A 55,034-nucleotide genomic window follows, 5' to 3' on the forward strand; every position below is an offset into this window, starting at 1 on the left:
GCGCGCGCCGGGTGACCGCTTCGGCCCAAGAAGGTCACTCGTCGGCGTTGCCGTCCGGCGTGGCGCCGCCGCTGCCCCGGCCCTTGTGCGTACCCGGGGACCAGGGCAACGTGAACCGGCGCCCCGACGCGTCGCCCTCGGGGTCGTACTCGTACTTCCACCCCTTGTGGAGCCCGAGCCGCTTGCTGGTGGCCGCCTGGACGCGCCGGTAGACCAGCACGGTGGGCTTGCCGCCGGCCGGGTCGGGCACCGGAATCCGGTAGGTCTTCGGCGGATGGCCGGTGATCCCGAGCAGCACGGGCATGACGCGCCCGTCCAGCGGGCCGCCGACAAAGGGGGTGTCTTCGCTCTTCACCGGACCAGTGTCACAGCAGGTGGGCCGCATCCTCGACAACGGGCAGCACCCGGCGGACCAGCGCCCCCGCGATGCCGTCGGGACGCTCCATGGCGAGCGAGGCCCGGACCACCGCCGCGGTCTGCGGATCACTGCCCGCGCTCGCCACGAGCGCCGCCACGAACTGCTCGACGAGCCAGTCCCGCAGCTCGTCCAGCGGCGGATCCTTGTCCTCGTCGAGCCAGATCAGCGAGGCGGCCTCCACGGCCGTGATCCACATCCGTACGGTCATCCGCAGCCGGGGCCCCGGATCCTTCACCGCCAGATGGTCGAGAATGTGCTCCGCCGCCGCCCGGCGCACCCCGTCCACTATGGCCGTGGTCCGCGAGGTCTCGATGACGCTCCCGCCCTGCAACAGCGCGCTGAAGCCGGCGTCGTGCTGGTCCACGAACGCGAGATACCGGTCGAGGGCCCGGGAGAGCCGCTCGGTGAGCGGCCCCTCCGGAGGCTCCGCGAAGCAGTGCTCCAGCTCCTCGGCGGCGGACCGCAGGGCAGCCTCGTACAACTGCTGCTTGCCGCCCGGGAAGTACCGGTACACGAGCGGCCGCGACACCCCGGCCGCCTCCGCCACATCGTCCAGCGAGACCTCCTCGGGCACCCGCTGGGCGAACAGCGACAGCGCGGCTTCGAGCAGCTGCCTGCGCCGCTCCTCGACACTGAGCCGACGGTAAGCGGGGGTGGAAGCCTGCGAGGTCATGCCGGGCAGCGTAACCGCCCACCCGCACACCTCCCCGTACAACCACAGTGGGAGCACGCCGGCGGACGAGGAAGGGCGCCCCCGGCACGCGAGCCCCCACCCGGCGGGAGCACGGCGACCGCCGCCGGAGGACCCGCCCGGCACGCAAGCCCCCACACAGCGGCAGCCGCCGGACAACGCGAGGGGACGTGCCGGTACATCGAATGCCCGTATCCGGACGGATCGCAGGACGCGCCCACTTGGAACGCCGGCCGGATCCGTTCGGATACGGGCGGATGTACCGGCGCGGCCCCGCCCCTTACGGGCCCTGGGCGCACCCCGGCCGACCGGACCCCGCCCCGAAACCTCAGCCGAGTCCGGAGCGGCACGGAGCAGTCCGGAGCCGAGTCGGGGCCGAGCCCGGCACCACCCCGCAGGACCACCTCAGGCCAGCAGCCCCGACGACTTCCACAGCCGCCGCCCCGCCCCCCGCAGCACCCCGATGTCATCCAGGAAGTCCGTCAGCTTCTTGGCCCCGGTCTGCATCACGTCCCGCCGGTGCCCACTGGCCTTCACCTGGGCCAGCGCCTCGCGCTTGTCGAGTCCGACGTTCGTGTACACGTCCGGGTTGATGAAGGCCACCGAGAAGACCCGGGCGAACTCGCCCGAGGTGATCCGGGTGAACCCCTGCGACCACCGCGGCGCGGAGACCATCTGCCGCCGCAACTCCTCCCGGGCGTAACGGACATGCCGAGCCTCCTCCACCACATGGATCCGCGTGACCCCCCGGACGAGGGTCTGCACCCGCTCGTCCGGGAACGTCAGCCGCTGCATCCAGTCGAGGATCTCCTCACCGAGCAGCGTGGCCGTGAAGGAACCCGGCGTGGTCGAGATGGTCTTGAAGACCCGCCCGAGATGGAGATGGGCCCGGCTCACCGGGTAGTACGGCGTGCCCCCGCGCGTGATCAGCCGGGCGAACATCTTCGAGTGCCGGCACTCGTCCTCGATCTCGGTCAGCGCGTACCGCACATGCGCGCTCGTCGCCGCCTTGTCGTAGATGTGCCGCACCAGCAACTGCATCAGGATGATCTCGAACCAGATGCCCAGCGAGGCCAGCGCGACCGCCTCGTGCCGGGACAGCGCGATCCGCTGCTCCTCGCTCATCCGCCGCCACAGCGGGGTGTCGTACAGCGACACCAGCTCGGGCGGCCAGAACCACTTGCCCTCCTCGAAGGGCGCGTCCCAGTCGAGCTCCTTGTCGGGGTCGAAGGAGTGCTTGGCGGAGGAGTCGAGGAGGCGCTCGGCCACCCGCTCCCGGTCCTTGAGCAGACCGAGCGCGTCACGGAGCACCTCGGCTTCGGTCACCGTCGTCATGGCTGTTCCCACCTCGTCGTACGGGATCACTTCAGGGGTTACCGGCGGTCACCACTTATGAGACTGCTTGTCAGCAAGCTCGTCAATCCCCTGCGCCGGACTTGTTGACGACGCGTCTACCGCGCCTGCCTCCGGTGAGCCCGCGCGAGGTGCCCCGATGCACGCCCTGTACGAGGAGTGCGGCGAGCGGCCCGAATCCCCTCCCTTCCTCCGCCAGTTGCCCTGTCGTCCGCGTCCCGCCCCACCTCCCACCCGGCATCATCAGCCCATGACCTCCTCGATCACCCCGAACCGCACGGCCGCCCGACGCAGCCTCGAAGGCCTGGCCCTCGGTGACGCCTTCGGGGAGCGCTGGTTCCCGCTCTTCAGGGACCGGCTCCAGGCGTACGAGGAGATCCGCGCCCGGCGCACCCCGCAGGAGTCCGACTGGCACTGGACCGACGACACGGCGATGGCGCTCGGCGTCATCCGGGTCCTCGACGAGCACGGCGAGATCCGGCAGACCGAGCTGGCCCAGGCCTTCGCGCTCGGCTACGACGCGGACCCGGCCCGCGGGTACGGCCACGGGATGCACGAACTGCTTCCCCGGCTCGTCCAGGAGCCGCACCGCTGGCCGGAGTTGGCGCGCGCACTGTTCGACGGAGAGGGCAGCCTGGGCAACGGCGCGGCGATGCGGGTCGCGCCGCTGGGGGCGTGGTTCCACGCGAGCCTGCCGTCCGTCGCCGAGCAGGCCGCGCTGTCGGCCGAGGTGACCCACGCCCACCCGGAGGGCATCGCGGGCGCCGTCGCCGTGGCGACGGCCGCCGCGTTGTCCGCGCGGGACGAGCAGGACATCGCCGCCGTCGCGTCGGCGACCCCAAGGAGCGCCGTCCGGGACGGCCTCGAAAGGGCGGCCGGCCTCCCCTTCTCCACCGCGCCGTGGAAGGCCGCGGACATCCTGGGCAACGGTCAGCGCGTCCGGGCCGACGACACCGTCCCCTTCGCCGTCTGGTGCGCCGCCCGTCACCCCGGCGACCTGACGGCGGCGCTCTGGAGCACCGCCGAGGGCTTCGGCGACGTCGACACGACCTGCGCGATCACCGGCGGAATCGTGGCCGCCCGCACCGGCGTCGACACCGTCGCCCCCGACTGGCTGCGCCGCAGGGAAGCGGTACCCGGAAGCGCCTAGGGCCCTTCCGCCGTCCCCGGCGGGAACGACGTCCGCAAGGTGAACGCCCGCTGAGTGGGCCCGTGTTCACGCAGGTGCAGCAGTCGCGACTCGGCCTCCGGGACGGTGGGGCGATGGCCGGAGGGGACCCACCACAGCGCGGTCACCGCCTTCTCCAGCCGCTCGAAGAAATCACGGCGCCGCGCCATCAGCTCACGGTGTCGGCCCTGGTACATGAACGCCGTCAGCGCGTTCGTGTCGCGCCAGGTGGACATGTTGACGATCAGCCAGTCATCGCCGAGGACGGGAACGTCCGTGGCGTTGCCGGAGTCGCTCTGTAGTCGCCAGACGAATCCGTCCGCCGCGTCCGCGACGGCGTTCACGGGATCGAGGGCTTCGACGAAGTCCTTCAACTCGGGTGAATCCAGGGGTGCCTTGAGGCGGGCGATGTTGACCTGCGCGAGCTCGTACGAGGCTGTCGACTCAGTCATGACCGAACGCTAGGTCGGCCGTGGCGACGACCACACCCCCGTCTCACGCAGTGAGAGAAAACCCCTCGCGCGCTCCCTCGTCCCCCGCTCGCCCACCTCCTCGCGGAGTGAGAGAGGACCGAGAGGGCCCCTCACGACCCCAGCACCGCCTCCATCACCGCCCGCGCGATCGGCCCCGCGAACCCGCCGCCGGTGACGTCCTCCCGGTCCGCCGCCGCGTCCTCGACGACGACCGCGACGGCCACCGCGGGTTCCATGGAGTCGTCGGCCCGGGCCCAGGAGATGAACCAGGCGTACGGGGTACCGGAGTTGCCGATGCCGTGCTGGGCGGTGCCGGTCTTCCCGCCGACGGTGGCGCCGGGGATGGCGGCCACGGTTCCGGTGCCCTTCTCCACCACGTCGGTCATCAGCTCGCGCATGCGCTGCGCCGTCGACGCGCTCATCGCCTGGTGGAGGGTCCGCGGGCCGGTGGTGGCCAGCGTCCCGCCGCCATGTGCGGTCGTCTTCTCCACGAGGTACGGCGTCCTGACCGAACCGTCGCCCGCGACGGCCGCCGAGATCATCGCCATCTGCAGCGGAGTCGCGCGGGTGTCGAACTGGCCGATGGAGGAGAGCGCCAACTGCGCCTTGTCGAGCCGCAGATCGAAGTTGCTGGGCGCCACCGAGAAGGGGATGCGCAGCTTGCGGTCGTTGAAGCCGAAGTTCGCCGCCGTCCTCGTCATGTCGTCGAGCCCGACGTCCACGCCCAGCTTCGCGAAGACCGTGTTGCAGGACCAGGTGAACGCGTACCGCAGGGAGGCGTCCTCGCAGCCCTCGACCTCGTTCGTGAGCCTTGTCGTGGTGCCGGGGAGCCGGTAGGGGTCCGGTGACGTGGTCGGCGCGTCCACATCGTCCACCACGCCCGAGTCCAGCGCCGCCGCCGCGGTCAGCACCTTGAACGTCGACCCCGGCGGATACGTCTGCCGGATCGCCCGGTTGAGCATCGGCTTGTCGGCCTGCCCGTTCAGCCGCGCCCACGCCGCCGACACGGCCGGCCCCGTCCCGGACAGCCGCGCGGGATCGTACGACGGCGTGGAGACCAGCGCCAGGATCCGGCCGGTGGTCGGCTCGATCGCGGCGACCGCGCCCCGACGGGCCCCGAGCCCCTCGTAGGCGGCGCGCTGCGCCGCCGCGTCGAGCGTGGTGACGACCCTGCCGCCGTGGCTCCGGGCCCGGGTGAGGCCGTTCAGCAGGGGGAACGGGGCGAGCATCGGGTCGGAGCCGGACAGGACGCCGTCCTCGGTGCCCTCCAGCAGTGTCGTCCCGTACAGCTGCGAGGCGAAGCCGGTGACGGGCGCGTACAACGGGCCGTCCCGGTACGTCCGTTCGTAGCGGAGCTGCTCGCCGGTGTCCTTGGAGCCGGTGACCGTCCGGCCGTCGACGACGATGTCGCCGCGCGGCTGGCCGTAACGGGCGATCGCCAGACGGCGGTTGGCGGGGTTGTGGTCGTACGACGGGGCCTGGACGACCTGGACGCGGGCGGCGTTGACCAGGAGGGCCACGAGCAGCACGGCGCACAGCCCGATGGCCCGGCGGATGTACTTGGTCATGAGGCCGGTGTCCCGTCGTACTGACCGCGGGCGCAGTCGCTGATCCGGATCAGCAGAGCCACGATGATCCAGTTGGTGACGACCGAGGAGCCGCCCTGCGCGAGGAACGGCATCGCCATGCCGGTCAGCGGGATCAGGCCGGTCACGCCTCCCGCGATGACGAAGACCTGGAGGGCCACGATCGAGGCGAGGCCGACCGCGAGCAGCCGGCCGAAGGGGTCGCGCAGGGCCAGGCCCGCGCGGTAGCCGCGTTCCACGAGGAGGCCGTACAGCAGGAAGATCGCGGACAGGCCGACCAGACCGAGCTCCTCGCCCGCGGTCGCCAGGATGAAGTCGGACTTGGCGGCGAAGCCGATGAGGATCGAGTGGCCGAGCCCGAGGCCGGTGCCGAGCATGCCGCCGGCGGCGAACGCGAAGAGGGACTGGGTGAGTTGGTTGGGGCCCTGGCCCGCGGTGATCGACGCGAAGGGGTCCAGCCAGTCCTGCACCCGGCTGTGCACATGCGGTTCGAGACGGCCCACGGCGACCGCGCCGGCACAGGCCAGCAGCAGCCCCACGGCGGTCCAGCCGGTGCGGCCGGTCGCGACGTAGAGCAGGATCACGAACAGGCCGAAGAAGAGCAGCGAGGTTCCGAGGTCCCGCTCCAGGACCAGGACCAGGACGCTCAGCAGCCAGATCGCCACGATCGGCCCGAGGACCCGCCCGGTGGGCAGCTGGAGCTGCCGGAACCGCCAGATCTGGCGGCCGCTGTAGGCGAGCGCGTTGCGGTTGGCGGCGAGGTAGCCGGCGAAGAAGACCGCGAGCAGCACCTTCGCGAACTCGCCCGGCTGGATGGAGAATCCGGCGATCCGGATCCAGATGCGGGCGCCGTTCACCGCCGGGAAGAAGATCGGCAGGACGAGCAGGGCGAGCGCGCCGACCACCGAGACGTAGGTGTAGCGCTGGAGCACCCGGTGGTCGCGCAGGAAGAGCACGACGACGATGAAGAGCGCGACGCCGAGCGTCGACCAGATGAGCTGGATGGGCGCCGCCTGGTCGGCCGGGGTCTCCAGGTCGAGCCGGTAGATCAGCACCAGGCCCAGGCCGTTGAGGAGGACCGCGATGGGCAGCAGCAGGGGATCGGCGTACGGGGCCCTCAGGCGCACGGCGGCATGGGCGAGGAGCGCGAGCACGCCGAGCCCGGCGCCGTATCCGGCGGCGCCGGGCGGGACGGTGCCGTTCCTGGCCAGACCGACGGCGCAGTAGCCGTACACGCAGAGCAGGACGGCGACGACGAGGAGGGTGAGCTCGATGCCACGGCGCCTGGGAAGGCGTTCAGCGGGAGGGGCCGGGTCCGCCGCCACGGCCGTTCCGGACATTCCGGGCAGGGTCATGTCCGGAACGTAGCAAGCGGGCGACCCGATGTCCCGTTACGCGATGACGAACCGGCCGGTCCGGTTCGCCATCGTTCGGCAACGCGGTGTCAGCACCAGCGGGGGGACGGGCCGATGTTGTCGATGTAGCGCGCGGCGCCCCAGGCCCAGGTGCCGTCCGTGAGGAGGTACCAGAGGGGGTTGCCCTCGACGGTCTGGCCCGAGGTCTTGCAGAAGATGGAGACGATCTCGCCCTGCCGCGCTACCCGGATCAGCTGGCTGCCGCGCGTCGGGGAACTGCGCAGGGCCAGCCCGCCGCGGGCGGTGATCCTGCCCTGGTACAGGCGCGGGCTGTTCTGGCCGACGCCGTCACCCCTGCCGTTCCCGTTCGCCGGCTCGTGACCGTTGCCGCCACCATCACCGTTGTTCCACGTGTGGCCGTTGCCGTTTCCGCCGCCACCGCCGTTGTTCCAGGTGTGGCCGTTGCCGTTTCCGCCCCCGCCACCGTTGTTGGATGTCTGGCCGTTTCCGCCGCCCCCGCCACCGCCCCCGTTGTTCCACGTGTGGCCGTTGGCGTTGCCGTTTCCGCCGCCACCGTTGTTCCAGGTGTGACCGTTCCCGCCCCCGCCCTGCTGCTGGCCGTCACCGCCGCCACCGTTGCTCCACTGGTGGGTGTCGCCGCTTCCGGTGCCGCCCTCGCCGTCGGCGAGGGCGGGGGTGGCACCGGCGAGGGCGACAAGGCTGCCGGCGGCGAGGGCCATACCGATTCGGGTGTATGTGGACCGCAGGGACATGGAGGGCTCCTCCAGAAGGGGGCGAACCTGACTTATCGCCACATTAGGATCGGGAGCCGGGGAACGCAGGTCACACTCCGCCATCGGAGATGCCCGGCTCCTCCCGCCCGCCCTGAGGGAGCGTCAGTGTCGCCACCGCTCCGCCGTCCGGGGCGTTGGTGAACACCAGGCGCGCGCCCAGGACCTCCGCCTGGCCGAGCGCGATGGTCAGGCCGAGCCCGTGGCCCTTCGGACCGCCCTCGGTACGGAAGCGCTGCGGCCCGTGCTCCAGGAGGTAGCCGGGGTAACCGTCCCCGTGGTCCCGGACGGTGACGACCGGGCCGTCCAGGGTCAGCGTCACCGGCCCCCCGCCGTGCTTGTGGGCGTCCGCCACCAGATTCCCGGGCACCCGCTCCAGCCGGCGCCGGCCGGTCCCGGCCCGCGCGCCCCGCACCACCCGGACCGCGGTGCCGGTACCCGAGGCGCGCTACTCGCTGCACCGCTACTCCACTACTCCGCGAGTTCTTCGAGGAGACGTGCCGTGGCGAGCCCGGCCCGCAGGTACTCCACGAACAGGTCGTTGTGCAGCGCCCAGGGCGAGCGCCGGGCCCTGATCAGCCGTATCGCGTCCTCGGTGCTGTGCCCCGCCAGGGTGAGCGCGTGCGCGACGACCAGCCCCGAGCGGTTGTACCCGTGATAGCAGCGGACGAGCACCCGGCGCCCGTCCTCCAGCGCGTCGTCGGCGGCCCGCGCGAGCCGCATGACCCCCGTCAGCTGCGTACCGTCCAACGGCCCGTCCGGTATGGGCCACACATGGTGCTCGACGCCCGGGTCGGGCCCGTGCCCAGGCAGCCGCAGAAGCGTCAGGACCAGGTCGAACTCATCGTGTACGACGGCGGATTCGGGCTGTCCCGAACGCGCCGCGAACTCATGGCCGCCCATCCACAGGCCGGGCACGATCTCACTCCACGGGCTGTCCGGGGCCGGAACATCCGGATATCTTCTACGAGTCCGCAACGGCGCCTCCCACCCAACTCCCCCAACTCCTGCCAAAGGTAACCGGGTTCTTGCCCAGGGAGCACCCCGCCTGTTCCCATGGTCATGGGGTGATGGTGCATGAAAGGACTGCGCGTCGTACCGGCCCGGCGCCACGGACAGGAGCGCCTGTACGTGTGCCTGACCGACGGGAGAAGCGTCGCCTGGTACGACCGTGAGACGGCCAGGGTCAACCTGCTCAGCGAGGACCGGCGCGAGGACGTGCTCGTCGCGCTGGGCCCGTTCCTTACCGGCCCGGTGACGGTCGGGCCGCCGCCCGTGCCGACCCCGGCCGAGCTGGCCCGGCTGACGCTCCACCCGGACGACGACCTCGCGCCGAACCGGCCCGGCGAGGCCCTGGTGATCGACCTCGACCGCGACCCGGGCCCGGCGCACCGGCTGCGCCCCGACCCGCGCCGCCGCGCGCTCGCCGCCGAGCAGGCCGTCGGCGCGACCCTCGACGAGCTGGAGGGAGGCGGCTGGCACACCCTGCACTCGGTCCCGCTCCCGGGCGGCGACCGCGTCCACCACCTGGTGATCGGCCCCGCCGGCCTCTTCTGCGTACACAGCCTGTACGCCCGTAAGCAGCGGGTCCTGGTCGCCGACCCGATGGTCACCGTCGGCCGCCGGGAACCGCGTCCGCTGCTCCGCCGGGTCCGCGCCGACGCCGACCGCGCGTCCCATGCCCTGACGGCCGAGGTCCACGCCGTCCTCGCCGTGGTCGGCCCCACCCGCCTCGACACCACCGCGCCGCCGCGCGCGGTCCGCGTCCTGCGGGACACCGACCTCGCGAGCCTCGCCCGGCTCGGCGGGGTGCTCAAGCCCGCGGACGTGGAGGCCCTGCACGCGATGGCCCGCGACCGGCACACCTGGCTGCGGGTCTGAACGCGAACCGGGCGCTGGCCGCCCGCGGCCTCCGCCGGGCCGTTCGGGGCAGCGGACGGGCTCGCGCGCTCCCCGCTCAGGGCAGCGGGCTCGCGCCCCGGGCCGTTCAGGGCAACGGGCGAGTGCGCTCCGCGTCGAACAGCGGGGCCAGCAGGTCGCCGAACTCCCGCACGCGGGGCGCGATGTCCGCTGCCTGGAAAGCCAGTTGGGCGGGCGACCCGCACTCCTCGACCTCCTTCCAGGTCACGGGCGCGGACACCGTCGGCACCGCCCGTGCCCGTAACGTGTAAGGAGTGGCGGTCGTCTTCCGGCCGGCGTTCTGACTCCAGTCGACGAACACCTTTCCGGGCCGCAGGCTTCGCGTCATCCGGTGCACGACCTGGCGGGGCAGCGCCTTCTCCGCCTCCACGGCCAGCTCCTTCGCGTACGCGCTGACGTCTGCGGACGGCGTCGGCGCGACAGCGGCCAGCAGGTGCAGCCCCTTCGCCCCGGACGACTTCGCGTACGCCTCGATCCCGTCGGCGGCCAGCCGCTCGCGCAGCCACAACGCCACCTCGCAGCACTCCACGACCGTCGCAGGCGCCTCCGGATCGAGGTCGAAGACGATCCGGTCGGCGATCTTGGGCGTGCCGATCGTCCACTGCGGGGTGTGGAACTCCGTCACCAGGTTGGCCGCCCACATGAGCGAGGCCAGGTCCTGGACGAGGACCATGCGCGCGGGCCCCTCGGCGCGCGGAACCTCGGCCGTGGTGACCCAGCCGGGCATACCGGGCGGCACGTTCTTGGTGAAGAAGAGCTGCCCGTCCGGCCCGTCGGGATAACGCAGGAAGGAGACCGGCCGGTCCCGCAGATGGGGGAGCAGTACGTCCGCCACGGTGGCGTAGTAGTGCAGCACCTCGCCTTTGGTGAAGCCGGTGGCCGGATGGAGGACCTTGTCGAGATTGGTGAGCGCGAGTCTTCTGCCCTCCACCTCCGTGATAGGCGTCATACCATGACAATCACACGAAAACAGCACAAAAATCGCCCATCGTGATCGGAAGGGTGCTGCACGTGCGATCCATCTGGAACGGCGCCATCTCCTTCGGCCTGGTCAGCATCCCCATCAAGGTCGTGAACGCCACGGAGAGCCACGCGATCTCCTTCCGTCAGATCCACCTCGACGGCGGCGGCCGCATCCGCTACCGCAAGGTCTGCGAGCTGGAGGACAGCGAGGTCTCGACCGCCGAGATCGGCAAGGCCTACGAGGACGCGGACGGCACGCTGATCCCGATCACGGACGAGGACCTGGCCTCGCTGCCCATCCCGACCACCCGGACCATCGAGATCGTGGCCTTCGTCCCGGCGGACCGGATCGACCCGCTCCAGATGGACACGGCGTACTACCTCGCCGCGAACGGGGTCCCGGCCGCCAAGCCGTACGTCCTGCTGCGCGAGGCCCTCAAACGCGGCCAGAAGGTCGCCGTGGCGAAGTTCGCGCTGCGCGGGCGGGAGCGGCTCGGCATGCTGCGCGTCGTCGACGACGTCATCGCCATGCACGGTCTGCTCTGGCCGGACGAGATCCGCGCCACCGACGAGGTCGCCCCGGACGCCGCCGTCACGGTCCGCGACAAGGAACTCGACCTGGCCGACGCGCTGATGGGCACCCTCGGCGAGGTCGACCTCGAAGACCTGCACGACGACTACCGCGAGGCCGTCGAGGAACTCGTCACCGCCAAGGCCGAGGGGCACGAGGCGCCCGCCGCCCCCTCCGGGGAGAAGGCCGGTGGCAAGGTACTGGACCTGATGGCGGCCTTGGAGAAGAGCGTGCGCTCGGCCAAGGAGTCGCGGGGCGAGGAGGCCGAGGAGGCCACCGGGACCGGTGGCGAGGACGCCGAGGTCACCCCGCTGCCCGCCCGCAAGACCGCCGCCCGCCGGTCGACCGGTACGGCGCCGAAGGAGGTCGGCGGGAAGAAGTCGACGTCCACGGCGAAGAAGCCGGCGGCCAAGAAGACCGCGGCGAAGAAGTCGACGGCGAAGAAGCCGACGGCGAGGAAGTCGACCGCCAAGTCGACCGCCGGCACCACCGCGAAGCGCTCCGGCGGCACGACGGCCTCCCGGACGACGGCCAAGAAGACCGCCGCGAAGAAGACGACCTCGCACAAGCGGGCGTCCGCCTGACGGACGCCCTGGGCCGGGGTGCAGGTCTGGGAGCGGGAGCCCGAGGGACGTGCTTCCCGCTCTCCCCGCCCTCCCGGGCCTGGTTAGAGTGACAGAGACGTACGGCGCCGGTGACGCCTGCGGTGCGCGGAACTCGCCCCTGACGCCGGCGGGGCGGCTGAACGGCTGGGGCGATGTGAGGTGCCCGGGGGTCGGAGCGATACGAGGGGTGGCTCAGGATGCCAGGACGGTACGAGTTGCCCGGAAGGCCGGGACGGTACGCGGAGTCGCCCGGAAGGCCGGGACGGTGCGCGGCGCCGCCCGAGAGGCCCGTCCGCGGGCTCAACCGCCGCCCAGGGAACGGCCGATGAGCGCGCCTCCCGTGACCCTCGTCCATGCCTGCCTGCGCGGGGGCGCGGGCGGCAGCCCCACCGCCGTGGTGCTGGAGGAGGCGCATCCGAACCTCAGCGACGACGAGCGGCGCCGGGTGCCGGTGGACGCGGGAACCTCGCACGCCGTCTACGTCCGCGTGCACCCCGGCGAGACCCGAGAACCGACGGTGGACCTGCGCTTCTTCACCGCGGAGGGGGAGTTGCCGGCCTGCGGCCACGGAACGGTCGCCGCGCTGGCGTACCTCGCGCACTCCGCTTCGCTGAACGGTGCCCCGGAGCCCTACCGAGCCACCCTCCGAACGCCGAACCGCGTCTTCGACGGCTGGTGCGAACCGCGCGACGCCCACTTCGCCGCCGCCTTCGATCCCGGCCCCGTGGACCTGCGCGAACCGACCGGGCCCGAGCGGACCCTAGCCCTGAAAGCCCTGGGCGTGGCACCGGACGAGTACGGCGCGGACGAACCCGGCGCGGACGAGTCCGGCCAGGACGTACGTGTCGCGGCGATGGGAAGGGAGCGTCTCCTGGTCCCCGTCCCCGTCCCCGACCGCGCGGCGCTCGCCGCACTGACCCCGGACCTCGGCCAACTCCGCACCGCCTGCGACCGCTTCGGCCTGCTGGGCGCGTACGTCTACTCCCCGCCGTCACCCTCAGGATCCCTGGCGGCCCGCATGTTCGCACCGTCGATCGGCGTCCCGGAGGACATCGCCAACGCCAACAGCGGCGCCTGCCTGGCCGCGCACCTGGCCGGACACGGCACCACCGAGCTCACCATCGACATGGGCGACGCACTGGGCAGCCCCGCCACCATCACGGCCACGGCAGCCCCCGGCACCAGGGGACCCCGCATCCAACTGGGCGGAACGGCCAGGGTCGAGCACAAGAGAAACGCCCCCAGGGCCTGACCGCCCGCCCGCTCCGGGACTCAACACCGATCGAGCACGCTTTTCCGCGCGTGACGCGGGTCAGCGATCAGGCGCCCCCGGCCGAACTCCCCTTGGCTGGAAGCCGAACGGGCCTGCTGCACCGCCGTGAACCGAAGACTCGCTGACGACGTCGCCCTCGCCCTCGGCTACCGCACCGACTCCACCGACCCACGGGTCGTGGCCAGTGGAGAAGAAGCCGTGTTCCCCGAAGACGACGAAGTTCTCTGCGCTGCACGAGGGGCAGGGCACCTCGTACTCCTCGTCGTTGAGCCCGTCGAGCTGCTCACCCCAGACCTCGACACCCTGGAAACTCAGCAGCGCAGCCGGCAAGTGGACGTACTCCGTGGGGTTTTCGCCGAGTCAGGGGCCCTGAAGAGCTTCCTCGGTCAACTGCGCCAGGTCCGATATCTCGGAGGCGTACGTCACTTGGGGATCGACATCGCCGTACGGCTGATCCGAGCTGCTCACCATGCGTCCGGCCAGGAACAGAGGCATCCCTCGGTCCTCAGGGGCCCACTGCCGCGCCATCCCGACCAGAACGGGCAAGACCGCGTAACCGGCCGAATAGACGGAGCCCTGATGACACAGCCGGGACCAGATCCCAATCCACCCGGGATCCTGCGCGTCCGAAGTCACGGCGCCGAGCAGGCCAGGGATGTCTTCTGCCGAGCCGTATGCATGGTGGAGCCGAGACCAGTCCGTCATACCGATGATCCAATCAGCTCAGTACGACAACACCCCGCTGTTTCGAACGGCGCCAGCGACCAGCGATCGGTGGTCCACAACCCCCAGGCCCACCTCCCCCTACCCACACCTCGTTCAGTGGCCTTGCGGAAGACAGGTTCCTCCGGCGGCATTCGAACCTGCGTGCACGACTCCGGAGCGCACGCTCACGGGGCACATGATTGCGGCCCTGACCTGAGAGGAAGCCGTGCGGGCTCTCGGCTCGCCGAGAAGTCGGAGGCTCGTGAAGCGCTCTGTAGAGCCGGCGCTGCACGTCACCAACCCCCGCCGTTCGCGTGACCGTGGCCAAGCGAGTCTGGCCACCAAGATGCTTCCCGGAGGCTGGGTGTGGCACTGAGACTTCGAGGTGTGACCATCGACTGGAGCTTCATCGCCACCACGGGCGGTGCCGTAGTAACAACTCTGCTGGGCGTCATCGCCGGCTCTGCCGTCAGTAGCCGGGCGCAACGAGGACAGCGGTCCTGGGAACGGCAGACGGATGCTTGTGCACAGGTATTGCGGGAGTCCGCCGCGATCCTGATAGCCCTGAGCCGGCTGGCTCGGGAAGTGAGGGGTCAGCCGGCGGGCGAGTCGGCAGACGGGGTCTCGACTATCGACTGGCGGCCGTGGAACGACGCCTTGGCCATGGTGAGTCTTGTGGCTGACCACGACATCGCTCACGCCGCCCATGCGATCGACGAGGAGATCTGGCGAGCTCAGCTTGCCCTTGTCCGCGAGGTATCCACGCAGGAGCGCTGGTTCGAGCTTCGAGACCTTGTTGAGGACCGGCGCCGGTCCTTCACCGGAATCGCCCGCCGTCGGCTGGCTGTCCCGGGACCGCTCCCGAGCCGTCTTCACGGCCGCCCAGACCCGCAGGATCCGGTCTGGGCGCTTCCAGCAACCCCGCCACCCGCGCCGGACAACGACTGAATCTGCCTGCACATACGCGAAGACCCCGGCCTCAGCGTTTCCGCTGGTGACGGGGTCTTTGGGCACCTCATAAGGGGTGCCCCCGGCAGGATTCGAACCTGCGCACACGGCTCCGGAGGGCGTGCTGAAGTTAGCTTGCGGAGGGCGCTGACCTGCGCAGATGGGCCGGAGAGGTGTCCCAGCAGACCCCTTCTATCGCATACCGTGCACGTCCGCTGCCACCTGTGAGCGCAGCTCACCGCACACTCTCTGGACCGACTTGAGCTGCGGGGCGGGGACGCTTTGCGTCGGCGGATCTAGGGGATCATGGCCGTCGGCGTAGGGAAGAGCTTCGATCCGGTGGCGGTCTGGCCTCGACTCACACACCGCGGTGTCGCACGCTAGATGTCACTGTTGGCACCCTCCTCGGTAGCCTGCCTATCAGACGCGATCGGCTGGGTTGCCTCACGGGCGGGCCTGAAGGGATAAACAGGATGACTGTGGACGAAGGTACCGAGCTGTCCGTCAAGGGCGAAAGCCTCCAGCAGTTGTACAGCGACTACGTCCAGAACCGATTCCTGATCAACCGTCGCTATCAGCGTAAGCTTGTGTGGGCTGTCGAGGAGAAGCAGAAGCTGATTGATTCGGCATTGAAGAGGCTTCCTATTCCACTCATCCTGCTGGCGGAGAGTCAGCATGAGGGAAGTGCCCGACTCGAAGTTATCGATGGGCTGCAACGGCTGGACGCATTTTTCTCATTCATCGAGAACAAGTTTCCAGTTGACGGTAAATACTTCGATGTTGAAACGCTGGCTGATACTAAGTTCCTCAAAGATAGTGGAATCCTGAAGCAGCAGGCGCCCGTGTGGGACCGCGCAGCGTGCAGGGATTTCACGAACTATCATCTGCCCGTATCTACTTATCGATCGGCGAGTGAATCGTCGGTCGACGAAGTGTTCCGGCGTATCAACTCGTCGGGACGGCATCTCAGTCTTCAAGAGATTCGGCAGGCAGGTTCAACTGCCGAGATCGCGAGCCTCGTACGGCGTCTTAGTGCAGCTATTCGGGGGGATGCATCTCTCACGGATTACGTCAACCTCCAAGACATGCCAAAGATCAGCATCACTAATAGAGACTTGGACTATGGAATCTATGATGCGGAGATTTTTTGGGTAAAGCAGGGGATTCTGTCGCGTGATGCAGTGAGGGAATCACGAGACGAAGAGCTCGTCCTTGACCTACTCCTGGATCTTATCCTGCGTCCGTTGGCGTCAAGTGGGACGGAATACCGTAACGCAGCCTACAGCGAAGAGCGTGTGACGCACTCGACGTCCGCTCTTTCCATCCGGTCGCGTCTCTTGACCATCGGGAAGGATGAGATTGAGCGCAGGTTCATGGCGACGCTTGATCTGATTAAAGAGACTCTAGAGGTGGCGGGGGCTCCTTATTCCACCTGGACTGTTACGCAGCAGAATCCCCGAGGTGTGCCGCGACATTTTCATGCCTTGTTTCTTGCGGTAGAGCAGCTTCTGCATGAGGACGGGCTGGTTCCTAAGAGCAAGCAAGAGCTCTCAAAGGCGCTCAAGGGGTTCTGGGACAAGGACCTAAATGTTCCTGGTGGCGGCAACTGGGGTGGTACCCGAAAAAGCGAGCTGGTCGAAGCGGTTAAGGGCTCACTTAAGCGCGTATTTAAGCCGACCGAGGACGTCGACGCTATCAGGGTGCAAGAACATGCGTTGAGATTTGAATCAACGCTCAAGATGGCTTTGACGGAAGATGCTTTGTTCGAACTGAAGCAGGGGTTCTGCCTGGTCAACGATTCGGCAAAATTCGACGACAAGAGCTTCGAAAAGATTATGAAGATCGCATCCGCGATGGCGAACGTGCGCGCCAAAGCGCGAGGCGTAATTTTCATTGGCGTGGCTGACGATCAGAAGGACGCGGATGCGATTGAGCGTCTGACAGGCGTGACGGCTCGGCGGCTAGACCAATTCTTCGTGACCGGAACTCAACATGAGTTGGATGCTATGAAGAAGTCGGTTGATGAACAATTCCGCTGGCTCGTGGAGAAGATCAAGAATTCGCGACTGGAGCCGCGATTCGCACGTGCGCTTGCTGGAACGCTCTCCCCGTTTCGTTATCGAGACTATCTCCTTTGGAAGCTAGAGCCTGCGGCCCTGTCGGTACCTGTCATGTATGACGATCGATTCTTCACGCGCAACGGTCCATCGACTGAAGAGGTGACCGGAGCTGGCCTGATCGAACTGATCCGCAAATTCCCTACAAGCTAGGCAGACTACTTGACCCGCCAAGCTGAACGGAGGGAAATGGCCGTGCAACAGGCTAGTCCGCGAGGTACCTACTTGCTGGTGTCTCAGTCGCTGCGCCAGCAGATCGAATCAGGTGACATTGCTGAAATCTTGCCGTCTGAGGCTTCCCTAATGAACTCACACGGTATTTCTCGAAATACGGTGCGCCGCGCTCTCAAGGTGCTAGAAGCAGATGGCGTAGTTGAATCTGCTCCCGGTATCGGGTGGCGCGTTATGCAGAGCGGCGACCGACGCTCACTCGCAGAGCGGATGACCGACTTGATCGCAGAGGACTCGCTCTCTGTGGGTGACCTCTACCCCTCCGAATCGAAGCTTTGTGCGAGGTTCGGAGTCTCCCGTACCGCCATACGCCGTGTCCTTGCCCAGATGGAGGGCAACGGCCTGCTCGCCACGGTCCACGGTAAGGGGCGGACCGTGCGCGCTCTCCCGACGCCCGCTGCTCAGCCGTAGTCTTGGCCGTCATGGGACTGACTGAGTGGGCGTACTCGCTCTCCGAATCGCTGCTGTCCGATCCGCTCCCGCGTCGATGGGCGCACTCTCTGGGGGTCGCCAAGCGCGCTCGTTCCTTGGGGCCGGTCGTGGGTGACGATGCCGAGCTGCTGGAAGCTGCCGCGGTGCTCCATGACATCGGGTACTCGCCAGCCATCGCTACGACCGGCTTTCACCCGCTGGACGGCGCGCGGTTCCTCCGTGACCAGGAGAAGGCGGACGAGCGGGTCGTTCGTCTCGTGGCTCACCACTCCTGCGCTCTGTTGGAAGCCGAAGAACGCGGGCTGCGGCAGGAGCTGGAGGGGGAGTTCGAGCTAGAGCGTCCGGACCTGGTCGACGCCTTGCTGTACTGCGACATGACGACCACGCCCGACGGGACGCAGACCACGCCGGCCGAGCGGCTGGACGAGATCGTGCAGCGATACGGCCCGGACACGATCGTCGGGAGGTTCATCCAGCGAGCGGCACCCGAGATCTACTCGGCGGCAGAGCGTGTTGACAGCCGGCTGGCGCAGGTCTCTGCCGACAGTCAGCCGATGTAGGGCTCTCGCCGGGACTGGTCGAGACCGTGCCGGATACGCAGCATCATCGACGGGTGAATGTCCAGCCCGTCAAGGTCCGTTGGGTCAACCCAGCGGACCTCTTTCGACTCGCTACTCGTTCGCAGGGAGCCTCCGACGGGGTGGGCCCGGAAGCAGATAGAGAACTGCTGCCGAACCTCTCCGTCGTCGTAGGCCAGCACGTGTTCAGGGTCGGTGTAGAGGCCGACGATGTCGTCTACCTCAACATCCATGCCGGTCTCCTCGGAGACTTCACGGACCACGGTGTCGGCGATGCGCTCGCCGATGTCATGGCCACCGCCGGGCAGTGCCCACAAGTCGTTGTCGGTCTTGTGAATGAGCAACACCCGCCCTGCTTCGTCCCGGACGATCGCCGTCACCGAGGGGACGACCGAGTTGGCTTTAGGGGCGTTCGGGTCACAGAAGTAGTCGATGCGGCTCATCAGCGGGTGCCTTCCCAATCGGCGGGCGAGGAGATCGGGCGGGCCGACTCCCAGACCTTCTCAACGCTCTCAGCGTAGGCATCGAAGAGTTCACCGCCGGGAACGCGTCGCAAGTGGAGCACCGGAGCCATGTAGGCGCCGACGCCGTAGAGGTGTCCGTTCGCCAGCATCTCGTCGTCGGCCCGGTAGATGGAGTTGTAGAGGGTCGTACCGTGCAACCGGAACTCCACCCCGGGGAGGCCGAAGAGCGGGCCGTAGTTGATGAGGGCGTTCCGGATCTTGCCTGCCATCGCCGCACCGATCCCTTCGTCCTCGCCGCGCACCGCTACGGCCGACGACGTGGGCTCTCCCAGGATGAAGCGGATGGGTACACCGTCGGCTGACTTCTCTTTCACGATGCGGTGGAACGACGCGTCTTCCGTGAGCCAGAACCCGGAGTACACCAACAGGTCAAACTGACGGGTCGCCTTGGAGTAGAGGTTCGTCCAGAGGGTTTGCATCACGACGGACCGGTGTGGATAGAGCTTGACCAACTCCGCGTTGCCGGCGGCCGCGACCTCGGCTGATGTGCGCTCGTCCGGCCACAGGTACGACACCTCGCACCTCAACAGCGATGCTGTTGCGAACTGGAAGCGGCGGTATGGCTTGCGCTCGGGTTCGTTGATCCAGCGTTCGACTGTCTTGGGCGCGACCCCAAGTCGTTCTGCGACCTCGTCGAGGGATAAGCCCAAGTCCACTATCGCGCCGCGTAGTCGCTCGTTCGCCACGTCCAACCTCCGCCATGCCGGGACGACTTGGTACGACTTCACAGTAGCCAAGCGCGACACAGGTCGTACATCCGCGAAGTCGATCGTCGCCGCCTCCGACGCCAGTCTGTAGGTACATCGAGCGCGAGGGGCTCGCAGCACTCCACAGCCGAGGGGCTTGACGCGGCGAACTCCTCTCTGCAAGATGAGGAACAGGTAATACATGTTCCTCTCGTTCGGATCGCTTCAGCGAGCCCAATGAGTGCACGGCAAGGGGCCCGGGACAGAGCGGGCCGAGGGACCCGGACCCCTGGTCAACCGGAGGGCTGAGACCGAAAGGTCACGTCTCCATACGCCTGCGCCGGGAGCTCGTGTTCCCGAAGGAGACATCGCACTTCAGCACTACCTCGCCTCGCCGCCGCACTTCGGTGCGGCGGTTGGTTGCCTCCCCTGCTCGTCTCGTACGAGCGGGGGTGAGGGGAGCCGGAACACCCCTTCGCCGTCTGGAGTCTTCATGACCGCTGCTGTCGAGATCGTGTCGTTCGGCTACCTGCACGACGAGCCGCCCACCGCGCACCTGCTCATCGACCTGCGCCATCACTTCCGCGACCCACATGTGTCGCCGGAGCTTCGGTACCTGACCGCGAACGACGAGCCGGTCCGTACCACAGTACTGGGCACGCCGGGTATTTCAGCGCTCGCGCTGGCGACGGCCGCCGCGGTGGAGGCGTTCGCGTCCGGTCCGTCCGCCGGAACCATCAAGGTCGCTGACGGATGCGCGGGCGGCCGGCACCGAGCCCCGACGTTCGCCCTCGCTCTCGCGGAGCTGCTGCGGGACGCCGGATACGACGTGACCATCCGCCACCGCGACTTGGACAAGCCCGTCGTCCTTCGCTGAAACCCGCTTCCTCAACCGCCCGATCTAGGTGCGGTTCGAGCCCAGGACGGGGCACCATCCCGCCGCCGTAAACGCCGGGGTGTACCTCCCGGGCGGTCGCCTCTCGCCAAGGACCGCGACCTCCCGATGTCCCTTCGATCTCAGGAGTACCGCCATGCGTACGTACATCGGCTGTCAACAGGCCGTCTCGGTAGATGACTTCGTGGAACTCGCGCTCGGCACACCGGTTGAGCTGTGGCTCGGGGTGGACGGAGAGAGCGACGAGGAGCGCGCTGCCCGCGAGGATGCGGCGCGCGACATCCTCGCCGACACCCCGAACCTTCCCGATCACCTGGTCCGCATCGCGGCGCAGGTGATCGAGAAGAACCCGGACCTGTTCGACATCGTCCCGCTGCCCGGCCCCGCCCGTCGTCGCACGGCGGGCAAGGGGGTGGCGGCATGAGCGAGGCCCTGTTAGCCGCCGCTGTCGGTCTGCCGATGGCGGCCGGATGGTCGCTGCATTCCCTGCGGCTGCGCAGGCGGATCGAGACCGCGCGCCGCGACCCGCTGACGGACCTGTGGACGCGAGACGCGTTCGAGAAGCGCGCTGCGAAGGTGCTGGCGGGCGGCCGCAGCGCGATCTACGTCATCGACCTCAACCGGTTCAAGGAGATCAACGACACCCACGGGCACGCGGCCGGTGACGTGGTCATCGCGGCCACCGGCCGGCGCCTGGCCGAGTGGGCGGCCGTCAACCTCGGCACCGTGGGGCGTCTGGGTGGCGACGAGTTCGCCGCAGTCGCCCGCGTGCTGGGTCACACGGATCTGTGCTGGACGCTTACTGAGCTGCACCGGGCCCTCGTGGAGCCGGTCACGGTCGACGGGCACCGGCTCGCTGTGGGCGCCGCAATCGGCGCGGTCGCCTACGACCCGGTCACCGACGGCGCGGACCTGTCCGCGCTGCTGCGGCTGACGGATGAGCAGATGTACGCGGCCAAGCATTCCGGCGCCGACTGGCTCACGGCCCTCGATCTCATCCCGCAGCAACCGACGGTCAACGGCCGCCGCTCCGGTCGCCCCGGAACGCTCGGCAAACCGGAGGCCGCGGCATGACCACCCCGACCCCCGCACCCGAGGCGCCCGCACCCGGGGTGCCGCCGTTGACGCGCCCGGAGCTGGGGCTCGCCGGCGTCGGTGCGCTCGCCGCCGCTGCGGTCGGCGCGCTCGGTCTGATCTCCTCGTTCGACGCGGTGTCCGCTGCCGCGGCGAGCTGGGGCTTTCGCTCACCGTGGATGCTGCCAGTGGGTATCGACGTGTCCATCCCGGTGTTCACCGTCGCCAACCTTCTGTTGATCCGGATGGACATGGCGCTCGCCTGGGTGCGCTTCGTGCCCTGGGCGCTCACGCTCATCACGTGCGGGCTGAACATCGCGGCCGGACACTCCCTGTCCGCGAAGATCGCGCACGGCACGATGCCGCTGCTGTGGGTGGTGTTCTCCGAGATCGGCGCGCACATCTACGCCGTCCGCATCGGCGCCGCCACCGGCCGCCGCATGGAGAAAATCCGCTTCTCGCGCTGGCTGCTCGCCTTCCCCTCCACCTTCGCACTCTGGCGCCGCATGACGCTGTGGGAGGTCACCTCCTACAGCACGGCTCTGGTCCTGGAGAAGGAACGCCAGTTGGCCCGCGCGGACCTGCGCGAGCAGCATGGATGGCGCTGGCGTTCGAAGACTCCACGGCGCGAACGCGTGATGCTGCGCATGGGCGACCTCGCCCCCACCACCGCTCAAGACACCCCCGCACCACCCCCGCCGGTAGCCCCGCCCTTGCCTAACGCGCGTCCGAGGCGCCGTACCACCGGTAAGGCTTTCCGTAAGCCGCAGCGCACCTTCGAGGACCTGCTCATCGAGGCCCGCACGGTGACCGGCCAGTGGACGGACACCGGACTGAACGCGGAAGCCATCCGCGCCGCGGTGCACTGCTCAGCCGCGAATGCTCGCAAGCTGCGGGACGCGCTGAAAGACGAGCGGGCCCAAGCCTCGACGTTGCACGCCGTCCCGTGATGGCCGGGTCGTTCGGCAAGTGCTACGACCCTACCGGCGCTCAGTACGGCATCCCCACCTATCCGTGGCACTACGCCCCCGACGGGCTCGCCACACGTCGCCAACTGCGCGCCCGCGGGCTGCGTCCAGGCGGTCAGCCGATCGCGGCGCAGCTCATGCGCCCGCGCTACCGGCGCGGTCCGCTGGTCGCCTACCTCTACCGCGTCGACCGCGCCAAGCCCGTCCGACCGATGACGGCCGGCAAGCGGGCCGCGCTCGCCAACGCGATGCGGGCGCGCCGTACCTGCCCGGTCTGCGCCACGGACGCCGGTTACGTCATCCCGACCTCACTCGGGGTGTGCGTGCCGTGCGCCTACCCCGAGGAACAGCGCGCCGCCTGAACTTCCCTGCACCACGATCCGGCAGGGTCCGTCCGCCCACCTCCTACAGCGACGGCCGGACCCCGCCTTCCTCCCTTGGAAGGACTTTCAGTGAAGCACCCCGACGACGAGAACGAACTCTTCAATCGACTCGAAGCCGACCTGGCCGCCGACTCCGGGGGAGAGGTAGTCGACCTCGACAAGGCCCGATCCGCCCGGTCGGAGTCGCCCGACTCCGACCCGACCGAGTCGGCCGACGACACGGTGTACGTGACCGACTCGCAGAGCAGCGGAGACCTCGACCCGTTCCGCGCCGCGTCAGGCGACCCGACCGCTCGCACCATGGTCGACCAAGCCGTGAAGGCGACCGGTCCGGGCTACCTCGGTCGACTGCAAGGCGCCCGCCGACGGTCGGTCGTACCGGTCTGGCTCAAGTCCCTCGCGGAGCTGAAGACCGCGAGTGGATGGGTGGCCCGCCACTACGCCCACTCGCTCGGCTATCACGCGCTCCGCTCCCCGGTCTACGCCGCCCGTCTCGCCTTACAGGCGCCGACGGGCGCGGCCCGGTTCGTCGGGGGCACGATGCGGTGGGTGGCCGACCGCGAGGGCGAGCCGGTCCGGCTCGCCGCGGTCCGGCGTGAGGACGCGGCGGAGTACCTGAAGCTGTCGCGGCAGCGCGACGGACGGGTACGGCTGCGGACTCTGGTCGCGGTGCTGGCCATGTTCGTCGGGCTCGGCTCCGCGCTCGCCATCTACGTCCTCGCCCCCGACTGGCTTCAGGCGGTGTCGGTGGGTGCAGTCGTGATGGCGCTCGGGGGCGCCGGCCGCCGTGCCGATGCTCCGGTTGTCCACAGGGCTGTGGAACTTCCGAACGCACCCAAGCTCACCAGTGACATCGTGCTGCGGGCGCTCGGCGCGCTCGGCATCCCCGCCATCAACCAGGCGCAGGCCAAGGGGCGGGATGGGTTCGCGTTCACCGCCCCGATCACCCGTGACGGGCCCGGCTGGCGTGCCGAGGGCGACCTGCCGTACGGCGTGACGGTCACCGACGTGATGGACCGCCGCGAGCGCCTCGCTTCCGGGCTGCGCCGCCCGCTGGGCTGCGTGTGGCCCGAAGCGGTGCCCGATGAGCACACCGGGCGCCTGGTGCTGTGGGTCGGTGATCAGGACATGTCCAAGACCCTGGCGCCCGCGTGGCCGCTGGCCAAGTCTGGGACCGTGGACCTGTTCAAGCCCGCCGCGTTCGCCACCGACCAGCGCGGACGCTGGGTCGAGGTCACCCTCATGTACATCGCCGGGGTGATCGGCGCGATCCCGCGCATGGGCAAGACCTTCCTGCTCCGGCTGCTCCTGCTGCTCGCCGCCCTGGACCCGCGCGCCGAAGTGCACAGCTACGACATGAAAGGCACCGGCGACCTCGACCCGGTCGGCGACCAGGTGTCCTACCGGCACCGGGCCGGCGAGGACGAGGAGGACTTCGAGTACGCCCTCGCGGATATGCGCGAGGTCCGCGGCGAGCTGCGCCGGCGTGCGAAGGTGATCCGCTCCCTGCCGCGGGATATCTGCCCGGAGTCGAAGGTCACCTCCGAGCTGGCGGACAAGCCCACGCTCGGGCTGCACCCGATCGTGATCGGGGTGGACGAGTGCCAGAAGTGGTTCGAACACCCCAAGTACGGGGCGGAGTTCGAGGAGATCTGCACCGACCTGGTCAAGCGCGGACCCGCCACCGGGATCGTGCTGCTGCTCGCCACCCAGCGCCCGGACGCCAAGTCGCTGCCGACCGGGATCTCGGCGAACGCGTCGGCCCGCTGGTGCCTGAAGGTGATGGGCCAGTTGGAGAACGACATGGTGCTCGGCACCTCGTCGTACAAGCGCGGGGTGCGGGCCACGATGTTTGCGTGGGCCGACAAGGGCATCTGCTACTTCGTCGGCGAGGGCTCGGACGCCCGCATCGTGCGCTCCGTGAACGTGAACTCGGTGCTTGCCGAGACCATCGCCCTGCGCGCCCGCGCACTGCGAGAGAAGGCGGGCACGCTCGCCGGACACGCTCTCGGACAGGAACCGCAGGTCAGCGAGTCGGCCGGGTACGACCTGCTCGCCGACATCCTCGCCGTCGTCCCCGCCGAGGAGGCCAAGGTGTGGTCCGAGACCGTCGTCGGCCGGCTCGCCGAACTGCGGCCGGACGTTTACGACGGATGGGACCCCGAAGGGCTCGCCGCGGCGCTGAAGCCGCACGGCGTGGCCACGATCCAGGTGGGGCGCCGGGTGGACGGGAAGGTCGTCAACCGGCGCGGCATCGACCGCTCCCACATCACCACCGCGATTGCGGAGCGTGACGGAAAGCGGGACGCGGGCTGACCCTTCGGGGCCGCTAGCGCTAGCGGCACACCCCGCTAACGTTAGCGGCCCCGCTAGCACCCCAAACCTGCTGTGATCAGGCTGCTAGCGGATAGCGGCCCACCTGCGGAAACCCCTGGAAACCGCCTGGAAGGGCCCGTCATGCCCCCTGCCCTGCTCGCTATCACCCCCCTGCTCGGCGTCACGTTCTGTTACTTCACTCTGTGTGTCGGCTCGCCGTTCGGCAACTGCCGCAAGTGCCGCGGCATGGGCCACGCCCTCAAGACCGACCGCAAAGGACGCCTCAAGCGCGGCAAGGACTGCCGCCGCTGCAAGGCCACCGGCAAGCGCATCCGCGCCGGCCGCTGGCTCTACAACCGCTGGGCCCGCATCTACCGCGCCGACACCGCCGACTGACCCCGGAAAGGCTCCCGATGATCCTGAACATCTCCGCCGTGCTGCTGTTCGGCGCCGCCTCCGCCCTCGCCGTCAAGACCCGCTCCACCGGCGCCGGCTCCGCCCTGGTCCTGTTCCTGTTCGGCTTCTTCGTCGCCGGGACCGGCGCCTACGGACCCATCCATGACGTCGTGCAGGCGTCCGCCGACGCCCTGTCCGCCCTCGGCAACTGAGGAGACCCGCCGTGAACGAACACGCCCCCGCCCTGCGGCCGGACCACCCGGCCGCCCCGGCATGTGACCCGCCATCACTGACCCTGTACGCGCCCGCCCCGGCCGCCGTGGAACTGGCCGCCGAACGCGGCCCGGTGGTGTGGGTGCCCGACGCCTACGGGCGCCTGGTCCCCATGGCCAAGCACCTCGCCCCCGCCCCGATGGTCCGCCCCGAGCCGCGCGACCTGACCCCGCTGCCCCTGCTGGACCCGGTCGCACAGCGCTTCCTCGGAGCCGGACTCGGAGGTGGAGCCCTGTCCGCCGGCGTCGGCTACGGCATCGGCGAAATCATCAACGCCGCCGCCGGACTCGGCACCGGCACCGTCATGTGGATCGCGCTCGCGGTCCTCGCCTGGCGCACCCCGATCCGCTCCATCAGCGGCGGGCGCGGCAACACGGTCAACATCCGCAAGGCCGTCATCAAGCGCAACCACTTCCACGGCTGAACACCCGGAGAGGACAACCGTGTTCGAGATCCGCGTCGTCTGCGCCCCGCAGGACACCGAACGTGTCGTCGCCGCACTCGACAGCACGTTCACGACCGGCACCGTGACCGTCTACCCCACCCGCGACAGCAAGCGGAACCGCCTCTACATCAGGGCCGACCTGCCTGCCGCGGACGCGCCGACAGACACGGCGCACTGGCCCACGCCGGAAACCGCGTACGACACCGCCCCCAGCATGGTCCGCGAGATCGGATGGACCGCACGCACGGCCCGCGAAGTGGTGTCCGGCGCCTTCCCGGCCCGCGAGTTCTGGCTCCGCAAGGCCGCCCTGCTCGACCGCATCGCCCTGCACGACAACAACGGCGACGACATCCCCACCGCCGCCGCGGACCTCGCCGTACAAGCCGCCCGCGAACTCATGGACCTGGACGACGAACCGGTGCTCTGCGACCCGCGCGCCTACGTCCGCCAGCAGTACGCCCTCTGGGCCAAGAGCCAGTAGTTCGCCCTGGACGTCGCCTAGATATGGCTGGGGCGGTCGCCTCTCGCCAAAGACCGCGACCGCCCCGGTTCTCCGTCCCTTCGACAGAAACAGGAGACCTTCAGCATGACACCTGACCGCAAGACCCCGCGGCCACGCGCCGTGAACCACCTGGACGATGACCACCTGCGTACCGCGCTGGAGTTGGCAGCGGTCGGCGTGCCGGTGCTGCCACTGCGGGATGGGAAGGGCCCGTTCGGGAACTGCCGCGCATGCGCCAAGAACGCTTGCGGCGGCCGGCCGAACATGAAGAGCGCGGGCCCCTGCCAGTGCCCCGGCGTCTGCCACGCGTGGGCCGCCGCCACAACCGACCTCGACGTCATCAACTCCCGTCTGTGGGCAGCAGCATGGCGTCAAGCTGTCTGCGTCGGCTACCACCCCGGCGGGGCGGGGCTGACTGTGGTCGATCTCGACAACGCTGCGGCCGTCGCATGGGCGCGCGAGACGCTGCCGGTCACGCGCACGGTGGTGACGACGCGCGGCGAGCACTGGCTGTACCAGGGCGTCATGCCGTCGCACAACGCGGTGCGGGCGGGCGTGGACATCAAGTCGCTCATGTCCTACGCCCGTTGGCTCGGACCTGGCACCGGCACCATGGCCGCTCTGCCGCCTGCCGTCCTCGCCTTGGTCGTGAAGGAAGAGACCACCCAGGCCCGCAGGGAGGTGGTCTCTTCCCTCCCCGAGCGCGCCACGTGGGATCGGACGGTTGCGACCGGGTGCCGCCACACCGAGCGGTACATCCTCACCGGCCTCGAACGCGGCCTCGCCCTCGTGCGAGCCCGCGCCGAATCCGGGGCCGCCTCACAGGCGTTCGGTGTCGCCCGGTTCCTGGGAGCTCAGCACGCGCAGTGCCCCGGACCGTGCGGGCTGGACGCTCTCGGCTGGCAGATCGCCGCCGCGGCCGTCTCCGTCGGCGTGCCCGAGGACTACGCCCGCCGCGCGGTCGCCAACGGTCTCCAGACGGCCGAGAGGAGCACGGCGTGACCACTAAGCTCCGAACTCACCCCGAAAGGCAGCAGAACGCCATACAGCGCCCATCACGGGCGGTCGTAGGCGACCGAAAGAGCGTCGCCGAAGGCGTCCGCACTGCCGTTGGTCCTGACCCGCAGAGGGGCGACGGCCGTCGCCCGCTGTTGAGCCCCCTCAAAGGGAGGGCAGCCTCATGACCACACAGCCTGTGGACAGCCCCGACCTGTGGGCCGGACTGTCCACCCTGGAAGAGCCGTCCGCGCCCGTGTGGGAGGACCCTGTTCCCCTCGCCGGACCGCGCAAGCTCACCGCCTTCCCCGTGGGTTCGCTGCCGGGCTGGCTGCGGGAGTTCGTGGCCGCGGTCGCCGAGGAGACACAGACCCCTGTGGACCTCGCCGGATGCGTCGCTCTGTCCGTGCTCGCCACGGCGGCCGGCGGCCGGTCGGTGGTGCAGGTGCGCGGGCACTGGCGCGAGCCCACCAACCTCTACGTCGTCGTCTCGCTGCCGCCCGCCAACCGCAAGTCCGCCGTGTTCGGCCTGCTCACGGACCCGCTGTACGAGGCAGAACAGCAGCTCCGCACACTGACCCAACCGGCCATCGTGGAAGCCGAGATGACCGCGCGCCTCGCCAAGGAGGCGGCCGACAAGGCCACCGCCAAGGCGGCATCCGCGAGCACGGACGAGCGGGATCAACTGGTGGCCACCGCGATCGCCCTGGCGCAGACTGCGGACAGCGTGACCGTGCCGGCCAAACCGCAATTGCTCGCCGACGACACCACGGCCGAGACGGTCACCTCGCGGATGGCGGAGCAGGGCGGCCGGATCGCCGTCATGTCCGCCGAGGGCGACATCTTCGACATCATCGCCGGACGCTACTCTGGCAAGCCCAACATGGGCGTCTTCCTCAAAGGCCATGCCGGCGACCGCCTCAAGGTCGACCGGCAGACCCGCGAGGAGTACATCGAACACCCCGCCCTCACCATGGGTTTGTGCGTCCAGCCGCAGGTCTTGGACGACATCGGACGGCAAGACGGGTTCAAGGGCCGCGGGCTGCTCGGCAGGTTCCTCTACTCGGTTCCCGAGTCGCTGGTCGGCCGCCGCAAGATTGAGCCCGACCCCATCCCCGAGCAGGTGATGGAGACCTACCGCCGCCACGTCCTGGACCTGACGCTGTTCCTTGCCGAGTGGACCGATCCTGCCCTCATCCAGCTCACTCCCGAGGCAGTCGCCACCCTCACCGCCTTTCAGGCGCGGGTGGAACCGATGCTGGAAGCCCGCGGCGGCATCATGGGGCAGATCGGCGACTGGGGCGGCAAGCTGGTCGGTGCCACCGCCCGCATGGCCGCCCTGCTCCACCTCGCCGAACACCTGACCAAGGGGCACACGGTGCCCGTGGCGGAGGCGACCGTGCGCGCCGCGATCGCGCTGGCCGAGTACTTCATCAGCCACAGCCTCGCCGCGTTCGACTCGATGGGCGCCGACCGCATCGCCGAACGGGCCCGCACCGTGCTGGAAGCGCTGCGCACCCACGGGTGGCGCGAGGTCAGTAAGCGGGACCTTATGGTCAAGCTCTCCCGCTCCGAGTTCCGCACCGCCAACGACCTCGATCCCGTGTTGGCCCTGCTGGAAGACCACGGTTACGTGCGCGCCCAAGCCGTCCATCGCACCGGAGGACGCGGCCGGCCACCCTCCCCCCGCTACCTGGTCCACCCCCGCCTGACCGACCCGACCGTCTGACCCCCGCCACAGAAACCACAGAATCACAGAAATACCCCGGCAAGCCCCTGACCGGCTCAGACGGCCTTGTCGGGGCTCGCGGTGCGCTGCCACAGAAACGAACCGAGAAGCCACAGAAATAGCCGGGTGCCAGCCGCACTGGTCCGGCCGCCTATTTCTGTGGAGCTGTCCGCGATTTCTGTGGCAACCCGCACCGTGCGGCATCTCCGCAGGTCAGACCAGCAATCCAGGGTTTCTGTGTATTTCGTGGTTTCTGTGTCGGCTCTCCGCTGGTTCCCACCTTCCCTTGCCCTCTCGCCCAAGGAGGAGTCGTGGCCAAGCCCCGCGACGAGATGCTCACCATCCCCGAAGTGATCGAAGAGATAGGCGTACCGCGAGCGACGTTCTACCGCTGGCGGCAGTACAAGAAGGGCCCGAAGTCCATCAAGCTCCCGAACGGCGCAGTGCGCATCCGCCGGTCCGAACTGAGCCGGTGGCTCCAGACGTTGGAGGAGAGCGCGTGACGAAGGGCACCGACGGTGGGGCCGAGCAGAACAACCGCTCGGCTCCGGAGGGGTTTTCGCTCGATGTCCGCCTGTGGAAGGTGTCCAAGGCGCAGAGCAAGACCCGTCCCTACCAACTCCGTTGGAAAGTCGGAGGGAAGGTAAGTAGTACAACCTTTGCCACGGTGGCGCTCGCAGAGAGCCGCAGATCTGAACTCTGGCAGGCAATGCGCCGTGGCGAGGCATTCCGCATCACGGACGGTCTGCCTGAATCCGAGGTACGGGCCGAGGCCAGTGCGAAGCAAGCCCGTGAGGAACTGCCCTGGTTCGCGTTCTGTCGCGAGTACATGGCGATGCGCTGGCCGACCGCCGCGGCCAAGACCCGTGAGGGAATCGCCGACGGGCTCGCCGCGGTGACGCTGGCGCTGGTGGAGCAGAAACAGAAAATGCCGTCACCGGAAGAGCTGCGTCTCGCGTTCCGGTGGGCGGTCATTCCCAAGCACGCTGAACTTGACCCGCCGGAGGAACTTCAAGACGCCTACGTGTGGATCTCCAGGAAGTCGCTTCTCGTCTCCTCGCTGGAAGACCCGAAGATTCTCCGCGATGTTCAGTATCGAATCTCCTTCAAGTTGGACGGCACCCCTGCGGCGGGGGAGACCGCCCGCCGTCGTCGGCGCGCGCTCAACACGGCAGTTGAATACGCCATCGAGCGCAAGCTCCTGACGGAGAACCCACTCACCGCCATGAAGAAGGTGAAGAGTTCCTCATCGGACCGTGTGGATCCTCGTGTCCTCGTGAACAAGACACAGGCCGCTCAACTCCTGGCCTCGGTCTCGTACGTCGGGACATGGGACCGCAAGAAGGGCCGGCGCCTGGTGGGCTTCTACGCGGTCATGTACTTCGCGGGGCTCCGTCCGAGCGAGGCTGTGGGCCTCAAGAAGACTGATTGCTTCCTCCCAGAGAACGGGTGGGGCGTTCTTACGCTCCGCGATACACACCCCGTGTCGGGCAAGCAATGGACAGACAGCGGAGAGCGCCACGACAAGCGCGGCCTGAAGTCTAGGGAGGCCAAGGAAGACCGGCCCGTCCCGATCCCCCCGCCTCTCGTGACCATGCTCCGCGCCCACCTGAAGGAGTTCGGCACGGCCAAGGACGGGCGGGTCTTCACGAACGAGCGGGGCGATCTCGTAGGTAGCAGCACCTATTGGCGCGTGTGGCGGGACGCGCGGGAGTACGCCCTTCCGCCGGACCTTCAAGCGTCCCTCCTCGGTGGTCGGCCGTACGACCTGCGGCACACCTGCATCACGACGTGGCTAAATGCCGGTGTACCCGTGGCCGAGGTCGCGAGGAGGGTCGGCAATTCGTCTGAGGTGATCCACCGCGTCTACGAAGGCTGCATCTACGGCCAAGAGGAGGCCATGAACGAGAAGATCCAAAAGGAACTCGACTGGTCCGAGTGATGCTGCGGTGGCCAAGGCCGGGGCGCGAGGGCGCCCCGGTTGCCAGTGACTTTAGGAGCTGTCATGCCACTGGCTGGTTGCTGATTTCCCGATGGTCTCCAGTGCCCGGCGGTGAACGGCGGCAGACTCAATAGTCGTATCGCCGTCGATCGCGTGACAACAGCGCCTCCGAGTTGCAGTGTTGCGTAAGACGGTCGAGGATTGATATCGGGTACTGGCTTATCGCTCCTGCGCCTCAGGGGGTGTGACTCATGCATCGCGAAAAGCCTTCGATCTCCTGGCTAATACTGCTGGCGATCACAGTGGTCGGCCTGATTGCGATAGTGGTTACACACTGGACCGATGTGATTGAGAAGCAGTGGTACGCATCAGTGATCGGGTCCATTGGTGAAGCCATGTTCATAGCTGGCGTACTGGGATTTACCGTCGATCGCCTTCTTAAGGCGCAGCTCGTGAGGGATGTGGCGGCAGGGGCTCTTCGGAATTCGTGGGGAGTTAATGCCCCACAGGATTATATTGAAAAATTGAGTCAGTCGCTCGGTGGCTATACGGGGATCGCGCTGACCATGGAATTGCGCATCATTCTCAATTGGGTCAATGATGATCATTCCGTGATTCGGGTGTCTTACGAGAGTCGTAGTGTCAAGCAGAATATTTCTGACAGGGAGTGGAGTCCCGGTCTTCCTGGTGTTGCGCCATCCATAAATGGTGCTGAAGAGAGCATGTTGGTGGGCTTGGAGTATACGATTCAGAACCCGCCGCAAGGGCGACGTGCACCGGTTGAAACTCACGCTAGATGGAATGCCGAGCAGCTTAAGGAGTCACTTAAGGAAGCCGATGATGGTGGCGTGACGCTGAATGAGGACTTTATTTCCAAGATGGGCGTACCGAATGTTGTTCCTGGCGGTACATGTGAGGCTAGATTTCTGGCTACAAGGTACCTGCATGAGGATGGTGAGGTTTACCTGAGAACCAATACGCCAGTACTATCTTGGAAAGTTGAAATCTCGGGTTCGGCACTTGAAGAAGTCATTTCTCGTGCTGAGCTTGGCCAGGAGGATGTATCCCTCGGCGAGGATTCTCCTCATAGTGGGGACCATGGCTTTACTCATTCCGGAGTGGCGCTGCGAGTGTGTTGGCGAAGGCGGCACCGTCAGGAAGTGGATGAGCAGACTCGCGCTATGGCTGCGCCGACAGGAGGTTTGTGAGTGCCCGCAACCCCTTACCCCGAAGAGTTGCCGATGAATTGGCAACAGGGTACCTACGGGCAACTACGAGGAACGGGTCACGGCAAGTGCCGCACGGAACCAACTCAAGCAAGGTATGGGGATCCTGCTCGCCACCCCCGACCGCCTCGCTGGCGACCATGGCCAACGTAGCTTTCTCGAAGCGTTGCGGGTTCTAGCGCAGGTCTATCGCGATCAGTGCGAAGCAACGACAAAGAGCGGGACCCAGTGAGACTGGTTCCCGCTCTTCGCGTTAGGCATCCGCCCTGGTCAGCGCATCATCTTTGCTGGCTGTAGGCGAGTGCCCCCGGCAGGATTCGAACCTGCGCACACGGCTCCGGAGCACAAGCAGAGTTCGGCTTGCGAATGTGTCTGACCAGCAGGCTCCTTGATCTCGTGAGGTGTGCGGCGCCCTCGTGTATCGCAGATAGTGCGAAGTCGGAAGTCGCCTCCAGCTCTAGCGCCCGTTGAGGGAACGGCTTCGCCAGCGGGCTGTACCACTCAATGGGTGGTGTAGCCCGCCGTGACAGGACAGCGGCAGGCGGCGCTGGCCGGGACGTTCTCGCAGGTCAAGGGATCAAGCGGACGGCCGGACAGTTGAGACACCCGCTGGCACCACCCTGCCGCCGCTGGGTCAGAGCACGTTGTCGAGGATTTGGTGGGCGTCGGTGAGTGTCGTCAGCCCAACGGAAGCCTTGAGAGGGCGCCACATCTGTCGCATGGTCGGCTCTGCCGGGTAAGCCAAGACGCCGCCAACGGGCTGAGGGAGATGTAGCAGAAGCGGCTGTCCGGGATCCAGGACCGTGAAGCCGAGATTCTGGTAGTACCTCTCCAGGTGCCCAAGGTGAGCGTAGAAAGAACCGGACATGAGCCGGTAGCCGCGGTTGCGATAGTCCTGGACCGCATACTCCAGCAACTGACCCCCCAACCCGCAACCTCGGGATTCTTCTGCAACCACGAGCATCTCCAGGTCGACCACCCGTTGCGCCATGTGACCTTGTATGGCGGCGCCGAAGCTCGCCAGACCCTGGATCCATTCGTCGGGCGGCCCGGCCAACAGGACGGCTTCGAGGTTCGCGTGCTTGTCTTGAGCTACCAGCCGCACCCTGTGCCCAGGCGCCGGCAGATCCAGGCTGAGAGCAACGGCCGCCCCCATCGCCTGTGGGACGGCCGGGTCCTCCCACTCGGCGAGCGCCAGAAGCTGGACGATGTGCTGCGCATCTCCGGGAACTGCCTGGCGGAACTGAGGGTTTGGCTTGCCTGTGGTGCCGTGGCCGACTCGTCGGGCCTGCGCCTTCCGGCGTGAAGCTCGTCCCATCTCACCATCATCGATCGCTTCTGGAAGTCGGTGCGCCGGTTTCAATCGATTGTCCGAAAAGCGCACGCTGATGTTTGTGAACGCCGAGCGTGTCGGAGGTGTGTTGGGCATGGCTGCGGAGGACCGCCAACTAGATGACCGTCCGCTTTCCCGAACCGGTGATGCTCGACTCGCGCCGCTCACCATCCGGGACCGGTGAAGCGGTATCCCGGGCGTTGTCAGTGGCATGTGGGATGGTGCCCCGGCAGGGCAACTTGGGGGAGGGGCTGTGGGAGACACGCACGACGGCGCGCATCCAGAGATTCTGCGCAAAGTGACAGGGCCGCGGCAGCGGGGCGGCCAGCTCGGGCGCTTCGGCGTGGGAATCAAGACTGTACTTGCTGCCCACGCGCAGACGATGTCGGCTGGCTCCTCGGAGGTGACCACTCTAGTTCAGCTCGGGACCGGCTCCGGCAAGACAAATACCGGACTTGCAGTAGGAGTAGATGGGCAGCACAGAGTTCTGGCGCTGGTTGAGTTGCTCGCCAGGGAAACTCAGCAGCTCAGGAAGGCGCGGGATGCTGCTGCCCCTCCCGCTTGGCTTGAGCCGATGCCGTACGCGTCACGCCGAATGCGCGTGCGGATGTCTCGAGTAGCCGCGTACCGAGCAATGTGCCGTCGTGTGCTGGAACGGGAACGGGCTGGACTTCACGAGGAACGGCGACAGCACACGGGTGAGCGCCGAGTGCGAGACGGAGAAGCGCGTCAAGCCGTCTTGCTGCGTTGCGAGGACCAGTGCGAGAACCCTCAGTGTTTCAAGCGCGACCTGCCGTACCGCACGTCTGCCGGCAAGGCGCTACTCCAGGTGGACCACATCGACGATCACGCCGCAGGAGGACGCGACCATCCGAGCGCGATGATCGCTCTCTGTCCCAACTGTCACGCCAACAAGACGTATGGCGCGGGTAGGGAGGCACTCACAGAGGCCCTCCGTGTCGAAGCCCTGAAGCTGCACGAAGGTCTGGGGGGCAAACTCTAAGAGGCCAGCTTCGCCGACAGGCTGTAACACCCAGGGGTGTTGCAGCCTTCTGTGGCCGGACAGCCCGGACAGTAGCCCTTGGAGCTGTCCGGCCCGTTAGTGCAGGTGAGAGCCATAACCGGACAGCCGGACAGCCCGGACACCTCCTGCGCGGTCCCGGCCCCGGAGGGCACTCAAGGGCAAACGGCGTGCGGCAGCTGCGCGGCCTGCATTCATCGTTCGACCCTCAACTTTGAGCCCTGTGGCTCGAACAGCGCTCTACCTACCCTTGTTTCCCGCGTTCACTCTGGCAAGTGCGACTAGCTCGACAACTGGCTGAGTGTGGGGAGCGCTTGGAGGGTTGCTGGTGGCCTACGTTCCGATTTTGAAGGGCAAGGCGGGCGAGTTTCTGGCGTTGGGGCATGCATCAGTGGAGGTACAGGCTCAGCTCCGCCCCGTGATGGAGATCGTGCCTGACTTGGAGCTACGAGACTTGCTGGAGACCTTCTGTGAGCACGCCATGGACAACGTGCCGGACGGCATGGTTCTCACGGTTGACTGCGGCGCACTGCCACCCGTCCGCGTGCTCAAGGGAGACATCGGTGGGCCTGTAACGCGAGTTGGTGAGTCTTTGGGGCTACGTGGTGTTGCTATGTCCCCAGTCTTCAGATGTTTCGACCCTGATGACGTGTTGGGAGAGGTGGCAGGGGTAGCCGCGGCCCACCAGCAGGGAGCGTGCCTGCGAATTTCCACGGCCGCTGATTTCAGCGAATCGCTACCCAGCAGGGATCAGGTGCGCGACTTGCTTTGTGCAGTGCAGTTGGCTCCTGAGGAGGTCGACTTGCTGGTTGATGCCGGTCCGGTGTACTCGGACCGGACTAGGGCAGTTCTGGCGGAAGAGGCCGCCGAAGCCCTGAAACATCTCTCGCCCTGGGCCTGGAGACGCGTCTGTGTGGCGGCCGGCGCTTTTCCTGTCAACCTGAGCGGCTTCAGACGAGGCCAGGCCACGCCGGTTGTGAGGGAAGATGCACGGCTCTGGGCGAAGGTCGTCGAGAAGTGGGACGGGCCGCAGCCTGACTTCGGGGACTTCGGTGTCACGTACCCCCGCATGCTTCCCAAGAGCCGTGGGACGCCGGATCCCAACATGCGCTACACCACAGAGGCGAACTGGCAGGTCTTCGTGTATCCGCGGGTTCGGCAAGGTAACGATGACTTCTTCACGCTCAGCCAGGACCTTGTCAATTCGCCTCACTGGCCTGTCACAGGTGCTGCCACGTCTTGGGGTGACGCCCGCCTTCAGGAGTGCGCCCAAGGCCTGCGCCAGAAGGCGGGAGGAGGCACTGAGTGGCGCGCCTGGGCAACCTCGCACCACCTAGCTGTAGTGACGTCTCAGCTGGCAGCCACCGGCCACCCCTAGGGCTGTGTGGTGTCGGTGCGGGTGCGGACACGCTCTTAGAAGGTGCCTGGTGGGTGCGTTAGGGCACGGCCGCTGATCCGCGCAGACGGATTCATGCGGTCATTTCGGTTAACAGCTTCGACACGCATTCGACTGCAGTGGCAGGGAAGGACACGTTTCACTTGGGTTGTGGAACTCGTCGAGGGACCAGTCGACTGGAGCCCGGAGCTGCATGCTGCCGGCACTCGATCCCGCATGCAGCGTTGTGCGTGGGGCTCCCCGTGCACACGTGAAGCCCGTTGGAGCGTGCGGGTCAAGGACAAGGGGGGTGAGAGCTGGTGGGCTGTCTGCGAGGAGCACAGTGCTTCGTCGACGGTTTTGAATGCGGGCTCTCGGTGACCGACGGTCTGCACAGCCACAACTGATCATCGACGGCCGTGACATGCGGCCGCCTTATCGATTAGCGCCCTGACCTGCTGCTGAGCTGTCGGCAGTTGTCGACGTTGGTCATCGTTGAGCGCCCTTCCACGGCCCCAGCACGGCCCGGGAGGGCGCTCGCGCGTTGAGGGAGACAGCCGCCTTGTAAGTTCGCTCCTACTCGGCCTCGGCTGGGCCCAGCTGCGCGCGCAGGAGCCATCTGCAACCGCTCAAGGCTGCGGCTGTGCGTGGTCGTTGATGATGTCAGCGTTGGATGTCAGCGGAACAGTTCCGGCACAGGGCAGATCTCCAAGGGATCGTCCGGCCGATCCGCCCAGCTCCACCAGACGTGTCGACTGGCACACCTCCACAGCGATCGGCAAGTACGCCGACCGTCGGCCTCGCGCCTGGAGAGCACGAGTCCACCAGACCTCATCGGCTGGCTGCACTCAGGACAGGCCGGGACATCGCTGATCACGTGGCGCACCCTAACGGAACGCGACTGCAGAACTGCGTCGAATTGCAACCCGCCCTCTTCGTCCTGAAGCAACTTGGGAGGGGTTTCTGCCTTGGGTTGCTGCGTCCATCACCTGCGCAGACGGTCCGCAGACGTTCGTGCTCGTCTGCCGTTGTCACGCAGTTAGACACTCACCCGGTGCGGTGCTCGTGCAGCGGCATGCCGTTGCAGGCCTCAGCTTGTGCTGAAGGCGCTGTCCACGACAGCAAAAGGTAAAGTTTCAGCAAAGATGGGGAGGCTTTTCGACTGTCGTGCGCTACCCTCCGTGATCGTAGATCAGCGTAGCGACGGAGGGTAGCGCACGACAGCAGGACGAGGATGGCCGTCTGCTACTACCTGTTATCCACGCACTTCAGCAGACGTGCCGAGTGTCGGTGGCCCTTAGTCGTCTTGGTAGGGACGGCCCGTCCCACTTGACTTGGGGGCGTGAGCCCGTGACACTGCAAACGGAGAGTGCTGGAGCTTGGTTGACTTGGCATAGGGCCCAAGGAGACCGGGCGTGAGTAGACGATCAGCTCCGTAACGCTGGACCACTGACGCACAGTAGGTGGCCTGGATGCGAAGTGGAGCCCCTGCGGGGAAGCACGGTCGGTTACTAGCTGTCGCCGGTGCTACGTCCATAAATGTTGGCTCAGGCCGCGGCCCCACTAGGTGGGACCGCGGCCTAGCTCACTGCTGGAGTAGCTGATGACGACGAGTTCTCACCCTGTCTCGCAGACGCCTGCGTCTGCTTCTAATGCGCCTGGCAACGTTCAGGCTGAGGAACAAGCCGCAGCCTTCGATGTCCTTGCTGACGCGATCGCTTCGCTGTCTCAAGCTGGCGCGTCACCAGTAACCGGTAGTGCGGTGCGGCTAGAGATGGGCCGACGCACCTACGGGGGGTTCGATCCCAAGCGCGTGGGCTACAAGCGGTTTCGAGATTTCTTGGACGATGCCGAGGCGCGCGGCTATGTTGCGATTGATCGTGAGCGGGTTGGCGACGTGTCGGTGACGATGCCCGGAGCGTCCGCTGAGGCTGGTTCTACGGCAAGGATGCGCTCCGACCTTTGGAAAGCATTCTCGGATTGGAACCCACGGACTTCCCGGTTCTATGCCCTGAATGAGGACCGAGTCGTAACGCTGCCAACAGAGCCTGCGCCGCTTGAGCCGACTCGCTATGCAGAACTACGAACGAAGATTTCCGAGAATCCATCGGTTTTTGTTGAAATCAAGCCAATCTCACGCCGGCAGCAACTGGACTGGATGAGGGATTTTTCCCTTCTTGTGACAGATCCAGAAGTGAGTCGTGTTCTCGGTGAGGCGCTAAAGAGTGAACATCCCGCCAGGTACTTTGTGGTTGTTCTCCGAAGCTTTCCTAATCTGTTGAACCGATGGCACAACACCCTGCGCGAAAGGGTGTATGCGGAGGCGCTGAAGTGGCGAGACTCTGATATCCGTCTTGCGGCTGTGCAGGTCGACCACGTGATCACCTCAACTCAACCACCAACGTCACGGCAGCGCGAGGAGTCGGTGGCTGCCGCCGGAACAGCTAATAGGCGAGTAGCAGAGATTCCGCAAAAGTACACGCATGATCGCGATGTCGTGCATTTCTTTGCAGGGCAAGCGTCGAAGAGTGTGGCGCATTCAGCGTCTACACTACGTCAACGGCTACATGAGGCTATTGAGCGCATGCCAGAGTCCGAGCTTCGCAAGATTTGCATTCCGGTCGGATACCTCTTCGAAGAGTAGTGGTGCGTTGTGCATACGCTAAGGGATCTAATCGAGCGTAAGCAGATCCATTCGCCTGCTCCAGTCGATCCGAACGAGTGGCCAAGAGTCGTAGTCTCCAAAAAGAAGCTGTATGTGCCGGGTGAGAGCCCCTTGATTCTGCCTGGCGATATGGAGGGGCTAAGGCGCGCTTATGAGGACACCGATGGTCTGTCGGGGGAAGGTGCGGATGCTAGAGGGCGTCGCGCGCTCCTCCTTGGGAGTCCAGGGATGGTGTTTCCCATGCAGCGGCCTGACGATGAAGAACTTGCAGAGCTTGGTACACAGCCTGACAAGTTTCGTCGAGAGAACCCGCGAGCCCTTGGCCTTGCCGTCGGAGTGAAGATTTCCACCGGTTCGACGATTTTCGGAGTGGGGAGACTTGTAGCGGTTGAGCATGGGCTGAGGTTTGGAAGTACGCAACTTCTCTCGCTCCCTGATAAATGGTTCGAGAGTCTAGAAGAGGCGGAATCCGAGATCATCCGCCTATTTGAGTTGACTGCTGTTGGGTTTCAAGCCCAGGCCGAGCCTGGCGGAAAGCCTTGGAAAAAAGTCGTTGCCCTTCTTGGAGGCTCTAAGGACGAAAACGTCCCTAGAGCGCACTGGAAGCGAGAAATGAAACTCGTAGCCGGGCTCCGGGAGGTCGATTTGGATATTAGGTCAAATCCTGAATCTTCCATCCCGCAGGTCGTTAAAGAGTTGAAGAGTACCCCCCCCAGTGCGTTGCTGGTGTGGGTTGACTGGGTCGCAAATCCTGAGGTGTTCACTGCGCCCTATTTGGCGGCGAGGCCGGGTGCTAAGGCGGACCTTCTCGGTACGAGAAACGCTGAAATGTCGTTCGATGAACATCTCGCAGAGCTGTCAATGCATTTGATCGATATTTCCCCGATTGAGGAGCCCGAATCTCGGGCTTCTGGCGTGACGACTTGGGCTGATGCGGCCGTTCAGATCGGTAATCTGGTTGGCCCTCATTTCGTGCTGACGGATCGGGCGCGCAAAATGTTGCCTGGTAATTTTTACCCGAACCCTGCCCGAATGCTTGATTTTGTATCAAAGCTCGAACGTGTAGCCCACTCTTATTTCACCCTCAAGGGGCAGTTGGGGGTCGCCGTAGCGGATTTCGCCATGTCTCGATTCGAAATTGAGATAGCCCTTTTTGACGGAAAACTTTCCCCTAGTGATGTCGTAGTTGATGGCCATGCTTTGAAAGGGGTGAAGGCGATCCCGCATGTCAAAGTAGACGACGCAAAAGATCGGGCCCACTGTGGGCGAATCTACTTTGCTATCGATGGAGCGAATTTTAGGTTTATTGTGGATCATATTGGCTTGCATGACTATCGGTGATCGTGATTGACGAGGGAGTTCCCTGAGGTCGGCGGAGCGGATTTGGCTGGAGCTGCTTTGGTGCGAGTGATTATGGCCTTGAGGCTTCCGGTGTGTCGGGCATTCTGTGGACCTGCCTGGCAAAGCAAGACGTTGGAGCCATGATCTTCGCGGCTCGCGCAAGGTGGCTGCTTCCTAAAGCCGCGGAGCCGACCGCCCCAGCACCGATGTGCCCGTCATTGGCATCAGGCGACTGATGGCCCTGAGCGCGGCGCGGGCACGGGCGCTGGCCGGGCTGGAGCAGGACGAAGGCAGGAGCGCAGGCCTGGCCGGGGGCCGCGCCGCGCTCAGGGAGCAGAGCGAGCCGCCTTGATCGGGTAGGGAAATTCCATGCCGTCCTTCGTGAGGCAGATCGGGTCGCCTCCGACTCCTACCTCGATGAAAGGTCGGCTTCGCCGACGGGCTGAAACACCCGGGGTGTTACAGCCCGTCTGTGGCTGGACAGTCCGGACAGTGGCCCAACGAGCTGTCCGGCCCGTTGGTGCAGGTGAGAGCGCTAGCCGGACAGCCGGACACCCGGACACCTTCAAGCACGGGTCCTTTAGACCCGGACAATCTGTCCGGGTTCACTCCTGCTCAGTGCCTCACGCTCGCCGTGAGGCTGTTGGAGGCCGAGATCGCCTACCAACTCCCCGCCGCGTCGGTACCGTGAAAGACGCCCCTACTCAGCAGCGGGAGGCAACACCCCATGCGTGGTCTTGGAGATCACCTCAGCATCGGCGAGCGCATTGCGTTCTACCGCAAGCGCCGCGGCTATACGCAGGAGGTGCTGGCCGGCCTGGTCGGTCGTAGCACTGACTGGCTCGCGAAGATTGAGACGGGGCGGCGGAAGCCGCCGCGTATCGACATGCTTGCGGAGTTGTCCCGCATCCTGCGCGTCCAGCTTGGGGATCTGCTTGGGCAGACCGTCCTCATGGAGGATGAGCGGCAGCAGGATGACGTCCCCGCTGTTCGTGACGCCCTCATGAGTCCGCGTCGCCTCTCACGTCTGCTGTTCGGTCCCGATGCTGAGGCTCAGCTCCCGACTCCGGCTCCCGTGGCCGTACGCGTGGAACAGGCGTGGAACGACTACCAGGGCGGACGGCTCGGCACTGTCGTTGCTGCGCTTCCTGCATTGCTCCAGACGGCGCAAGAGTTAGAAGAGCGAGCCGCGCGGCACGGCGAAGAGAGCGGCGACTGCTGGGCAGTGTCGGCCCGTACGCATCATCTCGCGGCTACAACACTGGCAAAGATCGGGGAGTCGGACGTCTCATGGCTCGCTGCCGAGCGGGCGATGCGAGCCGCTGATGAGTCGGACGACCCGCTCGTGCTGGCGTCCGCGGCGCGGTCTGGCACGCATGCCCTACTCGCTAACGGACGCTACGACGACGCCCTTGAACTGGGCAACACGGCCGCAGCCTGGCTTGCGTCCCAGGTGTCCGTGCGCGATCCAGCGGCGCTCAGTCTGCTGGGGATGATTCACCTCCGAGCGGCTGTCGCGGCGGCACGGCATCAGGACCGGTCGACAGCCGCAGGTCTGTTAGATCGTGCCGAAGAACTCGCAGGTGACCTCGGGTCGGATGAGAACTACTGGCAGACCGGCTTTGGCCCGACGAATGTCCTGCTCCATCGCCTGTCCATTGAGCTGGATCTCGACAATGTCTCGTACGTTGTGGAGCACGGCCGAATCAACGTCGACCACATGCCGCAGGAGCGCAGCGTCTCGCACCGCATCGACTACGCGCGCGCATTATCGCTCGTCGGCCAGGGTGACGAAGCATTCACTGCGCTACGTATGGCCGAGCGCACTTCGCCGCAGCTCGTGCGCAACAATCCGAGAGTGCGCGAGACGCTCAGGGACCTGATCAAGCAGTCCCCCGTGACCAGTGGATCGCGTTCATCCGAGGTGCTCGTGATGGCTCAGCGGTGCAGGGCGGTGCAGTGAGTTCAGGCAAGCGCGGGGTGCTCGGCGTGGTCGGATCGGCGGCTGGAGGTGTAGAGGAGCTGCGTACTGGCCTTGTCGAGCCAGCGATGGCGCGAGGTTGGCAGGTGGCTGTCACTCTGACGCCGACTGCTGGTCAGTGGCTGCGGATGAGCGGCGAGGTTGACCGGCTGGAAAAGCTCACCGGCCTGCCTGTGCGTGACGAACCGCGTCTGCCTGGTGAGGCTCGACCGCATCCAGCGGTCGACTGTTACGCGGTCGCTCCTGCTTCGGCCAACATGGTTGCCAAGCTCGCGGTCGGCCTGATGGACAACCAGGCTCTGACCCAGGTTGGTGAGGCTATCGGCACCCTCGGTCTACCGGTTGTCGTCTTCCCGCGCGTGAACGCGGCGCATGCCCGCCATCCCGCGTGGCAGGGCCACGTGGACGTCCTCGTTGCCGGGGGAGTTCGTATCGTCTATGGCCCCGATGTCTGGCCGTTGTACGAGCCAAGGGAAGCGCCGGCCGGACGGGACCTGCCGTGGGCAGCCGTGCTGGACGCCGTGGATGCGGCTACTCTCTGACGCCCAGTCAACCTCCTTGACCTGCAAGAAAAAGAGGACCCGGACACTCTGTCCGGGTCCTCGCCTGTTGAGGGCCGCATGCTCGTTGGCATGTCAGGGATCGATGATCGGATCGGCGAGTTAGGAGGCTTAACTCCTGCGGAACTTGCCGTGATCGAAGCGAGTTTGAGCAAGGCGCGCGCCACGGCAGAGCAGCTGGTGAGGCGTGCGGATGAACTCACTGCGAGGGTGGAGTCTCGTCGCCGACAAGGTGTTCCAGGCGGTCCAGACGCTCACCGAGCAGGCGAAGTGCGTCATGAATCGAGCTGAGTTCTGCCGCGAGGGCGGTGAACGCCGGACTGCTGCCTGGCTCGGTCCCGAGCGGCAGCGATGGGTCACGGACGAACGTTCCGCGGCCTTGTTGAGTGAGAACCAGCCCCTCGTCGCGGAGTTGGCCATACGCGCTCTGCACAGTCATGAGCTGTACGCCGAGGTCTTTGGCAAGTTTGCGAGCGGCGGGAAGCTGATCTCCAGGGTCGTACCCGGGGCGCGGTCCCGTGATTTTCTCGCGGAACTCCGCAGCGATCTCCTTGGCCGTGGGTGCCTGCCTGCGCGCGTCTGGGCTCTGCTCCATAGGTCCGAGAGTAGCTGGACCTAGGTCAATCTCCGGTTCTCGGTCCGACCCTGTTGACAGTCAGATTGACATGGGTCAATCTGAAATTGCGACGCGGGACTCCCCAGCAAGGTCGCCCGACGTCGCGGCTCTCCCTGCTCCTTCGACCCTGGAGAACGTCCATGCGCACATACGTAGGCCATCAACAGGCGTTTTCCGCTGATGACTTCGTAGAACTCGCCCTTGGCACCCCGGTTGAGCTGTGGCTCGGGGTGGAGGGTGAGACGGACGAAGAGCGCGCGGCTCGCTTGGATGCGGCGCGCGACATCCTCGCCGACAACCCGCATCTGCCCGACGACGTGAGCCGGATCGCTGCTGAGGCGATCGAGGCGTACGCGCCGGAGCTGTTCAACGTCATCCCGCTGACCCGTCCCGCCGGCCGCCGCCCGGTGCGCAAGGGGGCGGCGGCATGAGCGAGGACCCGAACTTCCAGGACCGCATGTTCCTGGAGAGCGAAGCCGTCTATCAGCGCATGCTCGACGGCCAGGTCGGCGACGTGGAAGCCGAACTGATGGAGGCCCAACTCCGGGCCTCGCAGGACGGTGAGAGCGCATGAGCGCGCCGGAGACCATCGAGCGTCCGGCCGTGCCGCCGCTGACGACGCCGGAACTGTGGCTGTTAGGCGCGGTCGCCTTGCTCGCGGCCGGGGTCGGCGGCCTGGGCCTGGCCTCTTCCTTCGAGGCCGTGTCCGCGGCCGGAGCGCGCTGGGGGTTCGCCTCTCCGTGGATGCTGCCGGTCGGTATCGATACGGCCATCCCGGTGTTCACCGCGGCGTTCCTGCTGCTGATCCGTACGGACATGCCGCTGGGGTGGGTGCGGTTCGTGCCGTGGGCGCTGACCGGGGTGACGTGCTGGCTGAACATCGCGGCCGGGCAGTCGCTGTCCGCGAAGCTCGCGCACGGCACGATGCCGCTGTTGTGGGTGGTCCTGTCCGAGGTGGCCGCGCACGTCTACGCCTCCCGGATCGGCGCCGTCACCGGCCGGCGGATGGAGAAGATCCGCCGCTCTCGCTGGCTGCTCGCCCCACTGTCGACGTTCGCCCTGTGGCGGCGCATGACGCTGTGGGAGGTCACGTCCTACGTGGACGCGCTGGGGCGGGAGCGTGAGCGGCAGCTGGCCCGTGCGGAGCTGCGCGAGCGGTTCGGCTGGCGGTGGCGTTCCAAGACTCCGCGGCCGGAGCGGGTGCTGTTGAAGCTGGGCGAGCTGGCCCCGGCCAGTGACGACCTGCCGCCGGTTCCGCCGCAGGACGCGGAGCTGCCGAAGCAGGAGACGCCCCAGGCGCCGCGCAAGCGCACCGCGAAGCCGAAAACCAAGACCGGCAAGGCATCGCGGACTCCCGCTGAACTGCTCGCCGAAGCCCGCGAGGCCACGGCCGGGTGGGCGGACGACGCGATCAACGCCGAAGCGATCCGCACCACGCTGCACTGCTCGGCCGCGAACTCCCGCGTGCTGCGGGACCTGCTGCTCAGTGAGCGCGCGGACGGCCGGCGCCTGCACCCCATCGACAGCACCGACGACGGCGAGCGCGGCGAGGGGGCGGCAGCATGAGCACCCCGGCCACCGTCCTGCTCTCCGCACTGGCCCCCGCTGCGGGCTGGGTTGTCCACGCCTGGAGGCTGTGGGCCCGTCTCGACACGGCACGGCGTGATCCGCTGACCGGCTTACGGACCCGGGACGGATTCACCCGTCGCGCCACGGTTCTGCTCAAGGACCCGCGCGCGGTGGTGGTGCTGGCTGACGTGGACCGCTTCAAGCAGATCAACGACACGTTCGGGCATGCGGCCGGGGACGCGCTGTTGAAGGCGACTGCGGACCGGCTCACCCACTACGTCCAGGACTCCGGTGTGGCCGGGCGGCTCGGGGGAGATGAGTTCGCCGCCGTCGTCATCGACGACCACGGCACCGCGGGTGATCTACTCGCTGTCCTGCACGGCGTGCTCGCCCGCCCGGTCGACGGCCAGGACCCGGCCATGCGGACCACGGTCTCGCTCGGCTGGGTGCGCGCAGCGGACTTCCCCGACGACGGCCTGTCGGGGCTGCTGCGGCGGGCGGATGAGGCGATGTACGCGGCCAAGCAGTCCCGCGCCGGAACGCGACGCGTGGGGCTGGGCTGGCTGTTCACCACCGTTGCCGGTCGCCGTGCCAGCCGGACCGGCGCCCGCACTGACGCGCCGGTTGCCGGGGTGGGGGCCTGATGTCCACGGCGTTCGGCAAGTGCTACGACCCCAACGGCGCCCGGTTCGGGGTCCCCACCTACCCGTGGCGCTTCGCCCCGGACGGCTACGCCACTCGCCGTCAGCTCCGGGACCGCGGACTGCGGCCCGGCGGTCAGCCGGTAGCCGCGCAGGTGATGCGCCAGCACCGGGGCCGGAAAGCGGGGGTGCAGGTCGCCTACCTCTACCGCGTCGACCGCGCCCGCCCGGTGCGGCCGATGACCTCCCGCAAGTGGGGCGCGCTCGCCCTGGCGATGCTCGCCCGCCGCACCTGCCCGCAGTGCCGGTTGGACGCCGGATACGTCATCCCGACCTCGCTCGGAACGTGCGTTTCCTGCGCCTACCCCGAGGAACAGCGCGCCGCATGACCCCCGCGGCGGGCCCGACCGCCCACCTCCTACAGCGACGGCCGGGCCCGCCCTTTCCCTCCCGAGAGAAGGAACTGTTAGTGAAACACCCCGACGACGACAACGAACTCTTCAACCGACTGGAAGCCGAAATGACCGACCCCGGCGCCCCGTCCGGGGGTGAGGTGGTCGACCTCGGCAAGGCCCGTACCGCGCGCGGCGAGTCGACCGACCCGAGCCCCGACCCGTCGGCCGACTCCGGTCCGTCGCAGTCGGCCGACCCGGAGCCGACCGAGTCGGCCGACGGACGGCCGACCCTGGTCGACAGCACCGTGCCGACCGTGTCCGGGCCTGGTGTCATCGACCGGATCAAGAACTCCAAGCGGCTGGACGTTTTCCCGGCCTGGCTCAAGTCGGCCGCGGAGTTTAGGGAAGCGCTCGGCTGGCTGGCCGGGCACGCCTGGCACACCGTCGCCTTCCACGCGATCCGCGTGCCGTTCGTCTACCTGCCCAAAGTGATGTGGCGCGCCCCGCGCGGCGCCCTCAACACCCTTGGCAAGGTGGGCCGCTGGTCCGTGGACGCCGAGGGCGAGGCGCTGCGGCAGTACACGGCCACGAACGAGCAGGTGGATGAGTACCTGAAACTCTCCCGGCAGCGGGACCGGCGTGTACGCCTGCGGATGATTCTTACCGTTCTTGGTGCCGTCTTCGCTCTCGGACTTGCTCTGTTCCTGGTCTACGGGGCGGAGCCGATGACGCAGGTCATCGCCGCCACGGTGGCGGTGCTCGGCTTCGGGCTGGCCGGGGCGCCGGCCGATGCGCCGCTGGCGACCCGCGCGGTCGTCAAGACCGAGGTGCAGAAGCTGACCAGCGACATCGTGGTCAAGGCCATGGCTTCCATCGGCATCGGCCAGATCACGTCCGCGGTGGCCAAGGGGCACGACGGCATCAAGTTCGTCGCCCCGATCACCCGCGAGGGACCGGGCTGGCGCGCCGACATCGACCTGCCGCTCGGTGTGACCCCGGCGGACGTGGCCGACCGGCGGGCCCGGCTCGCTTCCGGCCTGCGCCGACCGCTGGGGTGCGTGTGGCCGGACGCCGACCCCAACGAGCACGAGGGACGCCTGATCCTGTGGGTCGGGGACCGGGACCTGTCCAAGACTGGCATCGTCAAGTGGCAGTTGGCCAACGCCCGCCGGCACGACGTGTTCAAGCGGGTGCCGTTCGGCATCGACCCGCGCGGACGGGCTCAGGCGGTCCCGCTGATCCAGCACAACGTGCTGATCGGCTCCCAGCCCGGCCAGGGCAAGACCGCCTCCGTCCGGGTGCTGGCCTGCGGGGCGGCGCTGGACCCGTCGGTAGAACTGTGGCTGCACGAGAACAAGGGCACTGGCGACCTGGACGAACTCGAATGCGTCTCGCACCGGTTCGTCTCCGGCATCCATGACGAAGCGATCGAGTACGCGGCCGACTCGCTCAAGCTGCTGCGCGCCGAGGTCATGCGCCGCGCAGCCGCGATCAAGAAGCTGCCGCGGGACCTGTGCCCGGACAAGCGCATTACCCGCTCCATCGCCGATAAGCGCTCGCTCAAGCTGTGGCCGCTGCTGGCCGTGTTCGATGAGTGCCAGAACCTGTTCGCCCACTCCAAGTACGGTAAACAGGCAGGTGAGGATGCTGAGTTCATCATCAAGCTGGGCCGTGCCCTCGGGGTGATCCTGATCCTCGCAACCCAGCGCCCGGACAAGGACTCACTGCCCACCGGGATCAGCGGCAACGTGTCCATCCGCTTCTGCCTCCGGGTGGCCGGGCAGGTCGAGAACGACATGATCCTCGGCACGTCCGCGTACAAGAACGGGGTGCGCGCCACCTCGTTCCGCCCGGAGATCGACGCCGGTAACGGCTACCTCGGAGGCGCCGGCGCGCTGCCGGTCGTGGTGCGCACCGCCTACCTGGACGACAACGCCACCCACGCGATCGCGCAGCGCGCCCTCGCGCTGCGCAAGGCCGAGGGCACCCTGTCCGGCGTCGCCATCGGCGAGGAAGCCGAGAGCGCGGCCGGACCGTCCTACGACCTGCTCGCCGACGTGGCCGCGGTCGTGCCGGCCTCGGAGAAGCGGGTGTGGAACGAGCGGATCGCCGCCCGCCTCGCGGAGTTGCGGCCGGAGATCTACGGCGGCTGGAAGGGCGAGAACGTCACCTCCGCGCTCAAGCCGCACGGCATCAAGACCACCGGTATCGCCGGGACCACCGACGACGGCGAGCGCACTACCCGCCGCGGAATCGTCCGCGACGACCTCACCACCGCGATTGCGGAGCGTGACGGAAACCGGGGTGCCGCCTAGCCCTGAACCACCGCTACCGGTAGCGGGCCCGCCTGCTACCGGTAGCACCCCCGCTAGCACCCCAAACAGCATCCGATCAGGGATCTAGCGGATAGCACCCCACCTGCGAGAACCCTGAAAAACGGCCCTGGAGGGACCTCGATGACCCCCATAGCCCTCGCTATCGCATGCCTACTCGCCATCACACTCTGTTACGTCACTCTGTGTGCGGGGAGCCCGTTCGGCACCTGCCGCAAGTGCAACGGCTTCGGCTTCGCCACCACCACCGACCGCAAGGGACGGCCCAAACGCGGCAAGCACTGCCGCCGCTGCAAGGGCCGCGGCAAACGCGTCCGCATCGGCCGATGGATCTACAACCGCGCCTCACGGATCTACCGCGCAGGCACCCACTGACCCATCCCACCCCGCACTGAAAGGAGTCCGCCCCATGGCTGTGACCGTCTCCCTGGCCTTGCTCTTCGGTCTCTTGCTCGCTGTCCTCATCCGTTCCGGATCGCTCAAGGCGGGCGGGGCGTTCGTCGCCGTGATGTTCGGCTTCTACCTCGCCTCAACCGGCGCCTCCGCCACCGTCAACGCCCTCATGAGCGCCGTCATCAACGCGCTCCCCAACCTGTGAGGAACCCAGTCGTGAACGAACAGATCGTGGCGCGCCACTGGCTCGCCATCATCGCCCCAAAGGCCGCGCCCGCCGTGGCGACGTCCACCGTGCTGATCCTGGCCCGGATCTGGAACGCCAACGGCGCCGAACACAGCTTCGGGAACGCCGTGTTGATGACCACGCTCTCCCTTGCCGCCGCAGCGGCCGGGGCCTGCGCGAGCATCGGCCCGGCCGAAGATAGCGCCATCGCGGGCACCGCATTCGCCGCCTCCGGAGCGCTCGCCTTCGCTGGCGTCGCCGGATACGCCGACGGGCTCCCGCTCCCGCTGCTGCTGTGGTCCGTCGCGACCGCCGGTGCCTACGGGCTCGCCGCTCGTTACTGGCGCACCGACCGCCGCGAGCGGGTCGCGCACGAGCGGCACGTTGGCGACCGCCGCGAGGAACGGGCCCACATCGAGCGGGTCGAGACCATCCGCGGCACCACGCAGATTGAGGTAGCCCGCACCGGTGCCGCATATGCCGAGCAGCTCGCGCAGGCGCTGACCGCCCGTGCCGCGCTGCCCGGCTTCGACGCGCAGGCGCTCATCGAGGTGGGGCTTCCGCAGCTTCCCGCCGCCGACGATCGGAGGGCGTGGTGAGGTTCTTCCTCGGTACTCATCAGCCCGGCTGGCTGGGCACCGCGAACGTGCCGCTGTTCGTGTCCTACCGACGCCTTGCGGCCCGCCGCACGCTGCCGCGTGCGATAGCGCCGTGGGCCCTGGACTCCGGCGGTTTCACCGAACTGTCCATGCACGGCACCTGGCGCACCCCCGCCCGCAGCTACCTCACCGCGGTCCGCCGCTTCCGGGACGAGATCGGCCAGTTGGCGTGGGCCGCGCCCATGGACTGGATGTGCGAGCCCTGGATCACCGGCCTGACCGGCTTGAGCGTCAGCGAACACCAGCGGCGCACCATCGACAACTACCTTCACCTGCGCGAGGCGGCACCGGATCTGCCCATCATCCCGGTCCTCCAGGGCTGGCAACTGCACGACTACCTCGCCTGCGCCGACGCCTACCAGCAGGCCGGTATCGACCTGGCCGCCGAACCCGTCGTCGGGCTCGGCTCCGTCTGCCGCCGCCAGGCCACCGGGGAAGCCACCGCCATCGTCACCACCCTCGCCGCGCGAGGGCTGAACCTGCACGGCTTCGGCTTCAAGACCCTCGGCCTGCGCAGCTGCGGGCACGACCTCACCTCAGCCGACTCCCTCGCCTGGTCCTACGACGCCCGCCGCAAACCTCCCCTGCCCGGCCACAGCCACAAGAACTGCGCCAACTGCCTTCCCTACGCGCTCCAGTGGCGCACCCGGACCCTGACCACCCTGCCGCCCTGGCACCAACCCCCGCTGAGCGCCGACACCACCGACCACGCCGCCTGAGAAAAGGAACCCCCCGTGTTCGAGATCCGCGTCATCTGCGATCCAGCCGACACCGACCGAGTCACCGCGGCTTTGTCCGCAGCGCTCAACACCGGCCCTGTACGCCGGCACCTCGCCCGTGACGGCAAGCGGATACGGCTGTACGTCACCGCCGACCACCGCAGCCACCCCGCACCCGCGCCCACACCGGAAGACGCCTACGCGCTCGCCCCGAGCATCACCCGCGAAATCGGATGGACCGCCCAGACCGCTGCCGACAAGCCGTTCGGCGTGCGACTGCCGCGTGACTTCTGGCTCCGCAAAGCCGCCTTACTGGACCGCATCGCCCTTCAGGGCGAGGCCGACAACGTCCACGGCGTTGCATGCGAGGCCGCGACCGAAGCGGCCGAGCACCTGATGCGCCTGGACGGCACGGACGTCATCTGCGCCCCTCGCAGTTACGTCCGCCGCGAATACGCCTGTTGGGCCAAGAACCAGTAGCAACGCCGCGGCGGCGGGACTCCCCAGCAAGGTCGCCCGCCGCCGCGGTTCTCCCTGTCCACCCGAAAAGAGAGAACAGGAACCTTCAGCATGCCGCACACGGACGGCTCTGCCCAGCTCACCTCAGCGCTCGACGCAGCGTCACGAGGCTGGCACGTCTTCCCACTGATCCCCGGAGACAAGCGCCCCGCCCTCACCGACTGGGAGCCCCGCGCCACCATCGACCCGGACCGCATCACCGTCGCGTGGTCCGTCGGCGCCTTCAACCTCGGCATCGCCACCGGGCCCTCGACCCTGGTTGTCATCGACCTGGACCGGCCCAAGCACGCCGACGACACCCCGCCGGCGCACTGGGCCGAACACGGTGTCACCGACGGCGCCGACGTCCTCGCAGTGCTCTGCGAACGCCACGGCCAGCCCTTCCCCGCCGACACGTACACGGTCCGCACCTGGAGCGGCGGCACCCACCTCTACTTCACCGCCCTCGACGGCGAACCCCTGCGCAACACCGCTGGTGACAGCGCCCGCGGGCTCGGCTGGAAGGTCGACACCCGCGCCACCGGCGGACTCGTCGTCGGCGCGGGCAGCACCTTCAACGGACGCCCCTACAAGGTCACCCACGACGCCCCCGCTGCGCCGTTGCCGGGCTGGATCGCCGAACTCCTGCGCCCCGCCCCGCTGCCCCCACAAAAGCCCGTCACGGTTGCTCTGTCCGGTCGCGGCCGTCGTGCCGGGTTCCTACGGGCCGCGGTCAACGGGGAAGTCGAGCGGGTCACCACCTCCGGCGAAGACCAGCACAACAACGCCCTCTACATCGCCTCCGTTGCCCTCGGACAGCTTGTCGCTGGGGGCGAGTTGGGCGAAGCCGACGTGACCGGCTGGCTTCTGACCGCAGCCCTTCAGGTCGGCCAGGGAGAGCGCGAGGCACGCCGCACCATCGCCTCTGGCCTGCGGGCCGGAGCCCGCCGACCCCGGACGGTCGCGGCATGAACGCCAACCCGATCCCGCCCCTGCACCTGTACTCCGTACCCAGCGACCCCCAACAGCCGACCGTGCCGCCGCTGAAGCGGGAGCGTCCGCGGACCGCGTGGACGGCCGATCAGCTCATGGCCGCGGACTTCCCCGAGCCGAAATGGGCCGTGCCCGGCATCCTCGCCGAAGGCGTCAGCCTGCTCGCCGGACCGCCCAAGGTCGGCAAATCCTGGCTCTCGCTCGGACTCGCCCTCGCGGTCGCAGCCGGAGGGCAAGCGTTCGACTCCGTCCCCGTCCAGGGCGGCCCCGTGCTCTACCTTGCACTGGAGGACACCCCGCGCCGCCTTCAGACCCGGATGGGCAAGCTCTTGGGCGGACAGCCGGCGCCCGCCGGGCTGACCCTGGTCACCGAATGCCCGCCTTTCCCGCAGGGCGGAACCGAGGCCATCGCACAGTGGTTGGACCGCAACCCCGACGCCCGCATGGTCGTCATCGATGTGTTCGCCAAGATGCGCGGCCAGGCCCCGGCCGGCGTCTCGGCGTACGACGCGGATTACGTCTCCGTCGGCTACGCGAAGCGCCTTGCGGATCACTACGGCATTGCTGTCGTTCTGGTCCACCACGTCCGCAAGGCAGGCTCGGACGACTTCCTGACGGAGGTCTCCGGGACCAACGGCATCGCGGGCGCCGCGGACGCAACGCTCGTATTGAAGCGGGCGCGCGGGCAGGCGGACGGCATCCTGCACGTCACCGGCCGCGACGTGGACGAAGCCGAGTACGCCCTCAGCTTCCAACCCGCCTCCGGAGCCTGGCATTTGCTGGACGGCCCGGCCACCGACCACACCGTCGGTGACACCCGAGCCACGATCCTCCGGTACGTCCGTGCGCATCCCGGTGCGAAGCCCAAGGACATGGCGGGCGAGCTGCCGCACGTAGACATGGACACGATCCGCCGGACCTGCGCGCGCATGGCCGAGGCGGGACAGCTCACCAGGGACGCCAGCGGCCGGTACTACCCGGACACCGAGACCCGGACACAGGGCGCCCCGGAGGTGTCCGGACTGTCCGGCTGTCCGGTTAACCCACCTGAGCTGCAAGAACGACCCGGACAGTCGGAATTGGAGCTGTCCGGGCTGTCCGGGTCGAGCGAAGCCGAAGGGACGGCGGTATGAGCGGCCGCGCGCTGGACGAGAAGTTGACCGTCGCCGAGGTCATCACTGATCTGAAGGTGGCTCCGTCGACCTTCTACCGGTGGCGTCAACTCGGGAAGGGCCCGCGCTCGATCAAGCTGCCGAACGGCGACGTGCGCATCCGCAGGTCGGAATACGAGCGGTGGCTTGCGGAGCGGGAGGACGCCGCGTGAGCACGACCGAAGACACCCCGGCTCTCCGCCCCCACGGGGAGGCCCGGCCGGGGTACTCCCTCGACGTCCGGCTGTGGAAGGTCACGAAGGTCGACCGCAAAGCGCGGCCGTACCAACTCCGGTGGGTCGTGGGCGGGAAGGTGAACAGCGCGACGTTCGCCACCTCGGCACTCGCCGAGAGCCGACGCTCGGAGCTCCGACAGGCCATGCGTCGGGGTGAGGCGTTCGAGATCGCGAGCGGACAGCCTGAATCCGAAGTCCGCGCGGCGGCTGAAGCGGCGGCAACGGCGGCTGAGACCGAGCCGTCGTTGCGGTGGTTCGAGTTCTGCCGGAAGTACGTCGCCGGGCGGTGGCGCATGAGCGCCGCAAAGACGCGTGAAGGCATCGCGGACGCACTCGCGGCCGTGGCCCTGGCCATGGTGAAGCACGGGGACGACGCTCCTGACGACAAGGACCTGCGGCTGGCCTTCCGGTGGGGGATCGTCCCCGCGAACGCGGGGGAGGAACCGCCGGCCGAGCTGAAAGCCGCCTACGAGTGGCTCACGACGCAGGACAGACCGGTTGTCGACCTGATTGACCTTGAGGTGTTCGAGGACGTGGTGTACCGCCTCAGCTATCGGCTGGACGGCACCCCGGCGGCGGGAGAGACGCACAGACGGCGGCGGCGCGCCTTGAACACGGCCCTCGAACACGCAGTAGCCGCCAAGGAACTCCCAGAGAACCCGCTCCAAGGAGCCCGCGGGAAGCGCGTGGGCTCCGGTGGTGTGGTGGACCGCCGAGTACTCGTGAACGCCATACAGGGGCGCCAGTTGCTCACCGCCGTCTCCTACGTCGGCTCGTGGGACCGCAACCGCGGGCGCCGCCTGGTGGCGTTCTACGCGGTCCTGTACTACGCAGGACTCAGGCCCGCTGAGGCGGTCGGGCTGAGGATCTCTGACTGCCATCTCCCGGAGGCGGGTTGGGGCACGTTGACGCTGAAAGAGACGCGCCCTGTCTCGGGCAAGCAGTGGACCGACTCCGGGGAACGGCACGACCGCCGTGGCCTGAAGGCTCGCGAGTCCGATACCGACCGCCCGGTGCCCATCCCGCCCGTTCTGGTCGCCATCCTCCGGGCCCACCTGAAGGAGTTCGGGACCGCCAAGGAGCGGCGCGTGTTCGGAAATGAGCGCGGGGGAGTCGTCGGCTCATCCACGTACTGGCGTGTGTGGGAGGAAGCGCGACTGTTCGCCCTCCCGCCGGACCGCGTCGAATCGCCGCTCGCCGGGCGCCCGTACGACCTGCGGCACGCCTGCATCACGCGGTGGTTGAACGCCGGGGTCCCGATCGCTGAGGTAGCCCGGCGGGTCGGCAACTCCCCCGAGGTGATCCACCGCCGCTATCACGGCTGCATCGATGGTCACGAGGAAGTGGCCAACGAAAAGATTGCCAAGTTCCTGGAAGAAGACGGAGACATGGCATAGTCATGCGAGCGTTTATTTGCAACACCGACGCTTAGCGCCGCCTGATACTGCGAAGACTGGCGCGCTGAATATGTGTTGGCCTGTGTGGCAAGACCACTCGCACCTCAGATTACTTTTGACGCGAAGGTTGTCTGGGGTGCGACTTGAATCCTTCAAACAACGGATGAACCTAGCGGCGATGTCAGGAAAAAGGTCTGCGAGTGATTCGCCTGGAGGTGCCATCGAGCGGGAGACGTTGTTGTTGTTGATTCCTTGTCGATGGCATGCGTGACAACCGGAACCACTGACAGTCCTATTGTGGATCGCCGTAGTCCATATGTGTCCGCACTTGCCGCATAGCCATTCCGCTATATCGAAGGAAGAAGGTGAGCATAGGCGTAGATCATAGTTGGGTCGTGT

The 55,034-nt window shown here is 67.4% G+C and carries 60 protein-coding genes and 1 pseudogene (1 of these 61 only partly in view); 44 read left to right on the plus strand and 17 right to left on the minus strand.

Annotated features, from left to right (window positions below; all coding sequences use genetic code 11):
• Positions 1-34 precede the first annotated feature (34 nt).
• The 3 genes from ACZ6KY_RS06950 to ACZ6KY_RS06960 all read right to left on the minus strand — a co-directional run bounded on the left by ACZ6KY_RS06950 (position 35) and on the right by ACZ6KY_RS06960 (position 2,444).
• The gene (locus ACZ6KY_RS06950) at positions 35-355 is read right to left on the minus strand and encodes a hypothetical protein (RefSeq protein WP_469309262.1); all 321 of its coding nucleotides are present in this window, start codon (positions 353-355) and stop codon (positions 35-37) included.
• A gap of 10 nt (positions 356-365) precedes the next feature.
• The gene (locus ACZ6KY_RS06955) at positions 366-1,091 is read right to left on the minus strand and encodes a TetR/AcrR family transcriptional regulator (protein ID WP_469309263.1); all 726 of its coding nucleotides are present in this window, start codon (positions 1,089-1,091) and stop codon (positions 366-368) included.
• A gap of 423 nt (positions 1,092-1,514) precedes the next feature.
• Positions 1,515-2,444 carry an AurF N-oxygenase family protein gene (locus ACZ6KY_RS06960; protein ID WP_469309264.1) on the minus strand — a complete coding sequence of 310 codons (930 nt, stop codon included), beginning with the start codon at positions 2,442-2,444 and terminating at the stop codon, positions 1,515-1,517.
• A 268-nt stretch (positions 2,445-2,712) separates the two neighbouring features.
• Between ACZ6KY_RS06960 and ACZ6KY_RS06965 the strand changes: the two genes are divergently transcribed.
• Positions 2,713-3,612 carry an ADP-ribosylglycohydrolase family protein gene (locus ACZ6KY_RS06965; protein ID WP_469309265.1) on the plus strand — a complete coding sequence of 300 codons (900 nt, stop codon included), beginning with the start codon at positions 2,713-2,715 and terminating at the stop codon, positions 3,610-3,612.
• Here ACZ6KY_RS06965 and ACZ6KY_RS06970 read toward each other — a convergent pair.
• The 6 genes and pseudogenes from ACZ6KY_RS06970 to ACZ6KY_RS06995 all read right to left on the minus strand — a co-directional run bounded on the left by ACZ6KY_RS06970 (position 3,609) and on the right by ACZ6KY_RS06995 (position 8,813).
• A complete protein-coding gene (locus ACZ6KY_RS06970; protein WP_469309266.1) occupies positions 3,609-4,082 on the minus strand; it encodes a DUF3291 domain-containing protein in 474 nt (157 codons plus the stop codon). The genes ACZ6KY_RS06965 and ACZ6KY_RS06970 overlap by 4 nt on opposite strands.
• Positions 4,083-4,213: 131 nt before the next feature.
• On the minus strand, positions 4,214-5,671 hold the full coding sequence (locus tag ACZ6KY_RS06975) for a penicillin-binding transpeptidase domain-containing protein (RefSeq protein WP_469309267.1): 1,458 nt from the start codon (positions 5,669-5,671) through the stop codon (positions 4,214-4,216).
• Positions 5,668-7,044, minus strand: a complete 1,377-nt coding sequence (locus ACZ6KY_RS06980) for an FtsW/RodA/SpoVE family cell cycle protein (protein ID WP_469309268.1) — start codon at positions 7,042-7,044, stop codon at positions 5,668-5,670. Before ACZ6KY_RS06980 ends, ACZ6KY_RS06975 begins: the two co-directional genes overlap by 4 nt.
• Before the next feature lie 89 nt (positions 7,045-7,133).
• The gene (locus tag ACZ6KY_RS06985; RefSeq protein ID WP_469309269.1) at positions 7,134-7,817 is read right to left on the minus strand and encodes an SH3 domain-containing protein; all 684 of its coding nucleotides are present in this window, start codon (positions 7,815-7,817) and stop codon (positions 7,134-7,136) included.
• Positions 7,818-7,887: 70 nt separating this feature from the next.
• Positions 7,888-8,283, minus strand: a pseudogene (locus ACZ6KY_RS06990) (ATP-binding protein); the annotation flags it as partial.
• A gap of 23 nt (positions 8,284-8,306) precedes the next feature.
• Positions 8,307-8,813: a protein-tyrosine phosphatase family protein gene (locus tag ACZ6KY_RS06995; protein WP_469309270.1), complete on the minus strand. Its 507-nt coding sequence runs from the start codon at positions 8,811-8,813 to the stop codon at positions 8,307-8,309.
• Positions 8,814-8,912: 99 nt separating this feature from the next.
• On the opposite strand from ACZ6KY_RS06995, the gene ACZ6KY_RS07000 reads away from it, so the two are divergent.
• The gene (locus ACZ6KY_RS07000; protein ID WP_469309271.1) at positions 8,913-9,716 is read left to right on the plus strand and encodes a nuclease-related domain-containing protein; all 804 of its coding nucleotides are present in this window, start codon (positions 8,913-8,915) and stop codon (positions 9,714-9,716) included.
• 106 nt (positions 9,717-9,822) lie between these two features.
• Here ACZ6KY_RS07000 and ligD read toward each other — a convergent pair whose 3' ends face one another.
• On the minus strand, positions 9,823-10,704 hold the full coding sequence (ligD, locus tag ACZ6KY_RS07005; protein ID WP_469309272.1) for a non-homologous end-joining DNA ligase: 882 nt from the start codon (positions 10,702-10,704) through the stop codon (positions 9,823-9,825).
• A 62-nt stretch (positions 10,705-10,766) separates the two neighbouring features.
• Here ligD and ku point away from each other — a divergent pair, with 62 nt between their 5' ends.
• Both ku and ACZ6KY_RS07015 read left to right on the plus strand, forming a co-directional pair.
• Positions 10,767-11,873 carry a non-homologous end joining protein Ku gene (ku, locus tag ACZ6KY_RS07010; RefSeq protein ID WP_469309273.1) on the plus strand — a complete coding sequence of 369 codons (1,107 nt, stop codon included), beginning with the start codon at positions 10,767-10,769 and terminating at the stop codon, positions 11,871-11,873.
• 346 nt (positions 11,874-12,219) lie between these two features.
• Positions 12,220-13,146 (plus strand): PhzF family phenazine biosynthesis protein, encoded by a 927-nt coding sequence (locus tag ACZ6KY_RS07015; RefSeq protein ID WP_469309274.1) that lies wholly within the window; start codon positions 12,220-12,222, stop codon positions 13,144-13,146.
• Positions 13,147-13,206: 60 nt separating this feature from the next.
• On the opposite strand, the gene ACZ6KY_RS07020 is transcribed toward ACZ6KY_RS07015, so the two are convergent.
• Positions 13,207-13,497 (minus strand): hypothetical protein, encoded by a 291-nt coding sequence (locus tag ACZ6KY_RS07020; RefSeq protein ID WP_469309275.1) that lies wholly within the window; start codon positions 13,495-13,497, stop codon positions 13,207-13,209.
• A 30-nt stretch (positions 13,498-13,527) separates the two neighbouring features.
• Positions 13,528-13,662, minus strand: coding sequence for a hypothetical protein (locus tag ACZ6KY_RS07025; RefSeq protein ID WP_469309276.1), 135 nt, complete (start codon positions 13,660-13,662; stop codon positions 13,528-13,530).
• 597 nt (positions 13,663-14,259) lie between these two features.
• Here ACZ6KY_RS07025 and ACZ6KY_RS07030 point away from each other — a divergent pair.
• The 4 genes from ACZ6KY_RS07030 to ACZ6KY_RS07045 all read left to right on the plus strand — a co-directional run bounded on the left by ACZ6KY_RS07030 (position 14,260) and on the right by ACZ6KY_RS07045 (position 18,160).
• A complete protein-coding gene (locus tag ACZ6KY_RS07030; RefSeq protein WP_469309277.1) occupies positions 14,260-14,820 on the plus strand; it encodes a hypothetical protein in 561 nt (186 codons plus the stop codon).
• A 473-nt stretch (positions 14,821-15,293) separates the two neighbouring features.
• Complete coding sequence (locus tag ACZ6KY_RS07035; RefSeq protein ID WP_469309278.1) at positions 15,294-17,090, plus strand: GmrSD restriction endonuclease domain-containing protein; 1,797 nt, start codon at positions 15,294-15,296, stop codon at positions 17,088-17,090.
• Between the two features lie 42 nt (positions 17,091-17,132).
• Positions 17,133-17,579, plus strand: a complete 447-nt coding sequence (locus ACZ6KY_RS07040; protein ID WP_469309401.1) for a winged helix-turn-helix domain-containing protein — start codon at positions 17,133-17,135, stop codon at positions 17,577-17,579.
• Between the two features lie 11 nt (positions 17,580-17,590).
• Positions 17,591-18,160 (plus strand): HD domain-containing protein, encoded by a 570-nt coding sequence (locus ACZ6KY_RS07045; RefSeq protein WP_469309279.1) that lies wholly within the window; start codon positions 17,591-17,593, stop codon positions 18,158-18,160.
• Here ACZ6KY_RS07045 and ACZ6KY_RS07050 read toward each other — a convergent pair.
• Together ACZ6KY_RS07050 and ACZ6KY_RS07055 are read right to left on the minus strand one after the other, a co-directional pair.
• Positions 18,148-18,621, minus strand: coding sequence for an NUDIX domain-containing protein (locus ACZ6KY_RS07050; protein WP_469309280.1), 474 nt, complete (start codon positions 18,619-18,621; stop codon positions 18,148-18,150). The two genes, ACZ6KY_RS07045 and ACZ6KY_RS07050, sit on opposite strands and share 13 nt — an antisense overlap.
• Entirely contained in the window at positions 18,621-19,388 is a 768-nt protein-coding gene (locus ACZ6KY_RS07055) for a helix-turn-helix domain-containing protein (protein WP_469309281.1), read from the minus strand. Before ACZ6KY_RS07055 ends, ACZ6KY_RS07050 begins: the two co-directional genes overlap by 1 nt.
• A 493-nt stretch (positions 19,389-19,881) precedes the next feature.
• On the opposite strand from ACZ6KY_RS07055, the gene ACZ6KY_RS07060 reads away from it, so the two are divergent.
• From ACZ6KY_RS07060 to ACZ6KY_RS07130, 15 genes are all read left to right on the plus strand, one after another.
• A complete protein-coding gene (locus ACZ6KY_RS07060) occupies positions 19,882-20,265 on the plus strand; it encodes a RapZ C-terminal domain-containing protein (RefSeq protein ID WP_469309282.1) in 384 nt (127 codons plus the stop codon).
• 154 nt (positions 20,266-20,419) lie between these two features.
• Positions 20,420-20,707 (plus strand): hypothetical protein, encoded by a 288-nt coding sequence (locus tag ACZ6KY_RS07065; RefSeq protein ID WP_469309283.1) that lies wholly within the window; start codon positions 20,420-20,422, stop codon positions 20,705-20,707.
• Complete coding sequence (locus ACZ6KY_RS07070) at positions 20,704-21,357, plus strand: GGDEF domain-containing protein (RefSeq protein WP_469309284.1); 654 nt, start codon at positions 20,704-20,706, stop codon at positions 21,355-21,357. The genes ACZ6KY_RS07065 and ACZ6KY_RS07070 overlap by 4 nt, the downstream gene beginning before the upstream one ends.
• A complete protein-coding gene (locus ACZ6KY_RS07075) occupies positions 21,354-22,307 on the plus strand; it encodes a DUF2637 domain-containing protein (RefSeq protein WP_469309285.1) in 954 nt (317 codons plus the stop codon). The genes ACZ6KY_RS07070 and ACZ6KY_RS07075 overlap by 4 nt, the downstream gene beginning before the upstream one ends.
• Positions 22,307-22,687: an RRQRL motif-containing zinc-binding protein gene (locus ACZ6KY_RS07080; RefSeq protein WP_469309286.1), complete on the plus strand. Its 381-nt coding sequence runs from the start codon at positions 22,307-22,309 to the stop codon at positions 22,685-22,687. The genes ACZ6KY_RS07075 and ACZ6KY_RS07080 overlap by 1 nt, the downstream gene beginning before the upstream one ends.
• 90 nt (positions 22,688-22,777) lie before the next feature.
• Positions 22,778-25,024: a cell division protein FtsK gene (locus ACZ6KY_RS07085; RefSeq protein ID WP_469309287.1), complete on the plus strand. Its 2,247-nt coding sequence runs from the start codon at positions 22,778-22,780 to the stop codon at positions 25,022-25,024.
• A 141-nt stretch (positions 25,025-25,165) separates the two neighbouring features.
• Complete coding sequence (locus tag ACZ6KY_RS07090) at positions 25,166-25,420, plus strand: hypothetical protein (protein ID WP_469309288.1); 255 nt, start codon at positions 25,166-25,168, stop codon at positions 25,418-25,420.
• Positions 25,421-25,437: 17 nt separating this feature from the next.
• Positions 25,438-25,632, plus strand: a complete 195-nt coding sequence (locus tag ACZ6KY_RS07095) for a hypothetical protein (RefSeq protein WP_469309289.1) — start codon at positions 25,438-25,440, stop codon at positions 25,630-25,632.
• A gap of 11 nt (positions 25,633-25,643) precedes the next feature.
• The gene (locus ACZ6KY_RS07100) at positions 25,644-26,117 is read left to right on the plus strand and encodes a hypothetical protein (RefSeq protein WP_469309290.1); all 474 of its coding nucleotides are present in this window, start codon (positions 25,644-25,646) and stop codon (positions 26,115-26,117) included.
• Between the two features lie 19 nt (positions 26,118-26,136).
• Complete coding sequence (locus ACZ6KY_RS07105; RefSeq protein WP_469309291.1) at positions 26,137-26,619, plus strand: hypothetical protein; 483 nt, start codon at positions 26,137-26,139, stop codon at positions 26,617-26,619.
• A gap of 105 nt (positions 26,620-26,724) precedes the next feature.
• Positions 26,725-27,642: a bifunctional DNA primase/polymerase gene (locus tag ACZ6KY_RS07110; RefSeq protein WP_469309292.1), complete on the plus strand. Its 918-nt coding sequence runs from the start codon at positions 26,725-26,727 to the stop codon at positions 27,640-27,642.
• A 178-nt stretch (positions 27,643-27,820) separates the two neighbouring features.
• On the plus strand, positions 27,821-29,365 hold the full coding sequence (locus ACZ6KY_RS07115; RefSeq protein WP_469309293.1) for a YfjI family protein: 1,545 nt from the start codon (positions 27,821-27,823) through the stop codon (positions 29,363-29,365).
• 311 nt (positions 29,366-29,676) lie between these two features.
• Positions 29,677-29,868, plus strand: a complete 192-nt coding sequence (locus ACZ6KY_RS07120; RefSeq protein ID WP_101400676.1) for a helix-turn-helix transcriptional regulator — start codon at positions 29,677-29,679, stop codon at positions 29,866-29,868.
• Positions 29,865-31,307, plus strand: coding sequence for a tyrosine-type recombinase/integrase (locus ACZ6KY_RS07125; protein WP_469309294.1), 1,443 nt, complete (start codon positions 29,865-29,867; stop codon positions 31,305-31,307). The genes ACZ6KY_RS07120 and ACZ6KY_RS07125 overlap by 4 nt, the downstream gene beginning before the upstream one ends.
• 251 nt (positions 31,308-31,558) lie before the next feature.
• Positions 31,559-32,515 (plus strand): hypothetical protein, encoded by a 957-nt coding sequence (locus ACZ6KY_RS07130; protein WP_469309295.1) that lies wholly within the window; start codon positions 31,559-31,561, stop codon positions 32,513-32,515.
• Positions 32,516-33,167: 652 nt separating this feature from the next.
• On the opposite strand, the gene ACZ6KY_RS07135 is transcribed toward ACZ6KY_RS07130, so the two are convergent.
• Positions 33,168-33,917: a GNAT family N-acetyltransferase gene (locus tag ACZ6KY_RS07135; RefSeq protein WP_469309296.1), complete on the minus strand. Its 750-nt coding sequence runs from the start codon at positions 33,915-33,917 to the stop codon at positions 33,168-33,170.
• A gap of 583 nt (positions 33,918-34,500) precedes the next feature.
• Here ACZ6KY_RS07135 and ACZ6KY_RS07140 point away from each other — a divergent pair.
• From ACZ6KY_RS07140 to ACZ6KY_RS07165, 6 genes are all read left to right on the plus strand, one after another.
• Complete coding sequence (locus tag ACZ6KY_RS07140) at positions 34,501-34,869, plus strand: HNH endonuclease (protein WP_469309402.1); 369 nt, start codon at positions 34,501-34,503, stop codon at positions 34,867-34,869.
• 346 nt (positions 34,870-35,215) lie between these two features.
• The gene (locus ACZ6KY_RS07145) at positions 35,216-36,265 is read left to right on the plus strand and encodes a beta family protein (protein ID WP_469309297.1); all 1,050 of its coding nucleotides are present in this window, start codon (positions 35,216-35,218) and stop codon (positions 36,263-36,265) included.
• Between the two features lie 1,600 nt (positions 36,266-37,865).
• The gene (locus ACZ6KY_RS07150; protein WP_469309298.1) at positions 37,866-38,906 is read left to right on the plus strand and encodes a UPF0158 family protein; all 1,041 of its coding nucleotides are present in this window, start codon (positions 37,866-37,868) and stop codon (positions 38,904-38,906) included.
• Between the two features lie 261 nt (positions 38,907-39,167).
• Positions 39,168-40,268: a hypothetical protein gene (locus ACZ6KY_RS07155; protein WP_469309299.1), complete on the plus strand. Its 1,101-nt coding sequence runs from the start codon at positions 39,168-39,170 to the stop codon at positions 40,266-40,268.
• 727 nt (positions 40,269-40,995) lie between these two features.
• The gene (locus ACZ6KY_RS07160) at positions 40,996-42,231 is read left to right on the plus strand and encodes a helix-turn-helix domain-containing protein (RefSeq protein ID WP_469309300.1); all 1,236 of its coding nucleotides are present in this window, start codon (positions 40,996-40,998) and stop codon (positions 42,229-42,231) included.
• 26 nt (positions 42,232-42,257) lie between these two features.
• Entirely contained in the window at positions 42,258-42,791 is a 534-nt protein-coding gene (locus ACZ6KY_RS07165; RefSeq protein ID WP_469309403.1) for a flavoprotein, read from the plus strand.
• 217 nt (positions 42,792-43,008) lie between these two features.
• Here the strand turns inward: ACZ6KY_RS07165 and ACZ6KY_RS07170 are convergent, their stop codons facing one another.
• On the minus strand, positions 43,009-43,404 hold the full coding sequence (locus ACZ6KY_RS07170; RefSeq protein WP_469309301.1) for a GntR family transcriptional regulator: 396 nt from the start codon (positions 43,402-43,404) through the stop codon (positions 43,009-43,011).
• A 161-nt stretch (positions 43,405-43,565) separates the two neighbouring features.
• On the opposite strand from ACZ6KY_RS07170, the gene ACZ6KY_RS07175 reads away from it, so the two are divergent.
• The 15 genes from ACZ6KY_RS07175 (at position 43,566) to ACZ6KY_RS07245 (ending at position 54,635) form a co-directional block, all read left to right on the plus strand.
• Positions 43,566-43,856, plus strand: a complete 291-nt coding sequence (locus ACZ6KY_RS07175; RefSeq protein ID WP_469309302.1) for a hypothetical protein — start codon at positions 43,566-43,568, stop codon at positions 43,854-43,856.
• Entirely contained in the window at positions 43,853-43,999 is a 147-nt protein-coding gene (locus ACZ6KY_RS07180; RefSeq protein WP_469309303.1) for a hypothetical protein, read from the plus strand. Before ACZ6KY_RS07175 ends, ACZ6KY_RS07180 begins: the two co-directional genes overlap by 4 nt.
• Entirely contained in the window at positions 43,996-44,991 is a 996-nt protein-coding gene (locus tag ACZ6KY_RS07185) for a DUF2637 domain-containing protein (protein ID WP_469309304.1), read from the plus strand. Before ACZ6KY_RS07180 ends, ACZ6KY_RS07185 begins: the two co-directional genes overlap by 4 nt.
• Positions 44,988-45,638 (plus strand): GGDEF domain-containing protein, encoded by a 651-nt coding sequence (locus ACZ6KY_RS07190; RefSeq protein ID WP_469309305.1) that lies wholly within the window; start codon positions 44,988-44,990, stop codon positions 45,636-45,638. The genes ACZ6KY_RS07185 and ACZ6KY_RS07190 overlap by 4 nt, the downstream gene beginning before the upstream one ends.
• Positions 45,638-46,024 carry an RRQRL motif-containing zinc-binding protein gene (locus ACZ6KY_RS07195; protein ID WP_469309306.1) on the plus strand — a complete coding sequence of 129 codons (387 nt, stop codon included), beginning with the start codon at positions 45,638-45,640 and terminating at the stop codon, positions 46,022-46,024. Before ACZ6KY_RS07190 ends, ACZ6KY_RS07195 begins: the two co-directional genes overlap by 1 nt.
• An 80-nt stretch (positions 46,025-46,104) precedes the next feature.
• A complete protein-coding gene (locus ACZ6KY_RS07200) occupies positions 46,105-48,345 on the plus strand; it encodes a P-loop NTPase family protein (RefSeq protein ID WP_469309307.1) in 2,241 nt (746 codons plus the stop codon).
• Positions 48,346-48,486: 141 nt separating this feature from the next.
• Entirely contained in the window at positions 48,487-48,738 is a 252-nt protein-coding gene (locus tag ACZ6KY_RS07205) for a hypothetical protein (RefSeq protein WP_469309308.1), read from the plus strand.
• Between the two features lie 34 nt (positions 48,739-48,772).
• Complete coding sequence (locus ACZ6KY_RS07210; RefSeq protein WP_469309309.1) at positions 48,773-48,961, plus strand: hypothetical protein; 189 nt, start codon at positions 48,773-48,775, stop codon at positions 48,959-48,961.
• A gap of 11 nt (positions 48,962-48,972) precedes the next feature.
• Positions 48,973-49,581: a hypothetical protein gene (locus tag ACZ6KY_RS07215; protein ID WP_469309310.1), complete on the plus strand. Its 609-nt coding sequence runs from the start codon at positions 48,973-48,975 to the stop codon at positions 49,579-49,581.
• Positions 49,575-50,360, plus strand: a complete 786-nt coding sequence (locus ACZ6KY_RS07220) for a deazapurine DNA modification protein DpdA family protein (RefSeq protein ID WP_469309311.1) — start codon at positions 49,575-49,577, stop codon at positions 50,358-50,360. The genes ACZ6KY_RS07215 and ACZ6KY_RS07220 overlap by 7 nt, the downstream gene beginning before the upstream one ends.
• A gap of 15 nt (positions 50,361-50,375) precedes the next feature.
• Entirely contained in the window at positions 50,376-50,840 is a 465-nt protein-coding gene (locus ACZ6KY_RS07225; RefSeq protein WP_469309312.1) for a hypothetical protein, read from the plus strand.
• Between the two features lie 90 nt (positions 50,841-50,930).
• Entirely contained in the window at positions 50,931-51,830 is a 900-nt protein-coding gene (locus ACZ6KY_RS07230; RefSeq protein WP_469309313.1) for a bifunctional DNA primase/polymerase, read from the plus strand.
• Entirely contained in the window at positions 51,827-52,984 is a 1,158-nt protein-coding gene (locus tag ACZ6KY_RS07235; RefSeq protein WP_469309314.1) for an AAA family ATPase, read from the plus strand. The genes ACZ6KY_RS07230 and ACZ6KY_RS07235 overlap by 4 nt, the downstream gene beginning before the upstream one ends.
• Positions 52,981-53,175: a helix-turn-helix transcriptional regulator gene (locus ACZ6KY_RS07240; RefSeq protein WP_355209210.1), complete on the plus strand. Its 195-nt coding sequence runs from the start codon at positions 52,981-52,983 to the stop codon at positions 53,173-53,175. Before ACZ6KY_RS07235 ends, ACZ6KY_RS07240 begins: the two co-directional genes overlap by 4 nt.
• Entirely contained in the window at positions 53,172-54,635 is a 1,464-nt protein-coding gene (locus ACZ6KY_RS07245) for a tyrosine-type recombinase/integrase (protein WP_469309315.1), read from the plus strand. Before ACZ6KY_RS07240 ends, ACZ6KY_RS07245 begins: the two co-directional genes overlap by 4 nt.
• Before the next feature lie 12 nt (positions 54,636-54,647).
• Here ACZ6KY_RS07245 and ACZ6KY_RS07250 read toward each other — a convergent pair whose 3' ends face one another.
• Positions 54,648-55,034, minus strand: the final stretch of a protein-coding gene (locus ACZ6KY_RS07250; RefSeq protein ID WP_469309316.1) for a zinc-ribbon domain-containing protein. 1,479 nt of this gene lie beyond the right edge of the window; only the last 387 of its 1,866 coding nucleotides appear in the window; its start codon lies off the right edge, out of view; the stop codon is at positions 54,648-54,650.

The sequence above is a fragment of the Streptomyces sp. NPDC042002 genome, from assembly GCF_055588305.1.

What these genes read in the sequence shown, in the direction of transcription:
- ACZ6KY_RS07000 (WP_469309271.1), top strand. Translation starts at nt 8,913, where the DNA reads ATGAAAGGACTGCGCGTCGTACCGGCCCGGCGCCACGGACAGGAGCGC.
- ACZ6KY_RS07130 (WP_469309295.1), top strand. Translation starts at nt 31,559, where the DNA reads ATGCATCGCGAAAAGCCTTCGATCTCCTGGCTAATACTGCTGGCGATC.
- ACZ6KY_RS07045 (WP_469309279.1), top strand. Translation starts at nt 17,591, where the DNA reads ATGGGACTGACTGAGTGGGCGTACTCGCTCTCCGAATCGCTGCTGTCC.
- ACZ6KY_RS06955 (WP_469309263.1), bottom strand. Translation starts at nt 1,091, where the DNA reads ATGACCTCGCAGGCTTCCACCCCCGCTTACCGTCGGCTCAGTGTCGAG.
- ACZ6KY_RS07080 (WP_469309286.1), top strand. Translation starts at nt 22,307, where the DNA reads ATGGCCGGGTCGTTCGGCAAGTGCTACGACCCTACCGGCGCTCAGTAC.
- ACZ6KY_RS07090 (WP_469309288.1), top strand. Translation starts at nt 25,166, where the DNA reads ATGCCCCCTGCCCTGCTCGCTATCACCCCCCTGCTCGGCGTCACGTTC.
- ACZ6KY_RS07240 (WP_355209210.1), top strand. Translation starts at nt 52,981, where the DNA reads ATGAGCGGCCGCGCGCTGGACGAGAAGTTGACCGTCGCCGAGGTCATC.
- ACZ6KY_RS07185 (WP_469309304.1), top strand. Translation starts at nt 43,996, where the DNA reads ATGAGCGCGCCGGAGACCATCGAGCGTCCGGCCGTGCCGCCGCTGACG.
- ACZ6KY_RS07140 (WP_469309402.1), top strand. Translation starts at nt 34,501, where the DNA reads ATGTGCCGTCGTGTGCTGGAACGGGAACGGGCTGGACTTCACGAGGAA.
- ligD (WP_469309272.1), bottom strand. Translation starts at nt 10,704, where the DNA reads ATGACGCCTATCACGGAGGTGGAGGGCAGAAGACTCGCGCTCACCAAT.
- ACZ6KY_RS07180 (WP_469309303.1), top strand. Translation starts at nt 43,853, where the DNA reads ATGAGCGAGGACCCGAACTTCCAGGACCGCATGTTCCTGGAGAGCGAA.
- ACZ6KY_RS07060 (WP_469309282.1), top strand. Translation starts at nt 19,882, where the DNA reads ATGACCGCTGCTGTCGAGATCGTGTCGTTCGGCTACCTGCACGACGAG.
- ACZ6KY_RS07190 (WP_469309305.1), top strand. Translation starts at nt 44,988, where the DNA reads ATGAGCACCCCGGCCACCGTCCTGCTCTCCGCACTGGCCCCCGCTGCG.
- ACZ6KY_RS07095 (WP_469309289.1), top strand. Translation starts at nt 25,438, where the DNA reads ATGATCCTGAACATCTCCGCCGTGCTGCTGTTCGGCGCCGCCTCCGCC.
- ACZ6KY_RS07170 (WP_469309301.1), bottom strand. Translation starts at nt 43,404, where the DNA reads ATGGAGCAGAGCCCAGACGCGCGCAGGCAGGCACCCACGGCCAAGGAG.
- ACZ6KY_RS07025 (WP_469309276.1), bottom strand. Translation starts at nt 13,662, where the DNA reads ATGCCTCTGTTCCTGGCCGGACGCATGGTGAGCAGCTCGGATCAGCCG.
- ACZ6KY_RS07110 (WP_469309292.1), top strand. Translation starts at nt 26,725, where the DNA reads ATGACACCTGACCGCAAGACCCCGCGGCCACGCGCCGTGAACCACCTG.
- ACZ6KY_RS07210 (WP_469309309.1), top strand. Translation starts at nt 48,773, where the DNA reads ATGGCTGTGACCGTCTCCCTGGCCTTGCTCTTCGGTCTCTTGCTCGCT.
- ACZ6KY_RS07205 (WP_469309308.1), top strand. Translation starts at nt 48,487, where the DNA reads ATGACCCCCATAGCCCTCGCTATCGCATGCCTACTCGCCATCACACTC.
- ACZ6KY_RS07230 (WP_469309313.1), top strand. Translation starts at nt 50,931, where the DNA reads ATGCCGCACACGGACGGCTCTGCCCAGCTCACCTCAGCGCTCGACGCA.
- ACZ6KY_RS07155 (WP_469309299.1), top strand. Translation starts at nt 39,168, where the DNA reads ATGCAGCGGCCTGACGATGAAGAACTTGCAGAGCTTGGTACACAGCCT.
- ACZ6KY_RS07065 (WP_469309283.1), top strand. Translation starts at nt 20,420, where the DNA reads ATGCGTACGTACATCGGCTGTCAACAGGCCGTCTCGGTAGATGACTTC.
- ACZ6KY_RS06975 (WP_469309267.1), bottom strand. Translation starts at nt 5,671, where the DNA reads ATGACCAAGTACATCCGCCGGGCCATCGGGCTGTGCGCCGTGCTGCTC.
- ACZ6KY_RS07150 (WP_469309298.1), top strand. Translation starts at nt 37,866, where the DNA reads ATGACGACGAGTTCTCACCCTGTCTCGCAGACGCCTGCGTCTGCTTCT.
- ACZ6KY_RS07160 (WP_469309300.1), top strand. Translation starts at nt 40,996, where the DNA reads ATGCGTGGTCTTGGAGATCACCTCAGCATCGGCGAGCGCATTGCGTTC.
- ACZ6KY_RS07015 (WP_469309274.1), top strand. Translation starts at nt 12,220, where the DNA reads ATGAGCGCGCCTCCCGTGACCCTCGTCCATGCCTGCCTGCGCGGGGGC.
- ACZ6KY_RS07070 (WP_469309284.1), top strand. Translation starts at nt 20,704, where the DNA reads ATGAGCGAGGCCCTGTTAGCCGCCGCTGTCGGTCTGCCGATGGCGGCC.
- ACZ6KY_RS07050 (WP_469309280.1), bottom strand. Translation starts at nt 18,621, where the DNA reads ATGAGCCGCATCGACTACTTCTGTGACCCGAACGCCCCTAAAGCCAAC.
- ACZ6KY_RS07235 (WP_469309314.1), top strand. Translation starts at nt 51,827, where the DNA reads ATGAACGCCAACCCGATCCCGCCCCTGCACCTGTACTCCGTACCCAGC.
- ACZ6KY_RS06970 (WP_469309266.1), bottom strand. Translation starts at nt 4,082, where the DNA reads ATGACTGAGTCGACAGCCTCGTACGAGCTCGCGCAGGTCAACATCGCC.
- ACZ6KY_RS06960 (WP_469309264.1), bottom strand. Translation starts at nt 2,444, where the DNA reads ATGACGACGGTGACCGAAGCCGAGGTGCTCCGTGACGCGCTCGGTCTG.
- ACZ6KY_RS06985 (WP_469309269.1), bottom strand. Translation starts at nt 7,817, where the DNA reads ATGTCCCTGCGGTCCACATACACCCGAATCGGTATGGCCCTCGCCGCC.
- ACZ6KY_RS07035 (WP_469309278.1), top strand. Translation starts at nt 15,294, where the DNA reads ATGACTGTGGACGAAGGTACCGAGCTGTCCGTCAAGGGCGAAAGCCTC.
- ACZ6KY_RS06980 (WP_469309268.1), bottom strand. Translation starts at nt 7,044, where the DNA reads ATGACCCTGCCCGGAATGTCCGGAACGGCCGTGGCGGCGGACCCGGCC.
- ACZ6KY_RS07115 (WP_469309293.1), top strand. Translation starts at nt 27,821, where the DNA reads ATGACCACACAGCCTGTGGACAGCCCCGACCTGTGGGCCGGACTGTCC.
- ACZ6KY_RS07195 (WP_469309306.1), top strand. Translation starts at nt 45,638, where the DNA reads ATGTCCACGGCGTTCGGCAAGTGCTACGACCCCAACGGCGCCCGGTTC.
- ACZ6KY_RS06965 (WP_469309265.1), top strand. Translation starts at nt 2,713, where the DNA reads ATGACCTCCTCGATCACCCCGAACCGCACGGCCGCCCGACGCAGCCTC.
- ACZ6KY_RS07175 (WP_469309302.1), top strand. Translation starts at nt 43,566, where the DNA reads ATGCGCACATACGTAGGCCATCAACAGGCGTTTTCCGCTGATGACTTC.
- ACZ6KY_RS07075 (WP_469309285.1), top strand. Translation starts at nt 21,354, where the DNA reads ATGACCACCCCGACCCCCGCACCCGAGGCGCCCGCACCCGGGGTGCCG.